Source organism: Paenibacillus cisolokensis, assembly GCF_050481165.1.
Lineage (GTDB): Bacteria > Bacillota > Bacilli > Paenibacillales > Paenibacillaceae > Paenibacillus_AH > Paenibacillus_AH cisolokensis.
The window spans coordinates 1-44,344 of the sequence record NZ_JBCNFP010000059.1 but is presented as its reverse complement, the minus strand read 5'-3'; the positions used below and the strand labels follow the sequence as shown (position 1 = coordinate 44,344).

Annotated in this window: 41 protein-coding genes and 2 pseudogenes; 11 read left to right on the top strand and 32 right to left on the bottom strand. The window is 53.2% G+C overall.

Translation table 11 applies throughout. From position 1 onward, the window contains the following. Positions 1-921 precede the first annotated feature (921 nt). Positions 922-1,128, top strand: a complete 207-nt coding sequence (locus ABEV74_RS10575; RefSeq protein WP_430145878.1) for a hypothetical protein — start codon at positions 922-924, stop codon at positions 1,126-1,128. Here the strand turns inward: ABEV74_RS10575 and ABEV74_RS10570 are convergent. Both ABEV74_RS10570 and ABEV74_RS10565 read right to left on the bottom strand, forming a co-directional pair. Continuing rightward, complete coding sequence (locus ABEV74_RS10570; protein ID WP_062495433.1) at positions 1,125-1,316, bottom strand: H-type small acid-soluble spore protein; 192 nt, start codon at positions 1,314-1,316, stop codon at positions 1,125-1,127. The two genes, ABEV74_RS10575 and ABEV74_RS10570, sit on opposite strands and share 4 nt — an antisense overlap. Continuing rightward, a complete protein-coding gene (locus ABEV74_RS10565) occupies positions 1,316-1,522 on the bottom strand; it encodes a hypothetical protein (protein WP_430145876.1) in 207 nt (68 codons plus the stop codon). The genes ABEV74_RS10570 and ABEV74_RS10565 overlap by 1 nt, the downstream gene beginning before the upstream one ends. Positions 1,523-1,694: 172 nt before the next feature. Here ABEV74_RS10565 and ku point away from each other — a divergent pair, with 172 nt between their 5' ends. Then, positions 1,695-2,687: a non-homologous end joining protein Ku gene (gene ku / locus ABEV74_RS10560; protein ID WP_430145874.1), complete on the top strand. Its 993-nt coding sequence runs from the start codon at positions 1,695-1,697 to the stop codon at positions 2,685-2,687. A gap of 32 nt (positions 2,688-2,719) precedes the next feature. Here the strand turns inward: ku and ABEV74_RS10555 are convergent, their stop codons facing one another. Then, positions 2,720-4,006, bottom strand: a complete 1,287-nt coding sequence (locus ABEV74_RS10555) for a hemolysin family protein (protein WP_430145872.1) — start codon at positions 4,004-4,006, stop codon at positions 2,720-2,722. A 163-nt stretch (positions 4,007-4,169) separates the two neighbouring features. Between ABEV74_RS10555 and ABEV74_RS10550 the strand changes: the two genes are divergently transcribed. The 3 genes from ABEV74_RS10550 to ABEV74_RS10540 all read left to right on the top strand — a co-directional run bounded on the left by ABEV74_RS10550 (position 4,170) and on the right by ABEV74_RS10540 (position 6,668). Continuing rightward, positions 4,170-5,159 carry an ATP-dependent DNA ligase gene (locus tag ABEV74_RS10550; protein ID WP_430145870.1) on the top strand — a complete coding sequence of 330 codons (990 nt, stop codon included), beginning with the start codon at positions 4,170-4,172 and terminating at the stop codon, positions 5,157-5,159. A gap of 43 nt (positions 5,160-5,202) precedes the next feature. Next, positions 5,203-6,060, top strand: a complete 858-nt coding sequence (gene ligD, locus ABEV74_RS10545; RefSeq protein WP_430145882.1) for a non-homologous end-joining DNA ligase — start codon at positions 5,203-5,205, stop codon at positions 6,058-6,060. Between the two features lie 152 nt (positions 6,061-6,212). Further along, positions 6,213-6,668: a bactofilin family protein gene (locus ABEV74_RS10540; RefSeq protein WP_430145868.1), complete on the top strand. Its 456-nt coding sequence runs from the start codon at positions 6,213-6,215 to the stop codon at positions 6,666-6,668. A gap of 19 nt (positions 6,669-6,687) precedes the next feature. Here the strand turns inward: ABEV74_RS10540 and ABEV74_RS10535 are convergent, their stop codons facing one another. The 3 genes from ABEV74_RS10535 to ABEV74_RS10525 all read right to left on the bottom strand — a co-directional run bounded on the left by ABEV74_RS10535 (position 6,688) and on the right by ABEV74_RS10525 (position 8,850). Continuing rightward, on the bottom strand, positions 6,688-7,470 hold the full coding sequence (locus tag ABEV74_RS10535) for an ABC transporter permease (protein WP_430145866.1): 783 nt from the start codon (positions 7,468-7,470) through the stop codon (positions 6,688-6,690). Next, positions 7,463-8,398 (bottom strand): ABC transporter ATP-binding protein, encoded by a 936-nt coding sequence (locus ABEV74_RS10530; RefSeq protein ID WP_213528682.1) that lies wholly within the window; start codon positions 8,396-8,398, stop codon positions 7,463-7,465. The genes ABEV74_RS10535 and ABEV74_RS10530 overlap by 8 nt, the downstream gene beginning before the upstream one ends. A gap of 164 nt (positions 8,399-8,562) precedes the next feature. Then, a complete protein-coding gene (locus ABEV74_RS10525) occupies positions 8,563-8,850 on the bottom strand; it encodes a hypothetical protein (protein ID WP_430145864.1) in 288 nt (95 codons plus the stop codon). Between the two features lie 344 nt (positions 8,851-9,194). Here ABEV74_RS10525 and cysC point away from each other — a divergent pair. Further along, a pseudogene (gene cysC / locus ABEV74_RS10520) lies at positions 9,195-9,629 on the top strand (adenylyl-sulfate kinase); the annotation flags it as partial. Between the two features lie 44 nt (positions 9,630-9,673). On the opposite strand, the gene ABEV74_RS10515 reads toward cysC, so the two are convergent. The 18 genes from ABEV74_RS10515 to ABEV74_RS10430 all read right to left on the bottom strand — a co-directional run bounded on the left by ABEV74_RS10515 (position 9,674) and on the right by ABEV74_RS10430 (position 26,727). Continuing rightward, the gene (locus tag ABEV74_RS10515) at positions 9,674-10,141 is read right to left on the bottom strand and encodes a sulfotransferase family protein (protein ID WP_430145862.1); all 468 of its coding nucleotides are present in this window, start codon (positions 10,139-10,141) and stop codon (positions 9,674-9,676) included. A gap of 98 nt (positions 10,142-10,239) precedes the next feature. Next, complete coding sequence (locus ABEV74_RS10510) at positions 10,240-10,689, bottom strand: hypothetical protein (RefSeq protein WP_430145860.1); 450 nt, start codon at positions 10,687-10,689, stop codon at positions 10,240-10,242. Between the two features lie 119 nt (positions 10,690-10,808). Next, positions 10,809-11,774, bottom strand: a complete 966-nt coding sequence (locus ABEV74_RS10505; protein ID WP_430145858.1) for an LCP family glycopolymer transferase — start codon at positions 11,772-11,774, stop codon at positions 10,809-10,811. Positions 11,775-11,779: 5 nt separating this feature from the next. Next, the gene (locus ABEV74_RS10500; RefSeq protein WP_430145856.1) at positions 11,780-13,147 is read right to left on the bottom strand and encodes a UDP-glucose dehydrogenase family protein; all 1,368 of its coding nucleotides are present in this window, start codon (positions 13,145-13,147) and stop codon (positions 11,780-11,782) included. 28 nt (positions 13,148-13,175) lie between these two features. Continuing rightward, positions 13,176-14,546 (bottom strand): sugar phosphate nucleotidyltransferase, encoded by a 1,371-nt coding sequence (locus tag ABEV74_RS10495; RefSeq protein WP_430145854.1) that lies wholly within the window; start codon positions 14,544-14,546, stop codon positions 13,176-13,178. A gap of 29 nt (positions 14,547-14,575) precedes the next feature. Then, on the bottom strand, positions 14,576-15,367 hold the full coding sequence (locus tag ABEV74_RS10490; RefSeq protein WP_430145852.1) for a WecB/TagA/CpsF family glycosyltransferase: 792 nt from the start codon (positions 15,365-15,367) through the stop codon (positions 14,576-14,578). After that, entirely contained in the window at positions 15,360-16,529 is a 1,170-nt protein-coding gene (locus tag ABEV74_RS10485; protein ID WP_430145880.1) for a glycosyltransferase family 4 protein, read from the bottom strand. The genes ABEV74_RS10490 and ABEV74_RS10485 overlap by 8 nt, the downstream gene beginning before the upstream one ends. A gap of 38 nt (positions 16,530-16,567) precedes the next feature. After that, positions 16,568-17,125, bottom strand: a complete 558-nt coding sequence (locus ABEV74_RS10480; protein ID WP_430145850.1) for a serine O-acetyltransferase — start codon at positions 17,123-17,125, stop codon at positions 16,568-16,570. Next, positions 17,094-18,275: a glycosyltransferase family 4 protein gene (locus ABEV74_RS10475; protein WP_430145848.1), complete on the bottom strand. Its 1,182-nt coding sequence runs from the start codon at positions 18,273-18,275 to the stop codon at positions 17,094-17,096. The genes ABEV74_RS10480 and ABEV74_RS10475 overlap by 32 nt, the downstream gene beginning before the upstream one ends. Positions 18,276-18,364: 89 nt before the next feature. Next, positions 18,365-19,594, bottom strand: a complete 1,230-nt coding sequence (locus tag ABEV74_RS10470; protein WP_430145846.1) for an O-antigen ligase family protein — start codon at positions 19,592-19,594, stop codon at positions 18,365-18,367. Between the two features lie 42 nt (positions 19,595-19,636). Then, positions 19,637-21,031 (bottom strand): oligosaccharide flippase family protein, encoded by a 1,395-nt coding sequence (locus tag ABEV74_RS10465; protein WP_430145844.1) that lies wholly within the window; start codon positions 21,029-21,031, stop codon positions 19,637-19,639. 16 nt (positions 21,032-21,047) lie between these two features. Then, positions 21,048-22,052, bottom strand: a complete 1,005-nt coding sequence (gene gmd, locus ABEV74_RS10460; protein WP_430145842.1) for a GDP-mannose 4,6-dehydratase — start codon at positions 22,050-22,052, stop codon at positions 21,048-21,050. A gap of 27 nt (positions 22,053-22,079) precedes the next feature. Further along, positions 22,080-23,018 carry a GDP-L-fucose synthase family protein gene (locus ABEV74_RS10455; RefSeq protein WP_430145840.1) on the bottom strand — a complete coding sequence of 313 codons (939 nt, stop codon included), beginning with the start codon at positions 23,016-23,018 and terminating at the stop codon, positions 22,080-22,082. 29 nt (positions 23,019-23,047) lie between these two features. Continuing rightward, on the bottom strand, positions 23,048-23,740 hold the full coding sequence (locus ABEV74_RS10450) for a sugar transferase (protein ID WP_430145838.1): 693 nt from the start codon (positions 23,738-23,740) through the stop codon (positions 23,048-23,050). Beyond that, a complete protein-coding gene (gene galU, locus ABEV74_RS10445) occupies positions 23,737-24,645 on the bottom strand; it encodes a UTP--glucose-1-phosphate uridylyltransferase GalU (protein WP_430145836.1) in 909 nt (302 codons plus the stop codon). Before galU ends, ABEV74_RS10450 begins: the two co-directional genes overlap by 4 nt. A gap of 201 nt (positions 24,646-24,846) precedes the next feature. Further along, the gene (locus ABEV74_RS10440; RefSeq protein WP_430145834.1) at positions 24,847-25,530 is read right to left on the bottom strand and encodes a CpsD/CapB family tyrosine-protein kinase; all 684 of its coding nucleotides are present in this window, start codon (positions 25,528-25,530) and stop codon (positions 24,847-24,849) included. Further along, a complete protein-coding gene (locus ABEV74_RS10435; RefSeq protein ID WP_430145832.1) occupies positions 25,511-26,272 on the bottom strand; it encodes a YveK family protein in 762 nt (253 codons plus the stop codon). The genes ABEV74_RS10440 and ABEV74_RS10435 overlap by 20 nt, the downstream gene beginning before the upstream one ends. A 32-nt stretch (positions 26,273-26,304) precedes the next feature. Then, positions 26,305-26,727 carry a hypothetical protein gene (locus tag ABEV74_RS10430; protein WP_430145830.1) on the bottom strand — a complete coding sequence of 141 codons (423 nt, stop codon included), beginning with the start codon at positions 26,725-26,727 and terminating at the stop codon, positions 26,305-26,307. Positions 26,728-26,969: 242 nt separating this feature from the next. On the opposite strand from ABEV74_RS10430, the gene ABEV74_RS10425 reads away from it, so the two are divergent. Both ABEV74_RS10425 and ABEV74_RS10420 read left to right on the top strand, forming a co-directional pair. After that, positions 26,970-27,338, top strand: coding sequence for a helix-turn-helix domain-containing protein (locus ABEV74_RS10425; protein WP_062495511.1), 369 nt, complete (start codon positions 26,970-26,972; stop codon positions 27,336-27,338). Positions 27,339-27,598: 260 nt separating this feature from the next. Beyond that, complete coding sequence (locus ABEV74_RS10420) at positions 27,599-27,778, top strand: hypothetical protein (RefSeq protein ID WP_430145828.1); 180 nt, start codon at positions 27,599-27,601, stop codon at positions 27,776-27,778. Between the two features lie 153 nt (positions 27,779-27,931). On the opposite strand, the gene gltB is transcribed toward ABEV74_RS10420, so the two are convergent. Then, positions 27,932-32,536, bottom strand: coding sequence for a glutamate synthase large subunit (gene gltB, locus ABEV74_RS10415; RefSeq protein WP_430145826.1), 4,605 nt, complete (start codon positions 32,534-32,536; stop codon positions 27,932-27,934). 265 nt (positions 32,537-32,801) lie between these two features. Here gltB and ABEV74_RS10410 point away from each other — a divergent pair, with 265 nt between their 5' ends. Continuing rightward, entirely contained in the window at positions 32,802-34,157 is a 1,356-nt protein-coding gene (locus tag ABEV74_RS10410) for a stalk domain-containing protein (RefSeq protein ID WP_430145824.1), read from the top strand. Positions 34,158-34,159: 2 nt separating this feature from the next. On the opposite strand, the gene kapB is transcribed toward ABEV74_RS10410, so the two are convergent. Beyond that, positions 34,160-34,549 (bottom strand): sporulation phosphorelay system protein KapB, encoded by a 390-nt coding sequence (kapB, locus tag ABEV74_RS10405; RefSeq protein ID WP_430145822.1) that lies wholly within the window; start codon positions 34,547-34,549, stop codon positions 34,160-34,162. 169 nt (positions 34,550-34,718) lie between these two features. On the opposite strand from kapB, the gene ABEV74_RS10400 reads away from it, so the two are divergent. Together ABEV74_RS10400 and ABEV74_RS10395 are read left to right on the top strand one after the other, a co-directional pair. After that, positions 34,719-35,834, top strand: coding sequence for an MGDG synthase family glycosyltransferase (locus ABEV74_RS10400; protein WP_213528562.1), 1,116 nt, complete (start codon positions 34,719-34,721; stop codon positions 35,832-35,834). A 94-nt stretch (positions 35,835-35,928) separates the two neighbouring features. Then, a complete protein-coding gene (locus ABEV74_RS10395; protein WP_062497220.1) occupies positions 35,929-37,344 on the top strand; it encodes an NAD-dependent malic enzyme in 1,416 nt (471 codons plus the stop codon). A 9-nt stretch (positions 37,345-37,353) separates the two neighbouring features. Here ABEV74_RS10395 and ABEV74_RS10390 read toward each other — a convergent pair whose 3' ends face one another. The 6 genes and pseudogenes from ABEV74_RS10390 to ABEV74_RS10365 all read right to left on the bottom strand — a co-directional run bounded on the left by ABEV74_RS10390 (position 37,354) and on the right by ABEV74_RS10365 (position 44,284). Beyond that, positions 37,354-38,265 carry an NlpC/P60 family protein gene (locus tag ABEV74_RS10390; RefSeq protein WP_430145820.1) on the bottom strand — a complete coding sequence of 304 codons (912 nt, stop codon included), beginning with the start codon at positions 38,263-38,265 and terminating at the stop codon, positions 37,354-37,356. 377 nt (positions 38,266-38,642) lie between these two features. Next, positions 38,643-39,113: pseudogene (locus ABEV74_RS10385) on the bottom strand (SDR family oxidoreductase); the annotation flags it as partial. 294 nt (positions 39,114-39,407) lie between these two features. After that, positions 39,408-39,578 (bottom strand): hypothetical protein, encoded by a 171-nt coding sequence (locus tag ABEV74_RS10380; protein WP_430145817.1) that lies wholly within the window; start codon positions 39,576-39,578, stop codon positions 39,408-39,410. A 562-nt stretch (positions 39,579-40,140) separates the two neighbouring features. Beyond that, the gene (locus ABEV74_RS10375) at positions 40,141-42,369 is read right to left on the bottom strand and encodes a dockerin type I domain-containing protein (RefSeq protein WP_430145814.1); all 2,229 of its coding nucleotides are present in this window, start codon (positions 42,367-42,369) and stop codon (positions 40,141-40,143) included. A gap of 37 nt (positions 42,370-42,406) precedes the next feature. Then, positions 42,407-43,414: a zinc-dependent alcohol dehydrogenase gene (locus ABEV74_RS10370; protein WP_430145811.1), complete on the bottom strand. Its 1,008-nt coding sequence runs from the start codon at positions 43,412-43,414 to the stop codon at positions 42,407-42,409. A 51-nt stretch (positions 43,415-43,465) separates the two neighbouring features. Then, positions 43,466-44,284: a carbohydrate ABC transporter permease gene (locus ABEV74_RS10365; RefSeq protein ID WP_430145808.1), complete on the bottom strand. Its 819-nt coding sequence runs from the start codon at positions 44,282-44,284 to the stop codon at positions 43,466-43,468. Positions 44,285-44,344: the final 60 nt, after the last annotated feature.

The following is a 44,344-nucleotide window of genomic DNA, read 5'->3' as shown; positions in this document are numbered from 1 at the left end:
AACGAATCTCACAAGCCTTATGTTTGCCAAAAAGCTGCTTTTTAAGATTTAACGAATCTGAGCCACCTTATTTACGATTTATCGCCTGAATTCGATCACTTTTTAGCAAATAGCGTTGCTCAGATTCGTTACAATTCCGAAACTTCGATTTTTCGCCAAATAGCGATTGTCAGATTCGTTAAAAAGCTGCTCCCCCTTTTCTGCTCCCCTTCGACACTGCCCCCTTACGCTGCCCGCTTCATCGCCTGCTCCGCTCTGTCGCCGCCACTATTCCTGCCGCTGCCGCTTCCCGACAGTAACAAAGAAGGGTGCTGCAAAAGCGGTCGACGCTATTGACGGCAACCATGCCGGGAAAGTCGTGCTTTTCGAGTAACTTGTTGGCATTGGCTCTCTCGCTTTCTTCCGATCGATCTGCTTTTACTACTGTACCTTAGCCGCTGCTAATCTGGCTAATCTATCGTCGCAGTCCCGCCCTTCACCACTACTCGTTCCTTGTCGCTGCCACGCCTTCACTGCTGCTGCTTTTCACTGCTATCCCCTTCGGCGCTACTATACTTTACTGCTGTACCCTAGCCACCGCTACTCCTTCACCGCTGTTCCGCCCTTGTCGCTTGCGCGACGTCCGCTTTATGCGGTATGCTGTTCCGTAAGCCCCGCTCTGGCGCAAACGTTTTCGCCGCCGGCGGAGAGGCATCGCTTCACCAATCGTCTCACCGATCGCTTCATCAGTCGCTTCATCAGTCGTTTCACCAATCGTCTCACCGTTCGCTACATCAGTCGTTTCACCAATCGTCTCACCGTTCGCTACATCAGTCGTTCACCGATCGCTTCAATCGCATCGCCAACCGTTTCGATATGCTGAAAAGAAAAAGTCCGGAGGGAAACGAAAGATTATTTTCGAAAGCCGAAAGGAGTGCCGTTATGGGCAAAAAACGAACGAAATCCAAAGCACCTTCGCAGCTGTCCCACCGCAACGTGTGGACCCGGAAGCCGCAAACCCAGATCGTACGCAACCGAAAAGCCGAACAGCGCCGATCGTGGTGCCGCAAAGGTACCGACGACGGCGCTGTTCTTTTGTTCGGGGTTGTGCCGCGATCCGAATCGACCGCGCTGCCGCTTTTAGCTTAAGCCTCAGGCTTTCCTTCTTCCAGCCGATCGACCGATACGGTATGGGTATTCAAAGGATTGTTGCCAATCTGAACCGTCGCCATTCCGTTCGCCACATCCACATGCTCGATCCATACCGGCTCGCCTTCCAAATGGACGGCTATCGTCTCTTCCGATTCGAAAATTTGTTTGGCCCGCTGCGCATTCATCAGCCTTTATCCTCCTCGTCCGTTTGCGAATCCGGCTCGACCATCGTATCGGTCGTCGTCTCGTCGATCAAACCATTGTGAATCGTTACCACGCCTCCGCCCAATCCTTCATTGACCATCCGGTCGATATCCATAAAATAATCGTCGCGGCCCTCCGCAGTTTTATCCGCCAACGGAGACTCGGGACTTTTGCTGTCCTTGCTCATAAACAATTCCCTCCTTACAACGAAAATATGCCCGCTTCGATTGGATTCCATGCATTGTGGGAACGCTTGTAAGAAAGCTTCTGTCGAAGCGGCAACAGCAGAAACGGTCGCAGCGAGCGGCGAAACACCCGAAACACCCGAAACACCCCGATTCTAAGGAGGGAGACGAAGGATGCATACGGTATGGAAAGGCGCCATCAGCTTCGGTCTTGTGCATGTTCCGGTCAAAATGTTTTCGGCTACGGAGGACAAAGATATTTCGCTCCGCATGATCCACAAAGTTTGCGGAGGGCCGATCGCTTACGTGAGGCATTGTCCGAATTGCGAAACCGAGGTGGCATGGGACGATATCGTCAAAGGGTACGAGTACGAAAAAGGACATTATGTGCTGTTCGAAAAGGAAGAACTGGAGCAGATCGCCGGCGAACGGTCCAAAACGATTCAAATTCTCGATTTCGTCGATCTGGATGAGATCGACCCGATTTATTTCCAAAAGACGTATTACTTGTCCCCCGATCAGGCAGGCGGCAACGCCTATAATTTGCTGATGCGGGCGATGTCCGAAACCGGCCGGATCGGCATTGCGAAAGTATCGATCCGCTCCAAAAGCAGCATGGCGGCCATACGCGTCATCGACAATTGCCTGGCAATGGAAACGATTTTCTACCCTGACGAAATTCGTCCCGTCAGCCAGGTGCCGGGCTTGCCTGAAGAGGTCAAGGTCAACGACAAGGAGCTGACGATGGCGAAACTGCTGATCGAACAGCTTTCCACTCCGTTCGAGCCCGAAAAATATACCGACGATTACCGCGAGCGGCTGTTCGACCTGATCAGCCGGAAAATCGCCGGAGAGGAGGTCCGCATCGCACCTCAGCAGGAACCCGCGAATGTGATCGATCTGATGGCCGCGCTGCAGGCCAGTCTCGAATCGATTCGCGTCTCCCCGGAAGGCGGCGCGCTCGACACCGGCGCGGCGGCCAAAAGCGGCAAAACCGCCGGAGTGGGAACAGGCGCAAAAGCAGATGCGGCCAAAAGCACTGCCAAAAGCGCAGCCAAAGGCAAGCCGGCAGCCAAAGCCGGCAACGACGAAACGGACGACAACGAGGCCGGCCGGGGCAAAACGGGGGCTGCGCGGACCAAAAAAGCGAAGGAGACGGTATCCTGACCGTCTCCTTCTTGCTGCACGCCTTCCGGCATTCATTCCTCTTTCGACTCGTTCACAATAATTTCGACTTTTTTGATCCGGTGAAGTCCCATTTCGCGAATAATAAACGTCAGTCCGCCATATTCCAGCTTGTCTCCGACGGCCATGTCCGGATTCATGTTGTACAGCCAGCCGCCGATCGTATCGACATCGTCATGCTCCAGCGAGCTGTCCAGCACATCGTTCACCTGCCATAGCAGCGCTTTGCCGTCGACCAGATACCGGTTCTCGCCGATTTTCTCGATTTCCTTCTTCTCGTCGGCGTCGAATTCGTCGCGGATATCGCCTACGATCTCTTCCAAAATGTCTTCGATCGTAATCATTCCCGCCGTTCCGCCATATTCGTCCAACAGTATGGCGATATGAACCCGTTCCTGCTGCATCCGCTTGAGCAGCGTCTTGACCGGCATCACTTCGGGCACGGACATGGCCGGCCGCATGATGGATTTCAAATCGAAGCCTTCTTTGTCGTAATTGAGAAACAGCTGCTTCGTATTGATCGTGCCGACGATGTTGTCCTTGTTTTCCAGAGCGACCGGAAATCTCGTGTATTGCTCTTTTTTAATAATTCGTATGTTCTCCTCCAGCGGCTTGTCCGCGTACAGGCACACCATATCGGTTCTCGGCACCATAATTTCGCGGGCGAGCAAGTCGTCGAAGTTGAAAATGCGGCTTACATAGCCGTATTCGGTATTGTTGATTTTGCCGCTCTGAAAGCTTTCGTTCAAAATAATGCGAATTTCCTCTTCGCTGTGGGCTTCCTCCTGCTCGCTTGCCGGACTAAGGCCGAACCATCGCACAAACATGTTGGCCGAGCCGTTCAGCAGCCAGATTAACGGATAGGCGATCCGATAGAACCAGATGATCGGACGGGCGACGAAGAAGCTGACCTTCTCCGCCTTTTGAATGGCCAGCGTTTTCGGCGCCAGTTCTCCCAGTACGACGTGAAGATACGTAATGATGAAAAAGGCAATCAGGAAAGAAGCCACATGCCCCAAATCGGCCTGTATGCCGAACCGATCCATAAGCGGATACAGCATCTTCTCCACCGCCGGTTCGCCGAGCCAGCCGAGTCCGAGCGATGTGATCGTGATGCCAAGCTGGCACGCCGATAAATATCCGTCCAAATTGCTGGTCACCTTCCGTACCGCCAGCGCGTTTTTGCGTCCTTCCAGTACAAGCTGGTCGACCCGGCTGGGACGAACCCGGATAATGGCAAACTCCGTCGCGACGAAAAAGGCGGAAAAGAAAAGGAGCACGACAACAATCAGCAAGCTCATGACGGCCTCCCTCCGTTCGTCATTTTAACTATTCCCGGTTTAGAATACCCTTTTTTCGTTCATTATCCTCATCTTTCCGCAACCGAAAGCTGCCGGATCGAATGTTTTGGCCGGGAATGACCGACACTGGTAAACAACGAAACGAATGAGGGGAGGGCGGCCCATGAGCAACGAACCCCATCTATGGAAGCCGGTTGTCCCGTTCGAGCCGGTTGCGACGGACAGTTATCCGAACGGCGGGGAATGGATCGCGCAAGTAAAATGGGACGGCGTCCGGGTGCTGGTCTACGCCGACCGGGGACAGGTCCGCCTGTTCAACCGGCGGCTGAACGAACGGACGATGCAATACCCGGAGCTGGCGCAGACATCCGATTACTGCCGGTCCGATACGTTCGTTCTGGACGGCGAAATGATCGCGCTCGAGGGCGGCAAGCCTTCGTTCCACCAGGTGATGCGGCGGGACGGCGTGCGGAAGGCAGTCAGCGCGGCGGCCGCCCGCCGGGAGGTGCCGGTCGTCTATATGGTGTTCGATGTGCTGTATGCCGATGGGGAGTGGGTAACGGCGCGCCCGCTGCGCGAGCGCCAGGCGCTGCTGGAGCGGCTCGTCAAGCCGGGGCCGCACGTGCAGGCGGTCCGCAGCGAGACGTCGCTGCGCGGACTGTACGAGGCGGTCGACAAACTCGAATTGGAAGGCGTCGTGTTCAAGGACTTGAACAGCGCATACGAAATCGGGGGCAAAGACAAGAGGTGGCGCAAGAAGAAGCGATTCCGCGATCTTGTCGCCGTCGTCGGCGGCGTCACATACCGGGACAACCTGGTCAACGCGCTGTTGCTTGGCCTGTACGATGCGGAAGGGCGTCTCTGGTACATCGGCCATGCCGGAGCCGGCGCCTTCACGCAGAACGATTGGCGGCATATGACCCGGGAAGCTGCCAGACTCCGGACGGCGGACCGGCCGTTCGCCAACATGCCCGTTCGAAGCCGCGACGCCGTCTGGCTGCGGCCGCTGCTGACCGTCAAAACAAATTATATGAGCTGGACGCCGGATATGGCGCTGCGCCAGCCGGTGCTGCAAAGCTTGACCGATCTGCCGCCGGAAGCGTGCACGTTTCAGTCCCAGGCGCCCGATCTGATCCGAAAGGAGGAACCGTAAACCGGTGCGCAAGACAGGCTCGATCACCGTCGAAGGCCATGAAATGACCGTGTCCAATCCCGACAAGCTGCTATGGCCGGAAGCGGGACTGACCAAACTGGCCTATTTGGAGAAGCTCGTTTCGCTTTCTCCCTACCTGCTCCGCTACACGCGCGGACGCTATTTGACGACAATCCGCTTTCCGAACGGGATCCACGGCAAATCGTTTTACCAGAAAAACGCGCCGCAGCCGAAGCCTCCGTTCGTTCGCACCGCGCAGGAAGGCGACATATCGTACGTCGAGCTGGATTCGCTGCCTACGCTGCTGTGGCTCGGCAATCTGGCCTGCCTCGAATTCCATGCGTCATTCGACCGGATCGGAGAACCGGTATACCCGACGGAATGGGTGCTGGACCTCGACCCTTCGCGCGAGGAAGAGCCCCGCATTATGGAAGCGGCGGCTTTGACCGGCGAATTGCTGGCTTCGCTCGGCATCGCTTCCGTGCCGAAGACGTCGGGCGCCACAGGGATACAGATTATCGTGCCGCTGGCGTCGCGGCTCTCCTTCGACGAGCTGCGCCAGTTCGGCCAATTCGTCGGACAATATCTGGCGACCAAGCATCCGTCGCTCTTCACCATCGAACGGCTGAAAAAAAATCGCGGCACCTTGATCTATGTCGATTATTTGCAGCATTATCCCGGCAAGACGATCGCCGCGCCTTATACGCCGCGCGCCCGGGTCGGCGCAACGGTCTCGATGCCGCTCACGTGGGAGGAGGTGCGAAGGGGCGTATCGCCGGCCGATTTCCATCTACTGAACGTCGAGCGCCGGCTGCGCGAGAAAGGCGACCCGTTGTCCGGCGCCGCCGGACAGGATTTGCGCCCGGTGCTCTCCTTTCTGAAACAGGGCACAAAACGATAAGTTCCGGATGGCCTGGCCGATTATTGCGGACATGGCGCAGCTATATCTTTTTGCATGTTTTGGAAGAAAAGCGAATAGTAATCGATAGGAGTACAGGCGAGGTTTGCCTTACGCTTTTCGGTATACCCAATTCGCAAAGGGAGGGAACCCGAATGTTCAAAAGCGACAAAAAGCTGGCCGGGAACGATACGACGATCGGCCATGGCACGCTGGCGGAAGGAAGCATCATAAGCGAGTCGGATGTGAGGATCGAAGGCGAATACCGCGGAGATATCGAATGCAAGGGAGATATCGTGCTCGGCGAATGCGGCATCGCCAGATCGAATCTGAAAGGCCGGGATATTGTCATCTCCGGCCAGGTATTCGGCGACGTCACGGCGTCCGGAAGGCTGACGATTACCGCTTCCGGCCAGGTGTACGGCAGCGTGAATGCGCAGTCGCTCCTTATTCAGGAAGGCGGTGTCTTTAACGGCAGCTGCCAGATGGAACGCCGGCCGGAGACCGCCCGCGCCCGTACGCTGACAGGCGGCGATGCGGCAGCGGCGGCGTCCAAGGAAGCGCCGGCGGAGAAAACCGACAAGGCGCAGCGCAAAGTTCAGGCCGGATAAGGTCCGAAGCCTCCGCCGGTCAGGCGGACACGTCCCGGCGATTGAAAATCCACCATGACAGCGCGATGAACGCAACATAATACGCGGCCAGGATGCCGAGCGAGAAGCCGAGCGTCATATCCTGAATCATGCCGCCTCCGTCCAAATATTGCGTCAGGTTGAGATGGACAAACAAAATATAATCGGCCCAATCGTATTCCAGCATCGCCAGCACCCCCGCCACGCTGCTGCCGATAAACAGCAGAAACATGGAAAGGCCGATCGCCAGGCTGCTGCTGCGGAATACGGTGGAGATCATGAACGACAGCGTCACCACGACAACCAGACTTACGAATTCCAGCACGTAATACCGGATCATATACGTTAGCGGAGGCAGCCCGTCCTGGCCGAGCAATGTCGAGTCGTCATAGCCAAATGCCGCCAGATTGACGGCGAATGTGGCGGCGAACAGCAGGACCGTTGCGAACAACGCGAACAGCAGCACCGAAATATATTTGGAAAGCAAAATTTTGGATCGCGTCCACGGACGGATCAGCAGCAGCTTGATCGTTCCGGCAGTAAATTCGCCGGCCACGCTCTCGCCCGAAATGACGACGGCAAAAATGGTTGCGAGCGTAAGCAAAATTTGCGTTTCCATCTTCATCATAAACCACATCGTCGGCGGCTCGTCCGCGGTCAAAAAGGTAGCCATTCCCGTAATGGATACGGTCAGGAGCAGGAGAATGCCCATCATGATCCATGTCCGCGCTCTCCGGTAAATTTTCATATTTTCATTGGATACAAGCTGCAAAAAATCAAGCAAGCTTCTCCCCTCCCGTCATTTCGAGGAATTGGTCTTCCAGCGACTTGCTCTGCGCCCTTATGCCGTAAACTTTAATGCCCGCAGCTACCAATTTGGCATTCATCTCCGCAACCGTTTCCCGATCGGCTTCGAAAGCGACGAACGCTCCCTCCTGAACCGGCGAGCGGCCGGCTTCCGTTAACAGCGCCGCGGCATCGGCGGGGCGGTCGACGTCGAACAGCACTTTCGACAGCACCTCTCGGCTTCCGATTTCGTCCTCCCGCTGAACGGGGCGCACATCGATCAGCTTGCCGTTCTGGATAATGGCAACCCGATCGCACATCAGCTCCATTTCCGACAACAGATGGCTGGAGACGAAGACGGTAATGCCTTCTTCCTTCGCCAGCTTTCGCAAATAATCGCGCAGCTCGCGAATCCCCGCCGGATCGAGACCGTTCGTCGGCTCGTCGAGAATAAGCAGCGAAGGCTTGTGCATAATCGCCTGGGCGACGCCCAGGCGCTGCCTCATGCCGAGCGAGTAAGTTTTCACTTTGTCATGAATCCGGGCCCCGAGCCCGACGAGCTCGACGACTTCGTCGATCCGTTCTTTCGTAATGCCCGGGATCATGCGGGCAAAGTGCAGCAAATTTCGATAACCGGATAAATATTTGTACATTTCGGGATTTTCCACAATGGCGCCGACATGCCGCATAGCCTTCTCGAAAGATGTGCGCACGCTGTGTCCTTCGATCAAAATTTCGCCTTCCGACATGCGCATCAGCCCGACCATCATCCGGATAGTCGTCGTTTTGCCCGAGCCGTTCGGACCGAGAAATCCGAACACTTCTCCCCGCGGCAAATCCAGCGTCAAACGGTCGATAATCGTTCGGCTCCCGATGCGTTTCGTTACATTTTTCAGCTGCACGACAATCCCATCATTGGTTGCCAACACGACAGCCCTCCCCTTCTGCCTTACAGTTCTACCGACAATTAAACATCATTATACCTGACGAACGGGAGGCTCCGATAGTTTCTTGCCTAAAATTTTAAAAACCCGGCCAGGCGCTCATCGATACGCCTTGACCGGGTTTTTCGAATTTCTGCCGTTCGTTGTCACAGCGGGGAGACGACGGCTTCCGCATGCAGGTTGACGGTATAAACGCTCTCCTGTTCGTCCATCTTCGGCAAAACGGCCGCCGCATGTTCCGGCTTGGACGAATACGTCTGCATGCCTCGCCGGATCTCGCGGTCAGGGCCGGGCTGCGCGGCATGGTCGGATGAACACGATTCGCAGCAGCCGAGCGGATGAACGATACGGAAAAATCCGGTGCGAAACAACCATTTCGCCTCTTCTATCTGTACCAGCTTATTACAGCCTACGCAATAAAAATATTCTGTCATCTGCGAAAATACCCCTTTCATTTCAATTTTTCAATATACTATATGTATCAAATCTCCAAAATATATGTTACATTATGTATCTTCACGCTTATAATTTATGCTATCGATTCATCGTTGTCAAGTATCGATATATCGAGAGACCTATATTTTTGTCGGCATGCCGTTCATAGCGCCCGAAAAACCGATAGGCATAATGGCCCAAAACAACTGCGGATGGCTCCTATCCTTTTCTTGACTTGTTACATTTTGTATCTTACAGTGGAGATAACAAGCGCAAGGAGGAGAAAGGATGAAGGTTTTCCATAAAAAGGAATTTTAATCCGGGGGCTCTCTCACCAAAAGCGGCTTACGTATTGGACGGCGACAATATCCGGCATGGTTTAAACCGCGATCTCGGATTTTCCGATGAGGACCGGGCAGAAAATATACGGCGAGTCGGCGAAGTATCCAAACTGTTCGTCGACGCGGGGTTGATCGTGCTTGCGGCTTTCATCTCTCCGAGCGAGGAGGATCGGAAGGCGGTGAGGCGCTTGTTCGCTTCAGGCGATTTCATTGAAATCTATGTCAAGTGTTCGCTTTCGGCATGCGAGCGAAGAGATCCGAAGGGGCTTTACCGGAAGGCAAGAGAAGGGGAAATCGGGAAATTTACGGGCATATCCGCCGCCTGCGATATTCCGAAAGAACCGGATCTTATCGTCGATACGGAACGTTTGACGGTCGAAGAATCGATTGCGCTCGTCATTCGGTATTTAACGGACAAGCACTATCTTGCTATATGAGAAAATGAATTATGATGAGGAAACAGTGTAAATGAGGAGACTTATTAGATGAAGAAACGGCGTTGAAAGGACGTTCTCTGCTTGCGGGGCAAGAAACCTTGCTTGTACGAGGCCAGTACGGCAAGCGGGTTGCGCACAAGCCAGATCCTCTTGGACCGGGGGAAAAGCAGATCGAGAAATTCCAAAATACAGTAGTACCGCGGCGACTTGTCGACGACAACGTCCGCCTCGCTTCCCCGCAGCAATCCGTTGTACATATCGAGCGCGAAATGCCGGCAAGCGTCCTCGAACGTGCGGTCCTGCACGATGCCGTTGTAAAATTGACGCAAGATGGATGCCCCTCCGTAAGGGCGCTTCGGGGCCGTGCGCAAATCGTACAAGCTAAGCAGAAACCACATTTCCTGGGTGGCGAAAATGCGGGAATGGTTCTGCAGGATGGCGGTTGCAAGCGAACTCCCGCTCCGGGGCAGGCTGAGTAAAAATACGAGATTTTGCCCATTCGGACCGACCATGACCAGCCTCCATAAGTCCCAGGATATAGTTACATTTTGTATCAATTATACCATAGAGGATTCATTTTGTATCAATCAAAATAAAAATATTTTTGCTTTTAAAATGGCTGGTAGGCCCAAAGTATCGTCCATTGTTCGGCTTCTTTCGCCACATAACATACCTGTCTGATCTCGAATTGTCCGAAGTAGCTGTTGTCGTAACGAAGCGTTACCGGGATCCGGTACACATTTTCCAGTTGGGGCTGTTCTTCGCTCATTCGCCACGTCGGCAGAAGCTCTTCCTGGCCGATCTCGTATTCGAACGTATTTGCGCCGAAATCCTGCATGAATACATGAGCCCGCCGCTGAATATAGCTGTCCTTGGAAAACCGCTCCTTCATCTGCGAATGAAAAAGCTCCCAGGAGCTGCCGAAATCGCCCAAACTTTCATGTGCCCAAAAGTTCCGCACCGCCTCGTACGGTTCCGAATGTTCCGCACCGCCGGAACGCGAGGACCATACGTTCCATATCCAGAACGCCCCGATCGCCAAGAGGACCCAGACAAGCATTCGGTATGAAGATCTTCTGCGACGCCGATACATACTTCGCCCTCCTATAGTGAAACAAGCTTGTTCACTATTATGTAAGGGCGCCGGCGTTTATGCTCGCCGAACGACCGGCCATCCGTCTAGCCGTCGCCGCCTGTCTGATGCTCGGCCAGAAGCTTGTGAATCCGGTCCCGCTCCGCGCCGTCGACCTGGTAGTAATAAATCCCGCCGATTCGGGTCCCGCTTCCCTTGATCTCGGTCGAGCTTATCGTTTTGATGCGGGGACGGTAGTGAAACAAAAAGGTTTTCATCTCGTCGAACGTCATGTTCGTCTTGACGTAGCCGGCCACCTGATCGAGCACCTTGTTCACTTGCGTCACATTCGAGAAGGTGAGCGTCTTGTCCATAATCGCCCGGATTACGGCCCGCTGCCTCTCGTTGCGCCCGAGATCGCCGCGCGGGTCTTCATACCGCATCCGCGAGAAGGAGAGCGCTTCTTCTCCCTGCAGCTGAATGACCCCTTTATCGAAATGATAACCGGAGTTGTCGAAAGCGAACGTATTGTTCACTTCCACTCCGCCGAGCAAATCGATAAGCGCGACGAACCCTTCCATATTGACTTTCATATAGTAGTCGATCGGATAGTCCAGGAATCGTTCCACCGTTTCCACGGTCATCTTCACACCGCCAAAGGCGTGAGCATGATTGATTTTGTCCGCCACGCCCCTCCCGACGATTTCGGTTCTCGTATCGCGCGGAATGTTGAATAGAAGCGCCTCTTCCTTGTCCGGATTGACGCTGATCACGATTAACGTATCGGAGCGCCCGGGGTCGCCCGGACGCTCATCTATCCCCATTATCAATACCGTAAAAGGCTGCTGCTCCTTATCCCGCTGCGCAAGGGGAAGACGCTCCGGACGCTTCCGGCCTTCCGGATTGCCGATCCCTGCATCGGGTTCGTCCGATTCGATCGGTTCGTACATCCGCACGACCGTCTGCTCGACGGAACGATACAGATACCAGCCGTATCCGGCCGCCGCCGTTAGGATGAGCAGCAGCGCGATACCCGAAATAAGCATGATGCGCTTGGCAAGCGGACGCCTCATGATCGTCACGGCTCCTTATCAACAGATTGGGCCGGGGCATCCGCGAGCGCCGGCGATTGCTCGCGGATGCCCCGGTTCAGACGCGGACGGCCTACGGCGTAATAAACCAGACCCGTCTTCGCGATCTCGCTTTCGTCGAACGCGTTTCGCCCGTCAATAAGCAAAGGTTGTCTCAACAGCGCCTGCAGCTTGTCGAGCGGAAAATCGGCGAATTCACGCCACTCCGTCAGCAGGCACAAGGCGTCGGCCCCGGCCGCCGCTTCCGCCGCGCTGCTGCAATAGACGGCATTCGGATGCTCCAGCCCTTTGCGGAAATTATCGGCCGCAACCGGATCGTACGCCCGGACGACGGCTCCCGCTTCCAGAAGACGCCCGATAATTTCGAATGCCGGCGACTCCCGGACATCGTCGGTTTCCGGCTTGAACGCCAGCCCCCACACGGCAATTGTGGCGCCGCGCAATTCGCCCAAATATTCGGTCAGCTTGCGCAGCACATTGTACCGCTGGTCGCGGTTCACCTCCACGACCGATTTCAGCAGCTTGAACTCGTAATCGACGTGTCCGGCGATTTGGATCAGCGCTTGCGTATCCTTCGGAAAGCATGACCCGCCGTAGCCGATTCCCGGCCGCAAAAACGAGGAGCCGATGCGCTTGTCGTAGCCCATCCCTTCGGCCACCCTCATCACATCGGCTCCTACCTTCTCGCAAATGTTGGCGATCTCGTTAATAAAGGAAATTTTGGTCGCCAGAAAGGCGTTGGAAGCGTACTTGATCATTTCCGCGCTGCGAATATCGGTCACGACAATATGCTCGGTAAGCGGACGATGCAGCTCGGCAAGCCGCTGCGCCACCGCCTCCTCCGACGTTCCGATGACGATCCGGTCGGGATTCAGCGTGTCCTTAACCGCCGTCCCTTCCCGGAGAAATTCCGGCACGGATGCGACCGCGAACGGATGACCGGAATGTGCGGCCACAATGGCCGCTACTTTCTCGTTCGTACCGACCGGCACCGTACTTTTCGTCACGATAATTTTATACCCGTTCATCGCCTGCCCGATTTCCCTCGCAGCCGCCTCGATGAACGACAAGTCGGCTTCGCCGGACGGCAGCGAAGGGGTGCCGACCGCCAATATGACGATGTCCGCATGATGCACAGCTTCTTGCAGACCGGTCGTAAATCGAAGCCGGCCTGCGGCGGCGGAGGCATCCATCATCTCTTTGAGACCCGGTTCATAGATCGGGACCTCCCCGCTGTTCAGACGGGCAATCCGCTCCTCCTGCTTGTCGACGCAAACGACATGATGGCCCAAATGAGCAAAGCATACTCCGGATACAAGACCGACATACCCCGTACCGACAACCGCCAATTTCATCGCCGCATTCCCCCGTCCTTGCCAAGCGTTATATTTTCAAGCAATGCTTTTCGACATCCGCCCACGTATCGTACAGCTCGACCGCATGGTCCGGCTCGGCCGCGATGCCGCTCTGCACGACGATGATTTCCAGATCGGACAACGCCTTGACCGAATGCAGCGTCTTGGTCGGAATATGAAGGACGTTGCCCGCCTTGACCCGCATATAGTTGCCGTTCTGGACAAATTCGCCCTCACCCCTGACGATCGTCCATACTTCCTCGCGGTTCGGATACATCCGGTACCCCAGATTCTTCCCTTCCTGCAGGCCGATCCGTTTCGTCAAGACGATCCTCCCGTCATCGTACCGTTGATGATCCAACACTCTGACCCAGCCCCATTCGCGCTCCTCAAACATCGGCGTCTGATTGTCGTCGATGAAATCCTTGATGCGGGGGCTTGCGCTCTTGTCGGTCACGAGTATGCCGTCCGGACTTGCGGCGACGACGACGTTCGATAAGCCGAGGATGGCGACCGGTATATCGGTCTCGTTGATGAGATGCGTATTGTGGCAGTCGTCCGCAATCCGGCCTTTGCCGATGAGCCGGTTCGGCATCTCTTCGGTCAGCGTGTTCCACGTTCCGAGGTCTTTCCAATATCCGTCGTAGGGAACGACGACGATATTCCTCATTTTTTCAACCACTTCATAATCAAAGCTGATTTTAGGAAGTATTCTGTACTGTGTCAGCATCTGTTCGTATTGAATAGGATAGCCTTTTTTCAATAAAAGGTTGATCAAATAATCTAACTTAAATGCAAATACACCGCAATTCCAAAGCGCTTGCTTTTCAATAAAATGAGCGGCCAGTTCTTCCGATGGCTTCTCTTGAAATCGGATAACTCTGCGATAATATAATGGTTTATCATCTTGTTCCGCCAAAATATAACCATACTTTGCTGATGGATATGTTGGTTGTACGCCCAACAAAGCCAGATCAGCCTCTGAATGATGCAATGACTGATTCAAATAATCTAGAAAATAAAAAAAACGATCCTCTACATAAGGATCGACAGGTAGAACAATTATCGTTTCATCTAAGTTGACACCCTTCATGGAATATAAATAAGTGGCTGCTAATGCAATAGCTGGGAAGGTATCTCGCCGTTCCGGTTCCACAATCAGCGACACATCGCTTCCAAGTTGATTTTTTAAAATTTCCACTTGAGCTTTACATGTTGCAATAATCGTCGATGTCTGCAATCCAACAGACTGAATTTGTCTCCATACACGTTGCACCATAGATTCCGAAACATTGGTCTCTTCGTCTCTCAAAACTTTCAGAAATTGTTTAGATCGGGAATCGTTAGACAATGGCCACAAACGTTTACCCGATCCACCGGAAAGCAGGATGAGTTTCATACCACCAATCACCTGTCCTATTATCTTTCTCAAGCTTTTCTTGTAAAAAGCTGCAATGTCTTATTACGATCATTCCTATAGCTTTTAATATACATGTAAATATAGAGCGGATTGTTATATACATACCTTTTCCAAAGTTTACGAGGATTAAACATTAAACGATACAACCACTCAAGTCCTAAATTCTGCATCCTTTTGGGAGCTCTTTTTATATTCCCCGAGATGAAATCAAATGCTGCGCCTACGCCAATCATTATCCCATTGATTCTATCTTTATTCTGCAGCATCCATACTTCTTGTTTTGGACAACCTAACCCCACAAACACAATATCGGGTTCAGACGAATTAATTAATTTCACCACTGCTTCCTCTTCGCTAGCATTAAGTTTTCTAAAAGGCGGAGAGTGCTTGCCGACAATATTCACACCGGGGTATAAATCCAATAGTTTTTTTTCCAATTTATCTAGTGTTTCGTTGGTACTCCCGTATAGGTAAATTTTATACCCTTTAACTTTTGACAACTTACATAATTCCAACATTAAGTTCGGCCCGTCTACCCGATCCTGGTCTTTATATCCTAGTTTTCTTAAAGCCCAGACGAGCGGCATGCCATCGGGAGTACAAATATCAGATCGATCAAGAGCTTCCCTAAATTCTTTATCTTTTTTTGCGGTTACTAACGAATGAGTGTTACAAATACACACATACTTTGATTTTTTCTGTTGTATCCATTCCTGGATCGTATCAATAGTCCGTGTAAATCCAATCGCCGAAATTTTTGACCCGAGTATAAATCCGGAATGTTGAACGTCGTCATGCACGGTTCCTCACCCTAATTGAATTTTGATAAATTCTTATTAATATGTCGTAATTTAATTGTTTAGAATATTTCGATTTAAATAAGTCATGTGAATTAACACAAAGGCTTCGGTGCTGCTTGTAACTTAATGCTTTTTCTAACACGTGTCTTAAACTTTCTACATCAGATGATTGAAAATGAAATCCTGTATAACTGTCTCTGACAACTTCTTGTAAAGAGCCGATTTTGCTGCATATGACAGGTGTTCCTACTGAATAGGCCTCAATAATCGTCATAGGAAACCCCTCATACCAAATAGAAGGAACTATTAAATATTTTGCTTTTTGCATATATTTAATTACATTAGTAGATGATTGCTTTCCCAAAAACACAGCATTCCCGTTTTCTCGCCTTAGTTTATCAAATTGGGGCCCATCTCCTATAATTAAGAGCTGCGTATTTTGATCGTTCTTGATTTGTTGCCAAGCGTTTAATAATATCTCTATGCCTTTTTCATAAGAGAGCCTGCCAACATACAAAATATAGTTTTCTTTTTCACAAATTTCTTCTTCTTGGTTATTTAAAAAATTGGGCTTAACCGTTATTTTTTCTGGCGGAATAGATGAAGCGGCAATTTTTTTCTTAGAAAATTCAGTGAGAGCAATGTAATGGGACACTTTATCCGTCCATGTCGAAAATAACTTATGTACCGTGATCATAGTGGCTATAGGAAGTGTCTGAAGTCTAGAGCCTCTATAGCATCCGTATTTGACGGAATTTAAAATTGAACCATGCAAGCATTTTTCGCAAACCTTTCCTTCTCGAAGGAAAGTTGCTGCCGGACAAATTAATCTATAATTATGAATAGTTTGTACTACTGGTATATTTCGTTTTTTACAAGCATAGTAAGCGGATGGAGAGATAATCGGAAAAAAATTGTGAAAATGTACGATATCCGGATTATGTTCCTTTAAAAAACGATGAAATTCTATATAGCTTGAAATAGACCATACGGTATTTACGAAAAGTGATAATTTGTTGATTAAGGTTTTACTTTTAATTTGATGATTACTTTTTTTGTATAAAATTACTTCGTGACCCTGTTCTTTAAGCAACTGAATTTCTTGTTCTACAACACGGTCCTCCCCGCCCGGTTGTTGATAATAATTGTGGACGAAAACGATTTTTATTTTCTTTCCCTCCTTCTCAATGAAACCCGGTGCTAAATTGGAATAATCAGATTGACTGTCCGATCTACAACTATGGTATTATTGTTTGTCACATTACTAGTGATCACTACGTTCGCTCCTATCTTCACATTGTCTCCGATAGAGATTGGTCCTAGCACTTTACATCCTGCATACAGCGTCACATTATTCCCTAAATTAGGCATCTCTTCTTTTCCATCGAAAGGGGATTTAGCGCCTATAGTAACATTTTGGAATATCGTTAGGTTTTGGCCGCATTTTACGTTTTGTCCTATAACAATGCCTTGGGAATGAGCCACGAAAAACCCTGGTCCAATATCCGCATATGCAGATATATCTGCGCCATTTAAGATTAAGTTTAACCTGCAAAAGATAAAGTGAACAAAAGGAACTCGACTAAGTAAAAACCATCTGGATAGCCGGTAAAATAAAACTGTTTGCGATGGTCCGATTCCAAGAATTGAAGAAACTGCTATTTTAAATACCGAAGTTTTTTTCTTTCCTCTGTTGATATATTCTGCATACCTCTTGAAGTCATCATTAATAAGATGTATGCACTCTGATATTTTCATGAGAGCCCCTCCGCTGTTCGCGTAAAATTAAATCCAGTTTAACAGCGATATTCTCCCAATCGTAATGATGCCTGTTTAATCTGCAATTTTTCACTTTTTCTTCATAGCCCGCATTATCAGTTAATAAAGTGACAATCGCGTCAGCAAGTTCTCTTGCATCTTCATTTACAACTATTCCAGATTGCGTAATCTGATTGAACTCATGCACCCCTTTAGTATTTACGCTAATCCATGGTATCCCCAAATGAATAGATTCAATTAATTTAATTAAAAGTTGATACTCATTGTTATAACTTCTCCCCAACAAGCCCAAACATAGGTCCATGTCTGCAACTATGCTTAGAGCTTTTTCTCTTGCAAGAGCTCCGTGAATATATAAATTCCCCTTAAGCTCTTCATGCTTTTGTAGTTCCATGCATATGTCTTTTAACTTAGGACCGTCACCAACTAGATGAAATTCTATGTCACTAATTGTTTTTTTCACTTCTTGCAAAACTGGAATTAAAAGTTCAAATCCTCTATTACCACTAATCGCACCTATAAATCCAACTTTTCTCTTTTGTCTTTTTATCGTGTTTCTAGGTTCAATATCACTAACTCCATTCGGAACAACTTCTATTTTATGAGCAGGAGCTAAGTGACTGGAAACCAGTAACTGCTTTGAAACTTCATTAATTACTAGTATTTTCTCGCATTTTTTTAAAGGGGTTTTATTTACAAAAAATAACACTTTATGTTTGAAGGTTATTGGTTTATATATATCATGAATTCTTATATAATATGGACATTTAATTAATTTCGATAACAAGAAAGCGGTCCATCCCATTCCAGTATTAAAATGAAAATGGGCCAGGATCAAGTCAAACTTTTTTGTTCTCAGTTTTTTTAATGCATATAACCAATAGCTATAACACACTGTCCACTTTTTGAATTTACGAGGTAACCGGATTCGATGGACGATTCTATCATCATTCAATTCGTTTATTTCGTCATTACACAATTTGAGACTATCAATATATTCATCTTTTGAAGGGGCCAGGACTTCAACTTCATATCCCTTTTTGAGAAGCGCCCTTATAAACTCAAGTGTTGTTGTGACAGCTCCCCCTGCTTGAGGAGGATAAAACAATGTCAGGTCAAGCACTCTCATTTGCGAATCACCCCAATTTCCATTTCCAGCTAAGTTTTATAGAACACAAATATTGCCTAATCTCAGTCAGGTTATAACAATAATCCCAACTACATTCTTACAAAATTATCTAAACGCTTATATTCCCTTCGATTTATTTTCCCAAGTGATATGCCTAAAAGAATCCCCAGCGGAACCATGACAAACATATACACAAACGGGTTATCCGTAACCATCAAACTTAAAACAGAAACCAGGGATAGTAAAGCGGATAAATGATAGTTTGCATCATCTTGATTGTTCTTTTCAGCCTTTAACCATGCATTTGAAATTACGATTATTAATCCTAAAACTCCTATAGAAAACATGAATATACCAATAATTCCGTAATCATGAATAATTCTCAAATAGTCGTTATGTGGTTGATTGATGTTTTCAAAATATGCATCTAACACCGATTCAATTGACCCGACTCCCGAACCTAAAATGGGGGATTTTTCAAATGATTCAAGTGTATATTCCCAAATGATCATTCTCCCCATTGCGTTTATGGATATTCCGCCAACATTTAGCGACATATCACCTATAAAGAAACGATTTTTAATAACGCCGATGTGGTTTACTGCATAATAAAAAACACTCGAAGTTATTAACAACCATAAAAAAATGCGAACAATCCCCCTAACATTAAATTTAATTTGGGATAACGGAATGAGGAGAAGACTGATGAGTATGGCCGTTCTGGATAAACTGAGAGCAATTATGACTATGGTTAAAATGGCGAGAAGAAAATACCTTTTTCTATGTTTGTAGCGGTTATTCCCGAGGGCAACGGATACAATGAGCAGTGCAAATATTGCAAATCCCCTAGGGAAAATAATATCCCTACTTGCGTCATCAAAAACTACTGTGACCCCTGTATATAATGTCAACGTAAAAACCGAACATTTAAGGAACGTATCCATTAGTTTTTGAGCAGTTTCTTCATTTTCCGTCGTCTCTCTCGCTGTGATTAACGTTACCCCAATAAAAGCAATTAAAACACTGATATTCTGTATGCTTTGTTTATCAGGAGGATACCAAAGAAATGTTATCCAACCCCAAATTAACATGAACCCAAACCACCACATTACATTTGTGCCATGTGGAAACTTTGGCTTTTTTGTGATTAGCAACCAGACTGCTCCTACAATTGCAATGGAAAGTAGTGAAGATAGTGACGCACCTGCAATATAAAAATTTCTTGGAAAATCCAATAGACTACTGATCCATAGAAATAAAACTAAAAACATAAATGTGAGGCTCACATTTTTCCTTTCTATCCTCATCTCTGTAATCATTACGAATCCATCCTTTTACTTCTTTTGCCATTCACCAAGTATTTAACTCGCTTGAGTATGTGTAGAACTTTTCATTTGATTTATATAACCACCTATTTCCTTCCACGTTTGTTTCCATAGCAGCATAGCTACTACCCCTACCGTAGCTATCCATCCAATGTAAAAGACAAACAATACTAATGAAAAGGATACCCACCATATGATGGCTACCCGATAATCCAGCTTTCCAATTTCTCGCTTTACCATATAATGAGTGATAAAATAGCTTGCCATTGCCGCAATTTCCGCCCATCCATATCCTTTTATACCCATTACTGGTACGAGGAAATAGGCTGTTAGTATGAAAATAGCAACATGAACCGAATTGTAGAATAAAATACTAAGATTTTTACGCAATACATAAAAAGCTGAGGAATGAAGATTAAAAAGTGCATTTGTTAAGAAACTGAAAGCTACAAAGGGGTAAATATCGATTACCGCTGACCATTCGTTCCCGAAGAAGTACGGAATTATCCATGTTGATAATAAACAAAAAATAGCAAGCAAGGGGCCTTGACCGAGAATTTGAAGCTTCATTCCCATCGAGATTGCCTCGATCAGTCTCCTACTATCATTTTGTATTTTTGCTAATCCAGCTATCGATATTCTCCACATAGCTTCCTTTATGAAGGATAAACCTCTTACTATCCGAACGCTCAGAGATATTATTGCCACAGCTTCGGCTCCAAGAAAACGTCCGATAATTAAAGGAGATACCAATTCTCTCAAATTCCAAACCCAGGTTGAGCAAGAAAAACTAAAGCCATATTTAATTACTTCCTTAATTATTGTTTTTCTCCATACGAATTTGGGAAAATAACTTGATGACAAATAATAAACCAATAACAAAATAATTTGTTGGCTCCACCATCCAAAAACAGGAGCAAACATCCCCATATTTAAGGCAGCCAATGATAAACTGACTAGATAGAATGTACATATTCCTGTAATCTCTGCAGCAGCAAGTTTTTTAAAATTTAAGCTGCGTTCAAGCTTTGCTTGAGGAACTAGATAGACCAATGAGATAGGCAAACTTAACATCATCCAGAATGCTATCTCGGAAAAACCTATCATATTCATCCATTTCTGCAACAAAGGCATTAACAGAACAGAACAAAAAAACAAAAATAATCCATTCATTAATAATAATGTGAAAGCTTGATGATAATAATTGATCTGGACATCTCCAACTTTTCTAATTATAAAAGTGTTTATTCCCCACTGGGCAACTAATTGTGTGTATGTAAGAAGACCAGTGACTGAAACATAAGTCCCGTAATTGGTTGGACCGATTAATTTTGCAAGAAGTAAGAGTCCAAAAAAATTAGCGACTACACCAAATAATTGGCGTGCCGCGAGAAATGCTCCTCCTCGCATGATCTGATTTCTTAAACTCATTATTTCATGTCCCTTTTTAGACACGTGAAGATATTGTCATATAAGTTCTATATTCACGTTGTTCCGCCTTTACCCGCTTCAAATCCGCATCCACCATCATATGCACCAGCTCCCTGAATCCGACATCCAGCGACCAGCCCAGCTTCTCTTTCGCCTTCGAGCAGTCGCCGAGCAGCAGGTCGACCTCTGCCGGACGGACGAACTCCGGATCGATCACGACATAATCCCGATAGTCCAGCCCGACATAGGAAAAGGCGATCTCCAGCAACTCGCGTACCGAATGCATCTCGCCGGTCGCGATAACGTAGTCGTCCGGCTCGTCCTGCTGCAACATCAGCCACATCGCCTTGACGTAGTCGCCGGCGAAGCCCCAGTCGCGCAGCGCATCCAGGTTGCCCATCCGCAGCTCGTTCGCAAGCCCCAGCTTGATGCGGGCAACGCCGTCCGATACTTTGCGCGTTACAAATTCGAGCCCCCGCCTGGGCGATTCGTGGTTGAACAGAATGCCGGAGCAGGCGAACATGCCGAAGCTTTCCCGGTAGTTGACCGTAATCCAGTGGCCGTACACTTTGGCTACGCCGTACGGACTGCGCGGGTAGAAAGGGGTCGTCTCCTTCTGCGGCGTCTCGACGACTTTGCCGAACATTTCGCTGCTGGAAGCCTGGTAGAATCGGGCGCCCGGCTTTGCGATCCGGACCGCCTCGAGCATGTTCGTGACCGACAGCGCCGTCATCTGTCCGGTCGCCAGCGGCTGCGGCCACGAAGAGGCGACGAACGATTGCGCCGCCAAATTGTATACTTCATCCGGATCGGCGAATCGCACCGCTTCGATCAGCGATGCCAGATCCGTCAGATCGCCGGATATCCAGCGAATCCGGTCTTTAATATGCTGCACATTTTCATAATTCGGCGTACTCGTACGGCGCCTCAATCCGTATACCGTATAGCCTTTCTCCAGCAAAAATTCGGCCAGATACGATCCGTCCTGGCCGGTCACGCCTGTAATCAATGCGTTTTTCATCCGATTTCCTCCACTCGATCCGTTTATTCAAGCTCGAATCGTATAATTTTCCCGAAACGCCTCGTACACCGACCGAATGCCGTCCTGCAGCGAAATGCGGGCCGACCATCCCATCGACCGGATTTTCGTCACGTCGACGAGCTTGCGCGGCGTGCCGTCCGGCGCTGACGGGTTATAAACAATACGACCGTCATAACCGACAATGCTTCTGATCAATTCCGCCAGCTCCCGAATCGAGATGTCCTGGCCGACGCCGATATTGACGATCTCGTTCTCTTCATAATGCTTCATCAGAAACAGGCAGGCGTCAGCCAGATCGTCCGCATGGAGAAACTCGCGGCGCGGCAAGCCTGTTCCCCATACCTCTACATAGGGATGCCCGTTTGTCTTGGCCTCGTGAAATTTGCGGATCAGTGCGGGCAGCACATGCGACGTCTTCAGATCGAAGTTGTCGTTCGGCCCGTACATATTGGTCGGCATCGCCGCTATAAACCGGGTTCCGTACTGCCGGTTGTACGACTGGCACATGACGATGCCGGCGATTTTGGCGACTGCGTAAGGCTCGTTCGTCGGCTCCAATTCGCCCGTAAGCAAATATTGCTCCTTAAGCGGCTGCGGCGCGTACTTCGGGTAGATGCAGGTCGAGCCGAGAAAAAGCAGCTTCTTTACGCCCGCCCGATACGCGGCGTCGATCACATTCGTCTGGATGAGCAAGTTGTCCCGAATGAAGTCGGCGGGGGATTCGTTGTTCGCCACAATGCCGCCGACTTTGGCCGCGGCGAGAAACACGTAGTCGATTTTCCGCTCCGCAAAAAATTGGTCGACCGCGGTTCTGTCCCGAAGGTCAAGCTCGGAACGGGTGCGGGTGACGATCTTTTCATAGCCGTTCCGCCGCAATGCCCGCGTAATGGCCGAACCGACCAGCCCGCGATGGCCGGCCACATATATGCACGAATGCTTTTCCATTTGAGCACCTCGATATACGGCTGATTTTTTTAAAATGCGTCATTGGAGCCGAACAGCACCTTGACCGTTTTCAGCAAAATTTTGAAATCGAGCCATAAGCTTCGCGATTCGATATATTTCAGATCGAGCTCCACCATTTCCGCGAAGCTGAGACGGTTTCTTCCCCCGACCTGCCAAAGTCCGGTACATCCGGGCGTAACGGCCAGACGCAGCCGGTCGCGGTAACTGTACTCAGCCACCTCGCGCGGCAGCGGCGGTCTCGGTCCGACAAGGCTCATGTCCCCTTTCAACACGTTCACCAGCTGGGGCAGCTCGTCGATGCTCGTTCGGCGAATGAAGCGGCCGACGCGCGTAATCCGGGGATCGTTCCTCATCTTGAACATCGCGCCGCTGATTTCATTCTGTTCCAGCAGCTGCTGGAGCTGTTCCTCCGCATCCGCGACCATGGAGCGGAATTTGTACATGCGGAAAGGTTTGCCGTTCTTGCCGACACGGACCTGACGGAACAGAATGCTGCCTTTCGGGTCCTCGAGCTTGATCCATAGCGCAATGGCAACAAATAAAGGAGACAGAAGGATGATGCCGCTACAAGCGCCGACGATATCGATCGATCTTTTGCAGAACCGGTATACGGTCAACCGGGCCGAAACAGATGCGCTTCCCGTATGTATTTCGCCTGCCGTCAAAACGGCTTCCCTGTCGTTGGGATGAGTCAGACTCATCGCAGCCCACCTCTTACGGAAATCGTGGATACGACTCTTTCCTTGTTCAACCGCTGATCAAGCGCCGACAGCAGCTGGTCGCGCAGCTCTTCGTTGCGCAGCGCAAAGTCAAGCGTCGTAAGGATAAATCCGAGCTTCTCGCCGACATCGTAGCGGGTGCCTTCAAATTCGTAAGCATAGACACCGCGGTCTTCATTCAATTGCTGGATGGCGTCGGTCAGCTGCACCTCATCGCCGGCTCCCGGCTTCAGCGCGCTCAAGTAATCGAAAATTTCGGGCTCCAGTACGTAGCGTCCCATAATGGCGAGATTGGAAGGAGCTTCGCCGACGGCCGGTTTTTCCACAAACCGATTCACTTCGACAAGACGGCCGTCGATCAGCAGCGGGTCGACAATGCCATAGCGATAGGTCTGCTCGGACGGCACCTGCTGCACGCCGATGACCGATCGCCCGACCTTCCCGAACTGCTCGATCAGTTGCCGGGTACAAGGAATTTCCGACTGCACAATGTCGTCTCCGAGAAGGACGGCGAACGGCTCCTGGCCGATAAAGTTGCGGGCGCACCATACGGCATGGCCAAGTCCTTTCGCTTCTTTCTGTCTGATATAGTGGATGTCTACATGCGAGGAGCGGCGGACCTCCCGGAGCAGCTCGTATTTCCCTTTCTCGTGAAGCGTATGCTCGAGCTCGAACGCCACGTCGAAGTGGTCCTCGATCGCCCGTTTTCCTTTGCCCGTTACGATAATGATGTCCTCGATGCCGGATTCGATCGCTTCCTCCACGATGTACTGAATGGTCGGCTTGTCGACGATCGGGAGCATTTCTTTGGGCATCGCCTTCGTGGCAGGCAAGAAACGGGTTCCCAATCCGGCTGCCGGGATGATCGCCTTACGGATTTTTTTCATTTCTCTCACCCTATTCTTTATACTTAAAAACGCCAGTTATGAAGTCTTCTGCGGAAGACGGCATAACTGGCGTTTTTATCGGGCATTCAACCCTCCCTCACGTCACACCCTCGACGATAAACGTCTAAGGTCGGCAAACCCACAGCGTGACCGAGTGCCTACAGTGATAAAGGTACAGTAGACTTTACCTGCGCGAAGCCGCTACTTCGAGCCGTAGTAACGGATGAATTGCGCGTTCTCTTTTCGTTTAATATTATTTAAGACGACACCGAGAATACGGGCCTTCGCATGCTCCAGGCCGGCTTTTACCTTCCGGACCATATCGCTTTTCACTTTGCCCGCCTGTACGACCATAATGACGCCGTCGCTTAATGAAGAAACGATCAAGCTGTCCGGCACGGCAAGTACAGGGGGGGTATCCACTAAAATGATGTCGTACCGGCTGCGGATGTCCTTCATGATCGCCCGCATCCGCTGCGAGCCGAGCAGTTCGGACGGATTCGGCGGCACCGGCCCCGAGGGAATGACCGATAAATGATCGATCTGGGTTTCGACCGTCACTTCCGGCAGCGCGCATTGTCCGGCGATCAGATTCGAGAGCCCGACCCGGTTGCTGGTGACGAATACGTTGTGCAGCGTCGGTTTTCGCAAATCCGCATCGATAAGCAGCACGTTCTTCCCTTCGTGCGCATACGTGACGGCCAGATTGGAAATCGTCGTCGTCTTGCCTTCTCCGCTCTCCGCCGAAGCGCACATGATGACCTGCACCGGATGATCGATGGAGGAGAATTGAATATTGGTCCGAAGCGTCCGGTAAGCTTCCGAAATCGGGGAGTTCGGGTTGACGAATGTCACCAGATTGGCTTCACTGTTTTGCCGGGACATAACCGGGATCACCTACTTGCTGATTAGTAGAAGAAGCTGTCGATTTTTTGGCCTTCAAGTCGCCCCTGTCAAATCGGGGAATGAACGCAATCGCGGGAAGCCCGAGCAATTGCTCGATATCGGCTTCGTTCTTGATCGTATCGTCCAAATAATCGATAAAGAGCGCGACGCCGATCGCGATGCCAAGCGAGACCAGGAAGCTGATCACGATGCTGAATATCGGACTGCTGTTTACGGGAACTGGGGTGACGCCGTCCACCTTCGCTTCATCGAGTACGGTGACATTATCGACATTCATAATTTTGGATATGTTTTCCTGGAAAACTTTGGCCACGGCATTCACCGCTTGGGCAGCCCGCTCATAGGAGACGCTCGTCATCGTCAAGTTCATCACTTGTGAATCATTCGCCGCACTGACCCGTATGGCCGAAGACAACTGCTCGGAGGTAAGCCCGAGTTCGGGATGAGAAGAGGCGACGATGTCCATAATGGCCGACGACTTGATGATTTCGATGTAGGTTTTAATCAGGGTAATGTTCGAGCGAATTTGAGTAAGATCCATATATCGAACACCGTTTGCCGCCTCGACAGACTGATTGACGATCAGCCTGGACGAAGCCTGATACACCGGTACGGTAAAAAAATAGCTTTTAACGCCGACGGCGATGCAGGTTAAGGTGACGATGACGGCAATCATCCACTTTCTGTTCCAGATCATTTTGAAATACGCTTTGAGTTCCACAAATCGATCCTCCCGTTACCGTTTCAATTTCGTCACCGGCTCATCCGGCGGTACATCTGGTGTATCCGGGCTTGGCGAGGCGACTGCCGAATCAGCGTCTCGTTCAGGAGTCTGACAAGAGCAAGCTTCGATGATGACAAGTCGACAAACAGCAAGTCGTACAGATACAGATTTTCTTGCTTTTTGCGTGATATGACCTGGCCGCCGGCCTGAATCGGCTGTCCGGAAAGCGAGAGACAGATTTGCAGCTTATAATCGCGGGACACGGGAAACCGCAAGTAAGTCAAAAAACTCAGGCCGTCGGGAGCAATCTTGTGAATTAACACTTTGCAGCATTTCGCCGTCACCGGTTGGCCTTTCACTTCCCGGATTGTCAGGTCGGCAAGCTTCGTATCGGTCAGCCTTAACCGAACATTCTCACGGCCGAAGTCCGTTTTTCGTTTATAAACGGTCATGTTTCACCTCCAGGCGGGGTTATCCGACAATATGTCTAAAAAACGAACGTTCGGGCATATAATAATAAAGACATCTTCCGATACAATTTGTATCTTTGGCACTTCCAACTTTACGATACAATACGTAACATGTCAAGAGATTTTCATACTCGTTTTCAAGAATTGCGACGTTTTGTTGCAAACAATGCATTAAAAGCGTTTCCGTATTAATATTGGATATATAGAAAGTTAGGAGGAGAAGGATGGACATCGGTACTCGTATCGCGAAGTTGAGGGAGCAGCGGAAATGGACCCAAGAGCAGACCGCAACACTGCTCGGAATATCCAGAGCCGCATTGTCCCACTACGAAAAAAACCGGAGAGAGCCGGATACGGAAACTTTGGCTAAGTTCGCGGATTTGTACGGTGTAACCATAGATTATTTGGTTGGTCGAACGAATAATCCAAACTCCGTCCTTCATGAAGATGTGAAAGAATTTGTCGATCAGCTCGAGCTGTCCGACGACGAATTGTTAAACAAATTCACACTCACTGTAGACGGAAGGCAATTGACGCGCGATGAAGCCCGGCGTTTCATCGCATTCATACGCGCCGAACGGATGATGAATTAGTCAAGTTTCTACTCTCCGTTGGACGAGGCAACCACAAGCCATTATTCATAATAGCAGCCCGCCTGTTTGGCGGGCTTTATTTTTCGCAACTCGGAATTAACATGCGACTTTAGTCGCAATTCGACAAAAACAGAACAATAAATTAAATATAGTCCCTCACAGTACGACAGAATTCTTAAAAATCGTCCGGTATAATGGGATTATTGTTTCCAAAGAATAACGGCCCATGGAAATAGCAAATGTAGGAGTGGGATCGAGCTTTGAAGAAAAATGCCGGAACGAAAAAAGACGAGAACAGAAAAGCCGAGCTTCGCCTGAGTCCGAAGTCGCGGAAACTTGATATCCGGGATGTGCTGATGCAAATCGGCATTCCGGAGGACAGATGGCCTGAAGAATGGTTTCCCCAGCCGAGCGACCGCGTGAAGCGGGAAGTTTGGTGACCGCCGGGAGCGTGCCGCGAGCACGACGCGGTCTTGTTGATTGTTCGACACCCCCTCTGATCTATCGCTATCATTATCACAAAAAGAGTATCACAAAAAGAGGTCTCCGCCACCATGCCCGGTGTCCGGAGACCTCTTTCTTATATCGTTCAATCAATTTCCGCCAATGCGCGCCAGTTCCTTCATATTGGCTTCGAAAGCGGCGAGCAGGGCTTCCTGGCCTTGAAGACCGGCATCTTCCACCTTGCGGATCTGTTCGAGCATCCGTTTGTAATCCTTCGGAATGACTTTCACGAACTGCCGCAGGGCAACGTCCCAATTGTCCAGCACCCGCATGCCCGGAACGCTTCCCGTATAGGAAACATGGCGTTCGATCATCTGGCGCAGTTCCTGGATGTCGCGTTCGTCTTCCAGCCGCTCCAGCAGCACCATTTCGATGTTGCAACGGCGGTAGAAGTCGCCCGCTTCGTCCAGTACGTAGGCGATGCCGCCGGACATGCCTGCCGCGAAGTTGCGTCCGGTACGGCCGAGGATGACCACGCGTCCGCCGGTCATATATTCGCAGCCATGATCGCCGACGCCCTCGACAACGACCTTCGCGCCGCTGTTCCGGACCGCGAAACGCTCGCCCGCGATGCCGCGGATATACGCTTCGCCGCTCGTCGCGCCGTAGAACGCCGTATTGCCGATAATGACGTTCTCTTCCGCTGCGAACGTCGCCTTCGGCGAGGGCGCAACAATCAGCTTGCCGCCAGACAGGCCTTTGCCGATATAGTCGTTGGTGTCGCCTTCAACCGACAGCGTAATTCCGCTTGGCAGGAACGCTCCGAAGCTCTGTCCGGCCGTGCCGACGAAGTGGAAGCGGATCGTATCTTCCGGCAATCCTTTCGCTCCGTACCGGCGGGTAACTTCGCTGCCGAGAATCGTGCCGACAACCCGGTTGACGTTCGTAATCGGCAATGTCGCCTCGACGCGTTCGCCGTTTTCCAGCGCTTTGCGCGCAAGCGGCAGCAGCTTCTCCATGTCGAGGGACTGCTCCAGCCCGTGATTCTGCTCCCGCACGCTGCGGCGCGGCGCATCGGCCGGCACGTCCGGCACATGCAGAATCGGGCTGAGGTCGAGCCCTTTCGCTTTGTAATGGTCGATAAGCTGCTTCGTTTCGAGCAGATCGACCCTGCCGATCATCTCGTTCAACGTCCGGAAGCCGAGCTCCGCCATCACTTCGCGCAGCTCTTGCGCAATAAACCGCATATAGTTGACAACATGGGCCGGATCGCCCATAAACTTCTTGCGCAGCTCCGGATTTTGCGTTGCGACGCCGACCGGACAAGTATCCAACTGGCATACCCGCATCATCACGCAGCCGAGCACGATCAGCGGAGCGGTCGAGAAGCCGTATTCTTCCGCGCCCAGCAGAGCGGCGATCGCGACATCGCGTCCGGTCATCATTTTGCCGTCCGTCTCGAGGACGACGCGGTCGCGCAAATTGTTGAGCATCAGCGTCTGATGCGTCTCGGCCAAGCCGAGCTCCCACGGCAGGCCCGCGTGACGAATCGAGGCCATCGGAGAAGCACCCGTACCGCCGTCGTAGCCGCTGATCACGATGACGTCGGCGCGCCCTTTGGCTACGCCGGCCGCGATCGTGCCGACGCCGACCTCGGATACGAGCTTGACGTTGATGCGGGCCTTCGGATTTGCATTCTTCAGATCGTGAATCAGCTCCGCCAAATCCTCGATCGAATAAATATCGTGATGCGGCGGCGGCGAGATGAGCCCGACGCCCGGCGTCGAACCGCGCACCTCGGCTACCCACGGGTACACCTTGCGGCCCGGCAGTTGTCCGCCTTCGCCCGGCTTCGCGCCCTGCGCCATCTTGATCTGAATTTCATCCGCATTCACCAAATAATTGCTCGTGACGCCGAAACGTCCGGAAGCGACCTGCTTGATGGCGCTGCGGCGGGAATCGCCGTTCTCGTCCGGCACGAAGCGCGCCGGGTCTTCCCCGCCCTCGCCCGTATTCGACTTGCCGCCGAGTCGGTTCATCGCGATCGCGAGGCTTTCGTGCGCTTCCTTGCTGATCGAACCGAAGGACATCGCCCCGGTCTTGAAGCGTTTGACGATCGATTCGACCGGCTCGACCTCTTCGATCGGCACCGGCTGGCGTCCTTTCTTGAACGTCAATAGCGAGCGCAGCGTCAGATGCTTCTTGTCCTCGCCCTGCACAAGCGCCGAAAACTTCTTGTACAGCTTGTAATCGTTGGCGCGCGCCGCCATCTGCAGCGTGTGGATCGTCTGCGGGGTGAACAGATGGTCCTCCCCGTCATTGCGCCACTGATACTCGCCGCCGGAGTCGAGCTCCATATCTTTGCCGTCCTGCTCGGCGAAGGCGCGGTAATGATGCTTGAGCGTCTCTTCGGCGATGACGTCGAGGCCGATGCCGCCGATGCGGGACGGCGTCCAGGTAAAGTACTTGTCGATCAGTTCCTGGCTCAAGCCGACCGCTTCGAAGATTTGCGCGCCGCGGTACGACTGAATGGTCGAGATGCCCATTTTGGACAATATTTTGACGACGCCTTTCGTGGCCGCCTTGATATAGTTTTTGACCGCTTTCTCATGCGAAACGCCGCGAAGCATACCTTCTCTGATCATGTCGTCGAGCGTTTCGAACGCCAGATACGGATTGATTGCGCTCGCGCCGTATCCGAGCAGCAGCGCGAAGTGATGCACTTCCCGCGGTTCGCCCGATTCCAGCAGCAGGCTGACCTTCGTCCGCGTGCCCTGGCGGATCAGATGGTGATGCAGCGCCGATACGGCAAGCAGCGCCGGAATTGCCGCATTGTCCTTGTCGACTCCGCGGTCGGACAGAATGATGAGGTTGTGCCCTTTGGCAATGACCCGATCCGCCGCTTCGCACATTTGATTCAGCGCGAAGCGCAAGCCTTCCTCGCCGTCCGCCGCCGCGAAGAAGATCGGCAGCGTGATCGCCTTGAAGCCCGGGCGGCGCACATGCCGCAGCTTGGCGAATTCCTCGTTGGACAGAATCGGCGTCGCCAGCTTGATATGGCGGCAGCTCTCCGGCTCCGGCTGCAGCAGGTTGCGCTCCGGCCCGATCGTCGTGCCGGTCGACGTGACGAGCTCCTCGCGAATGGCGTCGATCGGAGGGTTCGTCACTTGCGCGAACAGCTGCTTGAAGTAGTTGTACAGCCGCTGCGGCCGCTCCGACAATACGGCGAGCGGCGCGTCGTAGCCCATCGAACCGATCGGCTCGACGCCGCTTCCGGCCATCGGCTCCAGCACTTTGCGCAAATCCTCGAACGTATAGCCGAACGCCAGCTGGCGCTGCCGCACCGTCTCATGATTCGGTTCCGGAAGCTCCGGCGCATCCGGCAATTCATCCAGCCCGATCAGATGCTCGTCAAGCCACTCGCGGTACGGATGCTCGCTGACAATTTGCGCCTTCAGCTCCTCGTCCGATACGATGCGCCCTTCTTTCGTGTCGACGAGCAGCATCCGTCCCGGACGGAGACGGTCCTTGTACAGAATGTTTTCCGGCGGAATATCGACCGCGCCCGCCTCCGAGCCGAGAATAATATGGTCGTCCTTCGTCACGTAGTATCTGGCGGGACGAAGTCCGTTGCGGTCGAGCATCGCGCCGATCTGCGTGCCGTCGGTAAAGGCCATCGCCGCAGGTCCGTCCCACGGTTCCATCAGCGTGCTGTGGTATTCGTAGAACGCCTTCTTCTCCTCGCTCATGCTCTCGTGGTTGGCCCAAGGCTCCGGCACCATCATCATCGCCGCGTGCGGCAGCGAACGGCCGGCCAGATACAGAAACTCCAGCGTATTGTCGAACATCGCCGTATCCGAGCCGTCAGGGTTAATGACCGGCAGCACTTTCTTCAGATCTTCGCCGAACACTTCGCTCGCGAACAAGGTCTGGCGGGCATGCATCCAGTTCACATTGCCGCGCAGCGTATTGATCTCGCCGTTGTGAATAAGATAACGGTACGGGTGAGCGCGCTCCCAGCTCGGGAACGTATTCGTGCTGAACCGGGAATGCACGAGCGCGATCGCGGTTACAACCGACTCGTCGCTCAGGTCGGTGTAGAAAGCGCGAACCTGCTCGGTCGTCAGCATCCCTTTGTACACGATCTTCTTCGAGGACAGGCTGGCGATATAGAAGCTGTCTCCCCCCGGAGCGCCCGAATAACGGATCGCCTGCTCGGCGCGCTTGCGGATGACGTACAGCTTGCGTTCGAACGCGAGCTCCTCCGCAAGTTCCGCGGAACGGCCGATGAACACCTGGCGCACGAACGGTTTGGCTTCCTTGGCCGTGCGGCCGAGCGTGGTGTCGTCGGTCGGCACGTCGCGCCAGCCGATCAGCGTCTGGCCTTCTTCGCGAACGATCGCCTCCAGTTGGCTTTCGTGAGCGGCGCGAAGCTCCTCGTCCTGCGGCAGGAACAGCATGCCGACGGCATAGGCGCCTTCTTCCGGCAATTCAAGACCGAGTTTGCCCAGTTCCCGGGCGAAAAAGGCATGGGGAATTTGCAGCATAATGCCGGCTCCGTCGCCGGAATTCGGCTCGCTTCCCTGTCCGCCGCGATGCTCCATATTTTCCAGCAACGTCAGCGCCTGGCGGACGATCTGGTGCGACTTTCTTCCTTTAATATTGGCCACGAATCCCATCCCGCAGGCATCTTTTTCGAACTGCGGGTCGTATAAGCCTTGCTTATGCGGCAATCCCGTAAATGTCTGTTTCATCGCAGCACCTCTCTAGTTGGTAAAATTGGATATTATTCTTTAAAACCGGAACGATTCATTATAAAATGAAAATCGGATCGGAAAATCTTGCCAGACAACCCGTATCATTCCGGAATTCATAACACCCGGGACCAAGAGTCATGATCATAATTTTATCACTTCCGAAAAACGAATGGCAATTTAATATTTTTATATAGTGATAACGATTTTCTTTGGTCGGCCAGGACGCAATTCAATTCCATTATAAAACAAGGATGTGGATGCATTGAGCAGTAAATTGAGGAAAAACCGGCGCCGCGCAGTTGCTGCGGCCGCTGCCGCAATGCTGATCGGAAGCGTTCTGGCTCCCGTCCAGGCGGCGGCATCGAATGGGGCGCGGGCATCGGCAGGACTTGCGGAGCGTACGGCGGCCGAACGGCCGGCGGATTCGCTCGCCCCGCCCGTAACCGCCGCGTCCCGGCAGAACGCGGCCGAAGCCTATTCGATCGTCGCGATCGGAGACTCCTTGACGGTCGGCTTCGAGCACGGCTTTACCGAACAGTCCGTCCCTTACGGCTACGTGGAGCGAGTGTACGAGCAAGCGCTGTTTCAAGGTTTGCGGGCCGAATATGCGAATTACGGCGTCCTCGGTCTGACCAGCGCCGGTCTGCGGACATGGCTGGAAGCGGCGGCCGCGGGGGATGCCGTTGCGGCGGCCGATATCGAGGGGGCGGATAAAGATCCGCGCGCCGGGACAATTCTCGCCCATACCGGCCAGCTGGCGGAAAAGCTGAAATCCGCCGATCTGATCGTCGTCACGATCGGAGGCAACGATTTCATTCCGCTGGCGCAGCTTATAATGGAAGGCGGACGGTCCGACGTCGACGCGCTGATGGATGAGACGCTGAAACAATACGAAGCGTCGGTCGAGGCGTCGGTCCGCCTTTTGCTGGAGATGAATCCGAAAGCGTCGGTCGTCCTCGCCGATCAATATGTGCCGGTGCCGAAAATCGGCGACTATCTGGACGATTACAACAAATTGTCGGAGGAAGCCGCGAAACTCCGGGAAGCGCTTGAACGAATCGCGGACAAGGAGACAAGCGCGGGATTCCGTGTTGCGCTCGCGAATGTGGCGAAGGCATTCGACGGCAAAGCGCTCATCTACACGAGCATCGGCAGCGGCGACATGCATCCGAAGCAGCCGGGCTACGAAGCGATGGGCAAAGCGTTCGCGCAGGCGGTCTGGGGCGAGTACCGGACCGTCCGGCCGCGTCCGGCCGGCGTACCGCTCTCGATTGTCGTCGGCGGCAAGGAGCTCGACACGCCGAACAAGCCGGTCGTGAAGAACAGCCGCACGTACGTCGCGATGCGGGATATCGCCGACGCGACCGGCTCGAAGCTCGTCTGGAATTCCCGGACGCAATCGGCGACATTGACGCTGGACGGCCGCAGCGTCGTCTTCGCGATCGGCGCCGCGACCGCCCTCGTCGACGGAAAAGCCGTGCCGATCGATGCTCCCGCTTACTTGCAGAAGGTCGGGAAAGAACTGAAAACGTACTTGCCGCTGGCGGCTCTGTCCGAGGCGCTCGGCTTCCAGGTCGTCTTCCGCCCGCAAGGGAAAATCGCCTTTATCAACAAGTAAATTCAAAAACCGTAATCGCGCTGCAGCCCCTTGAGCTGCTCCAGTCCGCGCTCGGCCCATCGCTTCATCCGGTCGAGCGCGGCCAATTCCGCCTCCAGCGCCCGCTTCAATGACGCCTTGTATTCCGGCACCTCGCCGGCATAAGGCTGCGCATCCTCCACGGGCACGCTCGCCTTCTCCGTATAAGCCAGCGCGCGGCGCTCGTGAAAGAGCGGCACGTCGGGATCGAAACGGCGGTGCAGGTTGCCCTGTTCCGGATGCTTGAGCACCGCCAGTATCGAGACGACCATGCGCCGGCCGTCCGTTTCCACGACCCGGCCGATATAACGTCCCGACTTGTACTCGACTTTTACCAGTTCGCCGGGCTCCTGTATTCTGCCGCTTGCTTGCATCTTTTCATCGGCTCCTCTCGTTTACACTATGGGCGGCGTCGTTTCCGCATCGACGCTTCTGACGATTTTAGCATAATTTAAAGGAAGAACCGAACGCAAGGGCCCATTTCCGACTTGTGTTCAGGGGCGCAAGCATCGTAATATGGTATTTAGAAAAGTAGGTGAGAACATGCGTAAGAAACGAGTGCTTCTGCTATCGGAAGGGTTCGGTTCCGGTCATACCCAGGCCGCGTACGCGCTGGCCGTCGGGCTGAGGCAGCTGTCCCCCGACATTCAGACCCGAGTCATCGAGCTGGGTAAATTTCTGAATCCGGTATTGGGGCCCTGGATTGTTTCCGCGTACCGGAAGACGGTGACGAAGCAGCCCAAGCTGGTCGGCATGATGTACCGGAGCAATTATAAAAAATCGCTGAACCGGTTCGCTCAACTTGCGCTCCACCGCGTTTTTTATACGCAAACATCCCAGGTCATTTCCCAGTTGAAACCGGACTTGATCGTTTGCACCCACCCGGTTCCCAATGCGGTCGTATCAAGGCTGAAGCGGCTTGGGCTCGATATTCCTTTATATACGCTCATCACCGATTACGATGCGCACGGCACCTGGACAAGCCGGGAAGTAAACAAATATCTCGTATCGACTCCGCTAGTCCGCAATAAACTGATAAACAGGGGCATTCCCGAAAATCGGATTGAAGTGACGGGTATTCCGGTTCATCCCGATTTCTGGAAAACGTACGACAAAAACGAGATTCAAAAGCAATTCGGTCTTAAGCCGATGCCGACCGTGCTCATTATGGGCGGCGGCTGGGGAATTATATATGAAGACGAATTGCTGACTTATATGACCCGCTACCGGGAAGACATTCAGCTCATATTCTGCGTCGGCAACAATGACAAAATTCGCGAAAAAATGCTTGCCGATCCGCTGTTCATCCATCCGAACATCAAGGTGCTCGGGTTTACCCGCGAAGTCAGCAAGCTGATGGACGCCTCGGACCTGCTGATCACGAAGCCGGGCGGGATGACCTGCACCGAAGGAATGAGCAAAGGGATTCCGATGCTCTTCTACCACCCGATTCCCGGACAGGAGGAAGAGAACGCCGAATACTTCGTTCGCAACGGTTTCGGCGAGCTGCTCGACTCGACCGACACGATCGACAAATGGTTCGCGCTGATTCGCGAGCCGTACGCGGCAGGGTATTTCCGCCGGACGCTGATGTCGAAGCGCAATCAACAATACGATCCGATGCAATGTCCTCGCGCCGTCCTGCGACTGATGCAGTGACGGCTTCTTTTTCAAATTCGCAGCCGAATAACGTATGGGAATGAAGGGTAAAGTGTAGGCATACAATGCTAGATCGGAGAAGGGAGAGGGAATGATGAAGGAGCATGCGCTGGATGGCAAGACGATTATTTTGCGGCTTGAGCTCGATACGAGGCAAGCGCATTTCGGATCTGCGGCAACCGCCATCGAACGGGCGGGAGGCGATATTATCGCCATCGACGTCATCCAGACGGGACGCGAGAAGACCGTTCGCGATCTGACGGTCAAAATTGCCGAGACCGGCATGATCGCCAAGGTGAGCGATGCGCTCCGCCGGCTGCCCGGCGTCCGGCTCGTCAATGTCTCGGACCGTACGTTCCTTCTTCACCTCGGCGGCAAAATCGTCGTACAGCCGAAAGTTCCGATCCAGAACCGGGACGATCTGTCGCGGGTATATACGCCGGAAGTGGCCCGGGTGTGCGAGGCGATTCGCGAGGACGAATCCAAAGCGTATTCCCTTACGATCAAGCGCAATACGGTCGCCGTCGTCTCCGACGGCAGCGCCGTGCTCGGACTCGGCAATATCGGTCCGTATGCGGCCATGCCGGTAATGGAAGGCAAGGCGATGCTGTTCAAGCAGTTCGCCGATGTCGACGCCTTTCCGATCTGCCTGCATACGCAGGATACGGACGCCATCGTGGCCACCGTCAAGGCGATTGCGCCCGCTTTCGGCGGTATCAATCTGGAAGATATCGCGTCTCCCCGCTGCTTCGAAGTCGAAAGACGGCTGCGGGAAGAGCTCGACATCCCCGTCTTTCATGACGATCAGCACGGAACGGCGGTCGTACTGTACGCCGGTCTGCTGAATGCGCTGAAGCTGACAGGCCGCGCGATCGAAGACGCCCGCATCGTCGTGTGCGGCATCGGCGCGGCTGGAACCGCCTGCACGAAGATGCTGCTGGCCGGCGGCGCGCGCCATGTGATCGGCGTCGACAAGGAGGGCATCCTTACCGCGGACAAGACGTATTCGCATCCGATGTGGCAATGGTATGCCGAGCATACGAATCCGCAGCGCCTCTCCGGCGGACTCGCCGACGCGCTGCAAGGCGCCGATGTGTTCATCGGCCTGTCCGCCGGCGGCATTCTGACCCGCGATCATATCCGGGCGATGGCGCCGGATCCGATCGTCTTCGCGATGGCCAACCCCGAACCGGAAATTCGCCCCGAACTGGCCGAAGATCTCGTGGCCGTGTTCGCGACCGGGCGATCCGACTATCCGAACCAGATCAACAATGTGCTGTGCTTTCCCGGCATTTTCCGCGGCGCGCTCGATTGCCGGGCGAGTGAGATCAATGAGGCAATGAAGCTCGCCGCGGCCGAAGCGATCGCTTCCGTCGTCGGGGACGACGAGCTGAGCCCGATGTATATTATACCGAGCGTATTCAATCAGCACGTCGTCGAGGAAGTGCGGCGCCGCGTCGCGCTGGCCGCCTGGCAAAGCGGCGTCGCCCGCCGCAAGCCGAGGGAATGAACACTCCGCTTACAATGCGCTGCCGCCGTATAGGAAACGGTATTCCCAATGCTTACCGACAATACTGTCGACCCGTACGCCGCCGGATTCCTTGGAATACGTATGCAAAACTTTGCCGTCTCCCAGGTAGATGCCGACATGCGTAATTCTCGCCGTCGATTTGTTCACGCCCGCATAAGCCGAAGCTTTCGAGCCCCGATAAGACATGAAGAACATCAAGTCGCCCCGCTTCAGATTGCGCCAATTGGTCTTTATGCCGCCCTTGTCCTTCACATATTTGCCTTGGGAGCGCGAATCGGCCGGCAGCTTGAGGCCAACGCCGTCGAGGAACGCCTGGCGGACGAAGTCCGAGCAGTCGAACGTGCGCGTATTGCTGCGGCTCGAACCGTATTCATACGGCGTGCCCAAATATTTCATGCCGGCGGCAATGACAGCTTCGACCGATTTCGACGAGGCAGACGGCTTGGACGGGGCGGGCTGGCTGCCGCCGGAAACGATAGATGTATATTTGGGTGAAGAAGAAATATAGCCGGTTTTTCCGTTTGCATCCCGCACATGGAGCCAGTATTTGTTGGTCTGGCTGATGACGCTGATCCGCTCGCCCTTCTTGAGCATCCGGATGACCTTCGCTGAAGTGGACGGGCCTGTCCGCAAATTGACTCCCCATTCGACTACAGCGGTCGCTTGTGCCGCATATGCCGCCCCGTTTCCGACCGTTCCAACTGCTGTCAGGCTTCCGGCTACGAGCGCCGCAGCCAGCGTAACTTTGACGATGCTGCTTCTGATCCTCATGTTGGCGTATTCAACCTCCAGACATTTCGTTTCGATCGGTAACGTTACCGTGCATCCGGTCCGCGGCCGGTTGATTCGCCTACATTTTAGAATCGTATCGGCCGACCAGTCATCGACCGCTCGTCCCATCTTGCCGTCATCCCGTTTAGGCACTTAGAACCATCTGCGATATATAGAATTTCGCCTCACCGTTCAGCGTTCCGCTTGCCGGCACCTCCTCCCCGGACAACCCGAAACCGCCTGCGCCCCATGCGTTTGCGGCCTCCGCAGTCAATGACAGCCACGTCCATTTTCACGACCAATTCGCATGCAGGACCCAAAGACCCATTTTCACTTTAGCCATTCATGACAGGAAACAATTACTAAAAGCAAAAATGAGAAAAAATGCGTCGATATTAAAATTTACACATCAAAATCATGTGTACTTATCCAAAGCGTAAAAAGAAAAAAATCCGCGGTTTGCGCGGATTCGATACGATATATTCAAGCCTGTACGATATAATTCATCAATAGGCTGTCCAACCGGCATCGGCAACAATCGCGGTGCCGTTGACGAAGCTGGAATCATCGGAAGCCAGGAACAGCGCGACCTTGGCTATCTCTTGCGGTTCGCCCACCCTCGGGTTGACGGCCATCCCGACGGACGCACGTTCCGCGCCGAATGGATTGGGCGCCGTGAGGGATGCGGCGATATTCGTATTCACGCCTCCCGGCGCAATGGCGTTGCAGCGAATGCCGAGATTCGCGTATTGAAAGCCGACATTTTTCGTGAAGCCGACGACGGCGTGTTTGGACGCGGTATAGGCGGCGCCCGCGCGCGAGCCGAACAGTCCGCCGGCCGAGGCGATGTTCACGATGACGCCCTTTTTCTTTTCCGTGAAAATGGGAAGCACCTTGCGCGTCGTCCGCATCGGACCGGTCGCGTTGACGGCAAACACTTTCTCCCACAGCTCGTCCGTCAATTCCCCGGCAGGAACGTCCGCTGTACGCGGCTGTCCGTGGTACCGCTGGGCGAGCGAGTCTCCACGGCCGGGTGAGCGAGATCGTCCGCTGTACGTGGCACAGCTGGGCGAGCGAGACGTCCGCGGCTGGGCGGGCGAGATCGTCCGCTGTACGTGGCACAGCTGGGCGAGCGAGACGTCCGCGGCTGGGTGGGCGAGATCGTCCGCTGTACGTGGCACAGCTGGGCGAGCGAGACGTCCGCGGCCGGGTGAGCGAGAACCACGGCCGGGTGGGCGGACTCTCGTTAGCGGGCGCACCCGCGCCAGAAGTTATCCGGTCAACTGCGCGACGGCAAAATCGGCATCGCGATGAATGCCGAAGCGGGAGTGCGGCGTGTGCGACAGGTTGGCCCGGAGCCGCTGCGTGACGGTATCATCCGCCCGATTGCAGCCGGTCAACAGCCCCTGCTCCTGTTCACTGCCGTTCTCATTCGTTTTCATTCGTTTTAAATTAACGAATCCTGCAAAAGTGCAGCTTTTTCCCGCCATTAATAGCCCGAACGCTCAAATTCCTGCGATAATGCAGTTTTTTTGCTCCGTCCAAGCCAGACAAGCGAAAATCGCCAAAAATTACTGTACTTTCGCAGGAATTTGAGCCAAAGTCGTCTATTCTGGCCAAAAATCCTGTACTTTTGCAGTATTCACCGCCTTCAGCTGTCGCCGACCGCCCCTAGCCCCGTTGGCATAGGCCCAATCAGCTGTCGCCGACCGCCCCTGGTTCGCTGGCATAGCCTGCTTGGCTACACTGTCGGCATCGGTTCATCGGCATAGCCCGTTTGGCTATCACCGGCCGCCCTGCCCCGCTGGCACAGGCCCACTCGACTGTCACCGACGTACAAAGAAACCGCTCCTTTCGTATATGGCGGCTCGTCACCCCATTTCACGAATGAGCGGTTTTTTCCAAGACAAAAAAAGAGGGGACGGTCCCCAGGTCATTCAAGACCATTTGGGACAGCCCCCCCTTTTTTGACGCGTTACTGTACGTTGCATGAAGTCCCTCAGATCACGGCTTCGCTTCTTTGCGGGATTCCTGCATCCATCGTACGGTCAGTCTCACATCGGCGCTGTCGATCTTCCCGTCCTGGTTGACATCGTAAATCCGGTTCTCTTCGGTTACCGTCTCATGCTGGTGACGCGCGACGAGCGACACGTCCTTGCCCGTGACGATGCCGTCTCCATCCACGTCTCCCGGTATATTTCGGTCCGATACCGCGATTTTGTACAGCATCGTTTTCTCGTTCGTCGGCGTAAAGTACAGGTTGCCGTCGGCGCCGAGGGCGAACGACTCGCTCTCGCCGAGATAGCGGAAGTCCAGCGTTTCCGGGTCGATCGCCGTCAGCTTGGAGGCGACGTTCGCATACAGCAGGCCGTCCTGAGACCAGTACAGCTTCGCCGGCCGCCACATGCCGTAATCGGTCACTTCTGGGTACAGATTGCGGCTCTTCACCACTTCAAGCGTCTGCGGATTTACCGCAAAAATGACGCCGTTCGCCGTAGACCACAGCAGGCCGTCCGGCCCGAGCGAAATGCCCCCGATCAAACGCGGGCGTTCGATGCCTTCCGCCCGAGGCGTAAACTCGGCGACGGTCGTGCGGCTCTCCGTGTCCCACACGAACATCTTCGCTTCCGACGCCGCGGGATCGCTTCCGAGCCCCCCGAAGATCGTCGTCGTGCCGTAAATCTTGCCATCGCGGTACGCAAGCCCCGTAATGCTCTGGTTCTCGACGACATTGCGGTACACCTCCACAGACGGCCCGCCGGATGCGTGGGGATCGTATACGGTTATCGCGCCGCCAAGCTTGCCGTAGTACGGGATAGTGCCGATGTACAGCTTGCCTTCCGCCGCCGTCAAGGCGTTGATCCGATCCTGATCGCTGCCGATCTGGAACATTTGCTCGGGATTTTGCGCGCCCGGCGCCTTGTCGGGGTCGTAGCGGTACATATAGCCGTTCGGATAAACCCCCATCCACATATCGCCCTCGAACGGCGTCATCGTGTCCGCCTGCCCGAGTGTAATCGTCGTATTTTGTCCCGTTGCCGGGTTATAAATCGCGCCGATTGCGCTCGTGTAGCCGCTGACGTAGAGATTTCCTTCCGGTCCCGTTTCCACCGCCTGCACGATCGATGCCGACGGGGCGACAACCGGCGGAAACACACGGACCGTTTTCGTCTCCAGATTGAAAAACGTGACGGACCCGCCGAACTGAATCGTCACCAGATTCGGACCCGGCAGCTTCGGATCGTCCACATAGACCCAGTCTGCGCCCCGGAGGCCGCTTGCGTACGCCATCCCGGTATCTTCCACGACGTGTGCGGCCAAATCGAACGATTTCAGCTTGCCGCCGGAGATAAAGTACGTCTTCCCTTCGAGCGCCTTCGGCACGTGCAGTCCGGTTACGTTCGGAATGACGGTATCCAGCCACCGCTCCCCTTCAAGATCGTACACGTACATATTGCTCGATTTGCTGAAACGGGCGAACAGATAACCGCCCGCCTCGTCGAGATCGTAAACGAACGACTCCTCGCCGTCGAGAATCGGATCGTCCGCGATGTCTTCCTTGGCGCCGGTCTCGACATTCAGCTTGAATATCTTTTTGTCATGCGTTCCCGCATAAATATGGCCCTTGTAGTAAGCCATCGACCGGACGTATTCCTGCGACGTCTCGCCGATAAGCCGTCCGTAGTCGCGTACCTGCTTCGTGACGGGATCGTACCGGTATACTTTCCCGCTCGGGTACGTGCCCACGTAGGCGTTGCCCGCTTCGTCCGTAACGAGCGCCCAGGTGGACGAAGCGTCGGGAATGTCGGCGACGCCCTTGAGCTCCTTCGTCTCGGGCGAATAGCTCCACAGCTTCGGCTGGCTTCCCCCGCCGGCCGCTATGTAGACGGTGCCGTCCGGCGCCACCTCGTGCTGCCACGAGTCGGTCACGCCCGGAATCGGCATGCTGCGCAACAGCTTGTAATCGTCGAGATCGACGACGCTGAATACGGCCGTCGTGCCTTTCGTCGTCGTGTACATGACGTCGTGGCCGTCTTCCCGGCCTACCGCGCCGTCGAAAATACTGATGGCCGAATTCATCGGGGCCAGCAGCTTCTCCGGTTCGCCGTAAACTTTCCGCTCAAGCTTCGAGGAGGGACGGGGCGATGCGGCATCGGCCTGAGCCGTACCCGCCGACAGCACGAGGGATGACGCCAGCGCTACGGCCGCCATTTTGCCGAAAAATCGAATCATTACACAAAACCCCTTTCCGTATGAATATTCGAACAGCTTAATACTTCAACAGTACGCCAATCGTTCGCTCCGGAGCGGTCGCAAAAAGACGATACGCATCCGCCGCCCGGTCTATGGGCACCACCTCCGATATTAGTTCTCGGACTTGCAGCTTCTTCTCCGCCAGCAGCCGGAGGTATTCTTCCACGTTGCGCCCTTCCGTCCACCGAACGTATCCTACCGGATAATCGAAGCCGCGCACCTCGTAATTGCGGTCGTAGCGGCCGGGACCGCCGGCGCGGGATATGAGCACCTGGGCTTCCTTCGAAAACATGATCTCCCGCTCGAATTCCATCTTCAAATCGCCGACGATGACGATTTTCCCCCGATCGCGGAGCCGTCTGAGCGATGCGTTGATCAGCTCCGGCGCATGGCCGCCCGCGCAAAGGATGACCGCGTCCGCTCCCTCGCCTTTTGTCAATTCGAACAACCGGCGCTCCATGTCGGCATCCGAATCGAACGCATGAGCGACGCCGGACCGCCGCAGAAGATCGCAGCGGGACCGCAGCAAGTCGTGCCCGAAGACGTGAAACGACGCGGCATTGGCGATTTGAGCCATAATCTGCCCCAGTATGCCTAAGCCGACGATCACGACGCTTTCCCCGAAACGGAGGTCCGATTGCCGGAGCGCATGGATGGCGATGGCCCCCAGGCCGGCGAACGACGCTTCCTCAAGCGTCACGCCGTCCGGCACCGGGGAAACCAGATGTTTGGGTACGGCCAGCGTTTCGGCATGATGCACGAACGGCGCGCCGTAGCAGGCAACCTGCTGTCCGGGACGGACGTGGGTGACCCCCTCTCCCGTTTCGAGCACGATGCCGGACGCGCTGTAGCCAAGCTCTACGGGCTGCTCGCCGGTCCGCTTCGCCATCGACAGCTCGGTCCCCGGGCTGATGGCCGAGAACGCGGTCCGAATCAGCACGAAGTTCGGTGCCACCGGCGGCCGGGGGGGTTCTTGATGCTCCACCGTCTTCACGACGCCGGTTTGGGCAATTACAGATTTCAAAGCTCGTCTCCCTCCGTCTCATATCCAATCTCTGGGCAAGCGCCACCGCCGTCACGATTTGATGCCGGACATGGCGATCCCTTCGGTGAAATAGCGCTGGAAAAACAGGAAAATCAAAAAGGTCGGTATGAACGAAATGACCGCGCCCGCCATCTCGATGCCGAAATTGCCTTCCTTGGTCAGCAGCGAGGACAAACCGACGGTGATCGGGTACATATTCTCGGTCGTCAAAAAAATCAGCGGCGTAAACAGATCGTTCCAGCAGGAGATGAACGCGAACGTCCCGACCGTCGCCAGCGCCGGTTTGGCCAAAGGCAGCATAATTTGAAAAAACACCCGGAAATCGCCGGCGCCGTCGATATATGCGGCCTCTTCCATGTCATTCGGAATCGTCTGCATGAACTGGCGAACAAGAAACACGCCCATGATCGCCCATAGCTCGGGCACGATGATGGAAGCGTACGTATTCACCCATCCGAACTCGCTGAACATGATGAATTTGGGAATGATGAGCAACTGGTTCGGCACCATGACGACGGCCATCAGCGTCCAGAAGATGAATTCCCGGCCGAAAAACCGTTTTTTCGCGAAAATGTACCCGAGCAGCGCCGCCAGAAACATTTGCGTCACCACCGGTACCAGCGTCAGGAACAGAGAGTTGCCGATCCATCTCGCAAAATTGCTCGCCTCGAAAATATATTGGAAGTTGTACAGCGTCGGTTCGTCCGGAATCCAGAACAGCGGGTCGGCGATCGCCCTCCCGACCTTCTGGAACGAGCCGAGCACCATCAGAACGAACGGAAACAGAAAGATGACGCCAAGCAGTACAAGGATCACGTACAAAGGCAGTCTTTTGATCGCGACAGGCATAACAGCGCCTCCCTTCCGGTTCCTCTTGATTTAGTATTTAGCCTGAATTTCGAAAGCCCA

Excerpts from the sequence above, each read along its gene's own strand:
- ku (WP_430145874.1), top strand. The coding sequence starts at position 1,695 with ATGCATACGGTATGGAAAGGCGCCATCAGCTTCGGTCTTGTGCATGTT.
- ABEV74_RS10515 (WP_430145862.1), bottom strand. The coding sequence starts at position 10,141 with ATGGTCGGTCCGAATGGGCAAAATCTCGTATTTTTACTCAGCCTGCCC.
- ABEV74_RS10500 (WP_430145856.1), bottom strand. The coding sequence starts at position 13,147 with ATGAAATTGGCGGTTGTCGGTACGGGGTATGTCGGTCTTGTATCCGGA.
- ABEV74_RS10375 (WP_430145814.1), bottom strand. The coding sequence starts at position 42,369 with ATGATTCGATTTTTCGGCAAAATGGCGGCCGTAGCGCTGGCGTCATCC.
- ABEV74_RS10440 (WP_430145834.1), bottom strand. The coding sequence starts at position 25,530 with ATGTCCCGGCAAAACAGTGAAGCCAATCTGGTGACATTCGTCAACCCG.
- gmd (WP_430145842.1), bottom strand. The coding sequence starts at position 22,052 with ATGAAAAACGCATTGATTACAGGCGTGACCGGCCAGGACGGATCGTAT.
- ABEV74_RS10575 (WP_430145878.1), top strand. The coding sequence starts at position 922 with ATGGGCAAAAAACGAACGAAATCCAAAGCACCTTCGCAGCTGTCCCAC.
- ABEV74_RS10400 (WP_213528562.1), top strand. The coding sequence starts at position 34,719 with ATGCGTAAGAAACGAGTGCTTCTGCTATCGGAAGGGTTCGGTTCCGGT.
- ABEV74_RS10510 (WP_430145860.1), bottom strand. The coding sequence starts at position 10,689 with ATGCTTGTCTGGGTCCTCTTGGCGATCGGGGCGTTCTGGATATGGAAC.
- ABEV74_RS10550 (WP_430145870.1), top strand. The coding sequence starts at position 4,170 with ATGAGCAACGAACCCCATCTATGGAAGCCGGTTGTCCCGTTCGAGCCG.
- gltB (WP_430145826.1), bottom strand. The coding sequence starts at position 32,536 with ATGAAACAGACATTTACGGGATTGCCGCATAAGCAAGGCTTATACGAC.
- ABEV74_RS10540 (WP_430145868.1), top strand. The coding sequence starts at position 6,213 with ATGTTCAAAAGCGACAAAAAGCTGGCCGGGAACGATACGACGATCGGC.
- ABEV74_RS10565 (WP_430145876.1), bottom strand. The coding sequence starts at position 1,522 with ATGAGCAAGGACAGCAAAAGTCCCGAGTCTCCGTTGGCGGATAAAACT.
- ABEV74_RS10365 (WP_430145808.1), bottom strand. The coding sequence starts at position 44,284 with ATGCCTGTCGCGATCAAAAGACTGCCTTTGTACGTGATCCTTGTACTG.
- ABEV74_RS10470 (WP_430145846.1), bottom strand. The coding sequence starts at position 19,594 with ATGATTACAGAGATGAGGATAGAAAGGAAAAATGTGAGCCTCACATTT.
- ABEV74_RS10425 (WP_062495511.1), top strand. The coding sequence starts at position 26,970 with ATGGACATCGGTACTCGTATCGCGAAGTTGAGGGAGCAGCGGAAATGG.
- ABEV74_RS10465 (WP_430145844.1), bottom strand. The coding sequence starts at position 21,031 with ATGAGTTTAAGAAATCAGATCATGCGAGGAGGAGCATTTCTCGCGGCA.
- ABEV74_RS10430 (WP_430145830.1), bottom strand. The coding sequence starts at position 26,727 with ATGACCGTTTATAAACGAAAAACGGACTTCGGCCGTGAGAATGTTCGG.
- ABEV74_RS10505 (WP_430145858.1), bottom strand. The coding sequence starts at position 11,774 with ATGAGGCGTCCGCTTGCCAAGCGCATCATGCTTATTTCGGGTATCGCG.
- ABEV74_RS10525 (WP_430145864.1), bottom strand. The coding sequence starts at position 8,850 with ATGACAGAATATTTTTATTGCGTAGGCTGTAATAAGCTGGTACAGATA.
- galU (WP_430145836.1), bottom strand. The coding sequence starts at position 24,645 with ATGAAAAAAATCCGTAAGGCGATCATCCCGGCAGCCGGATTGGGAACC.
- ABEV74_RS10380 (WP_430145817.1), bottom strand. The coding sequence starts at position 39,578 with ATGAAAACGAATGAGAACGGCAGTGAACAGGAGCAGGGGCTGTTGACC.
- ligD (WP_430145882.1), top strand. The coding sequence starts at position 5,203 with ATGACCGTGTCCAATCCCGACAAGCTGCTATGGCCGGAAGCGGGACTG.
- ABEV74_RS10555 (WP_430145872.1), bottom strand. The coding sequence starts at position 4,006 with ATGAGCTTGCTGATTGTTGTCGTGCTCCTTTTCTTTTCCGCCTTTTTC.
- ABEV74_RS10455 (WP_430145840.1), bottom strand. The coding sequence starts at position 23,018 with ATGGAAAAGCATTCGTGCATATATGTGGCCGGCCATCGCGGGCTGGTC.
- ABEV74_RS10495 (WP_430145854.1), bottom strand. The coding sequence starts at position 14,546 with ATGAAACTCATCCTGCTTTCCGGTGGATCGGGTAAACGTTTGTGGCCA.
- ABEV74_RS10390 (WP_430145820.1), bottom strand. The coding sequence starts at position 38,265 with ATGGGACGAGCGGTCGATGACTGGTCGGCCGATACGATTCTAAAATGT.
- kapB (WP_430145822.1), bottom strand. The coding sequence starts at position 34,549 with ATGCAAGCAAGCGGCAGAATACAGGAGCCCGGCGAACTGGTAAAAGTC.
- ABEV74_RS10450 (WP_430145838.1), bottom strand. The coding sequence starts at position 23,740 with ATGAGTCTGACTCATCCCAACGACAGGGAAGCCGTTTTGACGGCAGGC.
- ABEV74_RS10480 (WP_430145850.1), bottom strand. The coding sequence starts at position 17,125 with ATGAAAATATCAGAGTGCATACATCTTATTAATGATGACTTCAAGAGG.
- ABEV74_RS10570 (WP_062495433.1), bottom strand. The coding sequence starts at position 1,316 with ATGAATGCGCAGCGGGCCAAACAAATTTTCGAATCGGAAGAGACGATA.
- ABEV74_RS10475 (WP_430145848.1), bottom strand. The coding sequence starts at position 18,275 with ATGAGAGTGCTTGACCTGACATTGTTTTATCCTCCTCAAGCAGGGGGA.
- ABEV74_RS10395 (WP_062497220.1), top strand. The coding sequence starts at position 35,929 with ATGAAGGAGCATGCGCTGGATGGCAAGACGATTATTTTGCGGCTTGAG.